Genomic DNA, 52,151 nt, shown 5'->3' with positions numbered 1-52,151 from the left:
GCATACAGTGGTCGCTAAAACGGTTGAGGAAGTCGAGGAGCTACTACTAGCCATAAGGCGGGTCCAGCCCATCCTTCTAAAACCGCCGTCCACATGGAGTACATCAGAAAAGCATCAGATTGAACACTTGATCCAAGAGACATTGGACGTAGTTACATCCACAACACATATGGCTGCTGTGATAACGAAGGAGTCAAAGCTTGGTTGGATATCTCAGTGGACAAAGCACAAGACAAAGCTTATGACCAAAGGCTTTTTAAAAGTGATGAAGGGAGCTGGACGTAATGAGTGATCAATTCATGGTGTTCGATAAAGATCAGCTAATCATTGTGATCGGAGCGCTTATCGAAGAAAAGGTCAGGAGTCAAAACGCGGGTCAAGATTGGCAAGTAAAACGGGCAATCATTACGGCAAATACTCTCATCGATATGTGCTGCGGGAAGCCTGGCTATTTGGATGAGGAACAGCTTGAGCAAGTTGCGGGAGCGTTGGAAAGAGCAGTTCAAGGTCGCAGGGGAATGTCAGACAGAAATGCGTCACAAGCTTTATGGATAGCTTCTCGATTGCGAGAGATAAAGGCAAAGCGGGAGAGTCGATTTTACAAAGCGCCTTATGTAATGGTGAAAGGCAAGCGAATGGCCGTTCTCCTGAAAGCAAGCGAAGTTGCTGCTTATCTGAGAATAGAAAAAACCGCCCGCGGCGAACGGACGGCTTAGAAAAGCAATGTATTGGAAGAATACCACAACCACATAGAGGAGGACAAGCCCTATGAAGCCAGCACACATCCGTATTCAGGAATTGCAAAAAGAAGTAGCGAATTTGGCTGAGCTGCGTGACGAAGCCAAATCAGAATGGGATAGCAATATGGACGAAGCATTGCACTACCGAAAAAAAGCGTCGGAAGCAGAAGCTCGTATGTATGCTCGTCAGGAAGAAATTGACGCACGCCTTGCAGAAATCACCGAATTGGAGGAGCAGGAGGTGTTGGTGCATGCAGCAAGTGCCTGATATCGCGGAGTATGTGGAGCAAACAGAAGCAATACGGCAGAAACAGTCGGAGCAATTGGCGTTTGATCAGGATTCAGAAACGTTGGATAAACAAGTTCGTGATTTGATGCAGGAGCTTGAAGACATTCAAGAGGAAGTCCGAGGCATTTGGGAGTTTAGACGAGATCACCCAAACAGAGACAACCTTGAGGCTCTACAGGAGCAAAAACGACGGCTGACCAAATGGGCAGTGGGAACATAGCATGACGCGGGCTTCGGCCCTGCGTGGAAGATTTGAGATCGCACGTGAGGGAGTCTTCCACGGAGGTTCGAACCTCCAAGTAATACATAGCGAGGTCAAGACGTGGCGTAGGCAGGGAACTACAACGGCTGCCGTAGAGGTTGGGACGGCGGCGCCTCGCGATCAAAGTGAGAGGGGGTGCAAAAGTGGGTGAAGTAGCTGAAATGATCATATCAGGCTTGGTATGCCAAGTATGCGGTGAATCTATGGATGATTTTGAGGAGCCTGGCTATCCAAGAACTTGCGAAGATTGCCAAGAAGAAAAGTAAAAGACCCAGCGCTGGAACGCTGAGTCTTCGGTCTTAAAGCACGATTGGGAATCAATTCAATCCTAGCGGATAGACCCCCAAAAAACAAGTGGGAGGAATATAAATGTCAATTAACGCTTTAATGGCACTTGATTTAGAAGAACTCCAAGATATCAAATTTCAGCTACCCGAGGTTGAGGTAAAGGAACGATTCAAAATTGACGGTCTGGATTCTCTTAACTGGGCACTTAGAAAATTGGCTGCTCTAAATACTCAGCATCTTGATTTAAGAGAGCTTGCAAATAAAGAGAAGGCTCGTATCCAAGAATGGCTAGACAAAGAAACTCGGGTTATCGAAGAGAGTCGTCAGTTTTTCCATATGTTAATCGAGGAATACGCTCGGGAACAGCGGGCCCATGATCCGAAGTGGAAAGCATCCACACCATACGGTAAGGTCAGTTTCCGCAAACAGCCACCTAAATGGGATTACGACGAGAAAAAGGCGCTAGAAATGGTGGAGTCTGCTGGATTGGATCAGTTCATCCGTGTAAAAAAAGAACTGGACAAGGTAAACCTGAAAGCTAATGTAACGGTGCTAGATGACGGACGTGTGGTTGAGCCTGAAAGTGGAGCTGTTATCGAAGGTGTGATGGTTGTATCACAAGCCGAGGCGCTTAAAGTTGAGGTTGCTAACGAATGAGCGTATTTAAGAAGATTCTCGCAGTCATGAAAGACGTCGAGTATTTGCAGAAAGACGACAAAGTTGAATTTAAGACAACAAAATACAAGGCAATCTCGGAAGAAAAAGTTACATCAGCGGTCGGGGCAGCAATGAGGGAACATGGTCTGGTAATCATTCCTGTAGAGCAAGAACACTTCCGGCAGGGCGATCTAACAACGGTTAATGTGAAGTATCGGATTGTAGACGTTGACACTGGAGACAGTATCGTTGCTGTCTCCAGTGGAACCGGGGTGGACACCCAAGACAAAGGTGTTGGGAAAGCAATGACCTACTCCTACAAATATCTATTTTTACGTGTATTTGCTATTCCAACAGGGGAAGACCCGGACAAAATTTCCAGCGATGAATGGGACGAGAATTTGAAGAAGCAGCAGAAACAAGGACAGAACGGAAATTCTAATTCGAATTCTGAGAGCAAAGAACCTACAGAAGCAGTTCTCAAAGCCAAATGGCAGAAACTAGCTGGCTCCTTAGCAGGATATGATGCGTGGTACAAAGGGCAAGCGGAAAAAGGAGTTACCAACCAGCAAATGGATGAAGCCCTCACTAAAAAAATGAAAGAGAAAGGTGTTGCCTAGATTGAACCGTGTCGTTTTAATCGGGCACCTTGCCCGCGAGCCAGAAATGAGGTACACGCCAAACGGCACCGCCGTTACAACTTTTACATTGGGTGTCAACCGCCCAAAAACAAAAGAAGGGGCGGAACAGCAACCCGATTGGATCAATTGTGTGGTATGGCAGAAAACGGCCGAGAACTGCGCCAACTATTTACGAAAGGGCAGTAAAGTGCTGGTAGAGGGGCGGATTCAAACGCGTTCTTACGATGATCAGGAGGGGAAGAAACGGTACATAACTGAGGTGGTCGGTATGTACGTAGAGTTTCTGTCTCCAAGGAACCAGGGCAATTCCCCAGATGAGCCATTCTCTACACGGCCACCTGTAAATATCAGCGACGACGATCTGCCCTTCTGATAAGGAGCGATGAATGATGAGCGAAGTTAGAAGCTTAGATCGATTGAAACGGTACTATGCCGAGATCAACACGCTTGACGATGAAATACCTGCTCAGGTAACGCGCAAAATCTACCTATACAGCTTAGCTCTTTTGGAGATTGGTCGGTTCCATGCCGAGGCGGTAAGCGAATACGGACGCCTTTACGCCGAACGTAAGGGGAAATGGGGGCAGATTGCCGCGACAACAGAGGGTAGCGGTGTTGTGAAGGAAGCAACTGCTGATCAAATGACACAAGAGATAAGAATCCACGAGGCACAGGCCGAGTCTGATGTGCATCGCTGGAAGAACAGTTTTGAGGCAACACAGGAGATCATTAATGCGCTGAAAGTCCATCTCAAAGTGCTGGTAAAGGAGTTGGACGTGGCTTGATAGGACAAGTCCACAGGCTCTGAGGGATGCGCTGGGAAGTGGCCGGCGTGCTTCAAAATGACGGACAGGATTATGCAAAGTTACGGTGCTTGGATAAGAGGAAATGGCCGTGGATCATTCCAATTGCGTTTCTTGAGATGGGGGCAGGGCGTAGAGTTTCGTAAATAGGGGAGATCAGGGGATGGACATAACAGAATACGGGACAGCGGGGTTTTTTGTCCTTCCCCGGTTGTCTTTCCGGAATAGAAGGGACAAGCTGTTATTCGCCGATTTGATGGAACGGGCCAGCTACAAGGACGGTGCTGGGCAGAAGCGAGGCGAATTGCTGTTCAATACAGCAGAGTTTGAAAGGGAAGTGGGCTGGACACGCAAAGCAATCACCACTTCGTTAAGCCATTTGGTAAAGGACGGGCTGATCAAAATTTCGCCTGCAAAACGCAGATGCGATGGGGTTTTCATCACGATTTTGCATTACAACCAGATGCAAGATTTGAGCTCTTACAAAGTGCAAAATTCCTCCGAAAAAGGGACAGAGGAGGGACAATCAACTGACAACAAGGGGGCAATCAAGGGACAATCAAGCGAAAGCGGAAACCCTTGTGGCTCTAAGGACGAAGGGGGTTCGCAAATAGCCGAAGGGACAAACAAGGGGCAATCAAATGCTCATGAAGGGACAAAGGAGGGACAATCTTTATTATTTAAACAACAAGAACAGCAGTTAGAACATCAAAACAAACCTAAAAAAGATTCTCGTCCCAAACGCAGCAAGCGCGTTTATGACGAATCGACTGATGCCTATATTTTGGCTAAGTACCTGCGGGATCGAATCCTTCGCTGGAAACCTGACGCTAAGGTTCCAGAAGCCACACCAGTTGCACTCGCTTCATGGGCAGAAGATATGCAGAAGATGATCGAGTTGGACAAGCGTAGCAAATATGACATACAGCTAGTCATCCAGTGGGCAACAGATGATTCCTTTTGGCAAGTAAATATCCTGTCAGCAGGTACATTGCGAAAACAATACGACAAACTGGATGGAAATATGCGCAGGAAAGTGGTTCCCATGCCCCAGGCACGTGTGGATCAGCCATCAACGAATACTCCAATGGGCCATAGCTCAGACCAAACACATGCTGGATTTGAAAAGCGTGCAGCAAATGACTTGGCCTTCCAAGAAATGCTTTTTGGGAAAGGAGAAAGTACATGATTGATCGTCTACAGAACCTGCCAGCAGAAAAGGCAACGTTAGGCAGCATAATCATGGAGCCAATGATGCTCGACGAAATTGAATTGCTCTTGTCTCCAGAAGATTTTTCACACTCAGGACACCAAGATATATACAAATCTTTGCTCAGCCTTCGAGACAGAGGTGAAAAGATAGACCTCGTAGCACTAACCACCGAATTGAGTAATAAAAAACAACTAGATGCCATTGGTGGCGTACCGTACTTGACGAGTCTCGGTAGTGTTGTTGCCTCAGCTGCAGCGGTAGACCACCACGCTGAATTAGTCAAGGAAGCAGCAACGTCAAGGAAAGTATTCCGATATGCGGAGTCACTTCGCTCCAGAGTATTGAACGGGGATTATGAATCTGCCGAAGAGCTGCTGAACTTGGCAGAAGAGAGGGTCGCTGAAATTCGACCAAGTAAACGTGGGGGATTGCAAGCGGTAAAGGATTTTATCCTCGATCACATTTCCGTGATCGAAAACACTCGAACAGATAGTGGTTCCCTTCTCGGAAAGTCGTGGGGCATACCGAAGGCAGATATGCTTACCAGCGGAGCGTGCGGCGGTCAATTGATCATCCTAGGTGCTAGGCCATCTGTTGGGAAAACGGCGTTCGCGTTGAAGTTGGCACGGACAACTGGCATTCAGCCTGATAGCGATCCTGTAGCGATTTTCTCGCTAGAGATGAGAAAGGGAGATTTGTTAAACCGAATGCTCGCAGCAGAGGCAAAGATACCTCTTTTGAAAATCCGTCACAACAAGATGAGCGAGGGCGAATGGCAAGTATTCACGCAGGCAAGTGACAAGTTTTATCGCTCTAACATCTACATGGAGGATAAGGGTAGGCAAGCTTTAAACGAAATCGTCGCAGAATCTCGTGCATTAAAACGGAAGCATGGCAAAGTGGGGATGATTCTGATCGACTACCTTGGGCTTATTGGGAATAAAGGGCGAGGTCGTCGTAACCGCCACCTTAACCGTGATCAAGAGATCGGGGAGTATACAGGAGCTCTGAAAGAATTAGCAAAGGAATTGGATTGCCCCGTTGTACTTCTTGCACAGTTAAACCGGGATATTGATAAAGGGATTGTAAAACGGCCGAACCTCTCAAGCCTTCGCGAAAGTGGAAATATCGAGCAAGATGCTGATGTGGTTGCTTTTCTACATAGGGATGACAGCGAAGAGTACGTGAATTTTGCAACAGGAGAACCAATCAGCAAGGTTGAGCTCATCATTGCTAAGAATCGAGACGGATCGGTTGGCACAGTGAACCTTGCCTTTAGGCGTGTCTTTCAGGAATTTATCGACTGGGATATGGCTCCAGGGCGACAGGTACAAGAATCGTTGAAAACGGGTTCCTAAACCGGGAGGAGAGCAGACATGAAGCAAGGCAAACGCCCAAACAGGCGGCAAAAAAGAGACTTGGAAGCACGTAATTTAAACCCAGCAAATTGGCTGGTTGAGCGCGATAGCACGACAGAGTTGGTTTTGATCCATCGTTTCTCCGGTAATACAAAGACGATCAAGAAAGGGGCATAACCGGTGCAACGGCTGATTATCCCCTTGCTGATGGAGAAGAGACGGCGGAACCCAACAACAAAGAAGATGGAGAACATTTGGGTCGTTCCATCATGGAATCATTTGTACACCATCGTCAGAAATGCTCCAACTCTAGGTAAGTGGGGAGAGCGTTATAAACAGCGTGTAGCAGAGGCTGCTCTTGAATGGGCCATGGAAAACGATTGGGTGATGATTGAGACCAGGAAGGTAATTCTTCGAACATGGATTTTCTGGAATGACGCAAGAGAGAAAGATTGCCATAACACTGATAAAGCTTGGGCAGATGCTTTTGAAGGAATCCTCTACAGAAACGACAGTCAGGCATTGATTCAATATCAGGACTTTCAAATTGATCGGGCTAACCCGCGTATCGAAATAGAGCCGATTGTTGGCGGTCTGATCGTAAGAGACACGCCAGCACGAAAAAACAAGCCATCAAAAAATCAGATGGCCATTGAATTCTAATCCAAGGGAGAGTGTGGAAAATGGGCTACATGGATTTCAAACCGACGGTAAAGAAAGTGAATATGAAGCCAAAGGGAGTCGTTGAAATCGTACTGGAAACAACTATTAGTGACTTGAATGGAAAAGTAGAGGCTCTAGGCAATATGATTGATCGTCAGGCAGAAGCTTCACTGGATTCCCTCGTCGTCAATTACAACGTTTCGATTAACACCAAGACAAAAAAGCCACTCGTGAGCTATAAGGTAGACGACTCCGGCGTTGTCCATGAAGTCAAACCAGAAGGCGAACAGATTGAAGCAGACTTGGGTATGCCTAAAGAGAAAGTACCAACCGAAGAAGAGTCTAAAGAGGCAGAACGTTCTGTGATCGATGACTTTATTCGAGAAGGGTTTGCTCCTCAGTTTGATGACCTACCTTACGATTTCCAGAGCATTGTATCGCGCAAGCTGGCTGGTGAGACATACATGAAAATCGCTTCAGAACTTGAAATGTCGAGAGGCAAAATCGTGGAACTCGTTGACGAATACCGCAGCCGTGTTGCTCCTATGGCCTTGAAATGGGACGAATGGAGAAAAGGCAAGGACAAGCAAAAAGAGAGTAAAGAAAAAACAGATGACAAACCAAGCGATCAAGCGGAGACAGATAGTCAGGACAAAACGGATGAACAAGCTGCCAATACTCCTGAAACAGGTGTAAGAGAAGACACCAATCCTGAATTAGAGCAGACAGGCTCGGAAACGTCAGGTGATAAGGCAGACGAAGAACATCAAGGTTCAGAAAAGCAAGAGGATGCTGTCGCCGCAATCGACAAGGATAAACTGGAGGCTTATATCTTGAGCGGACAAGCTCCGGTGTTTGAGGAAATAGAGTTCGACTTCCCTGCTTTGCTTGCTCGCCGTAAAAGTGGCGAAACGTGGTTGAAAATCGCACCGACGATCGGAACGTCCTCCACCAAACTCCAAACGGCTTGGTCCAAATACAAGAAACTCGTTGCTGAACATATGGCAAAACTCAACGGTGAGGAACCGGGGGCAGCGTAAAGCTGCTCCTCTCACCTAGAAAGGCGGGATCATATGACGGCCGTTAAACCAGCGCCAGATCACCCGTGGAGACGCGATTTTCTCACCAAAAAGGTAAACGACCATATCAAGCAGTCCATCGTTAACCCTTTCGTCAACAACTGGAAAGTAGGCGGGGCATTGCCGCCCTGGAACGGGAGGAAATAGGGCTACTCAGGATATCGGCGTCCATGACTACCAAACAGTTCGTGGACGCCTCCATACACACGAACTGGAAGGTCAGGAAACACGATGGCCACATGGCCAGCATCGAGCTGTAGACGGTCGGAATCTTGTTCAATCACATAAGGTATCTCCATAGCATCTAAGGCCTCTTTCAAATAGCTGACTTCAGACCATTCGACAGAGTAATAAAATGACTTTTCCATGAGACCAGCTCCTTTGTGGTTATTATGCCACGGGGAGTTGGGACAAAAAAGGAGACGGGAGAAGTGCATCCGTTTGTAACTGGAGATAAAGTTGAACACCCGGAATTAGGCCGGGGAGTGGTCATACAATGGCAGCCCGCCAAGCTACTTGTTAAGTGGGAGAAATCCGGGAAGGCGTCGCTAGTACCTAAGTCAGAGGTACAACTGATTAAGGAATAGGAACACAATGCTCAGGGAGATAAGGAGGTCGCAGCATGCAGGTTTTAAGCTTGGGAGCAGGGGTGCAGAGCACAACAATGCTTCTGATGGCCGCACATGGTGAATTTGATAACAAACCTGATTTCGCGGTTTTCGCCGATACGGGCTGGGAGCCAGCAGGCGTGATGTATCACTTTATGTGGCTCAAACAGAAGGTCGAGAAAATGGGGATTCCTGTTCATATAGCTTCAAGAGGGAATATTCGGAAAGACTTGCTTAATGCCTCAAAAAATCAAACACGCTCGGTTAACATGCCATTCTTCGTAAGGGCCAGTGACGGGAAGCCAGGAATCGTGCCGAGGGGATGCACAGAAGAGTACAAGATTAAGGCGGTAAACCAGACGATCCGCGAACTTCTCGGTTACAAGAAGGGCGAACGTATGAAACACCAGATAACTAAGTGGATGGGGATTAGTACAGACGAGTTTCAACGAGTTAAGCCGGGCCGACACAAATGGGAGTCCATGTACTATCCGTTGATCGAGACAGACATGAGCCGTGGAGATTGCTTGCTCTGGTTGCAAAGGAACGGATATCCAAGGCCACCCAAATCAAGCTGTATCGGATGCCCATTCCACAACGACAAGATGTGGCTGGACATGAAAGAGAACGACCCGAAATCCTTCCAAGATGCCGTCCAGTTTGAGCGAGAGATACAAAAGAACGGGTTGCGAAAGTTGAACAGTTTGCCCTACTTGCATCGTTCATTAATTCCGTTGGATCAGATTGATTTTAAAGCCAGGCTAGAAGGCAAGCAAATGGATCTGATCAATGACTTCATTAACGAATGCGAGGGCATGTGCGGCGTTTAACAAAATGTGTATTGAGATCACATTCCATCGCTTTCGCGACGAATAATGTTAACTTGTTCCCTAAAGATGACAAATATTTGTTCAAGATTACGACTATCTAACCAAATAACATCTTTCCATATGTCTTTGTAGCCTTTCAATTGTGCGTAAACGTTTAAAATTTCATCTTTAGACAGATCTTCAATGGACAATTTGTTGTGCAGAATATTGGAGAGAATTTCAAAACAAATAATTGGTTTACCATCTACACTCATTCCGACACACAACTCTTTGTATAGTTCGATTTCTGAAATTTGTTCTGATGTTAACCATGATCTTAGATCGTTCATTAGAACACCTACTTTTTGGAAGTATCCAAATATATTAACACAATTAGTTATTCAGGAAAGGCGGGTCCGAATGGTGAAGTGCCACGCTTGCAACGGAAAGGGCTCTTTTGACCAGCATGAAATGTGCTTGTATTGCGAAGGCAGCGGAATACAAGAAATGAGGGAGGAAAGAACGATGAATAGACAAGCAGTTTTGGACGTTCTGAACAGCCTGGAAGTGGTCGATATGAACGGTGGAGATGATGCTTACATCCTCGTTGAAAATAGTGAGGAAGTTCGCCAAAAACTCAATGCTGTAGGGGTCACTAATGAAGTGATTAACAGGTATGGTGACGATGAGGCTTTTGATGTGCTTTCTCTGGCTTTCGCAGAAGGTTACACAGATTACTACGAAAAAGGAATGTTTGTCTTGTGGGGTCCAATCGATGAAGAGTTGCGTAACCGAGTACGGAATGGCGAAGGAACCGCAACAGATGCTGAGCGACTACTTCGGGCACTTGAACCGGAGGTGTTCGGACAATGACACCAACAAGACAAGAACTTCTCAAACGGTTGGCGAACTTTCGAACGGTACCAGGGCATGGACCGGATGTAAAAAGTATGTCCGATGAGAAATTGGAGACGTATGTAAAAGCCTTAGAAAGCATGTTCAAAAAAGCGTTTGAGGAGGAAGACGAGGATGACAATGACCGAGCGGCAGATCATTGAAACGCTGGCAACGAAGGTGATGGGGTGGGAAAAGCTTGAGGTTGAGCTTGACCTTACCGACGGGGGAACACAAAAGTTCTTCGACTCTTGGAGGATGAATGGAAGAGAGGTTGCAACTCACTGGAGCCCACTCCACAACATAGCCGATGCGTGGATGATCGTGGAGAAGATGGCGGAAGAGAACAATATGAAGTTCCACAGCATCTTATCAAAATGGGGAATTTTCGGGATGACACCAAAGACAATTAGTTTATCAGCTTATGAAGCTGTCATTGGAAACGAAGTAGTCTTAACAAAACGGCAAAAGAGGAAAGAGCGGCGGAATAAATTACTGTTTATTACCTTAAAAAACGAATTGTACAGGGAGGATAGTGCTTATGGTAGGCGTAGCGGTTGTTAATGGTAAAGCTGTGAAGGTTTTTCGTTCAAATAGTAATGTGGATTTGGCAAACAAATTTAAAGTCTGGTGTCAAGAACGCGGGTTAACTGAGTCCTTTAAAGATTGGACATCTGTTGGGGTCTTCGGATACAAGAATGAAACCGAGAGAGCCGTAATGCGCTGGGGTAATGAATCAGACTATGAGTGTATGGATTCAGACTTACCAAAATATTGAGGTAAATGGGGATGAGTCGATGAGTAAATACGGGGAATGCAAAGATTGTCAAACTGACCTAACATTCGGACAAAGAGTTTCCTTTGGAGGAAGGTGCGGATCGTGTTTTGATAAGTATTTACTCAGTGATGAGTACCAAAAAGAAATTGATGACTTGTTTGGAAAAACTGACATAACACAACACACGATGTGATAAATGAGGAGGATGCACAATGAAACGAGTGAAAGTTCACTGGAGTTTAACTGCTAGTGTGATGCTTTTAGATGATGCTCTTGAAAGAGCTGGAATCGATTTGCGTAAGGACTATTCAATCGATGTGGATGAAGACGGGAATTATATATGCACGCAAGATTGATCGCCTTAACATTTCAATCGATATGTTAAATTGTCAGCCTTAAATTCAATCTTGAGTAGGTGAAGAAGCTGTGAAACTCAACCTAACAAATCAACAAAAAGTAGTAATACGGCAGTACGCTGAATGGGCAGAATCAGAAGCTAACAATCCTACTAAAACGAAATTAGCAAGAACCGTTTTGTTAGATCGCGCACTTGCCTACAACAAATTGCTGACAATTGACAATACACATAGTGGTGACATCAAGAAAGAGATCCAACGGGCATTTTAACAAAACATTACGTTTGTACCCAGGAGGGATAAGGGCATGAAGAAGCGTCAACGAAACAAAATCTTGAAAATCGTTGCTCGTCAGATTAACAGCGGTGATTTCACAAAGCTGAATCCAGTCCACTTCCGATGCATCGACAAAACGATTAGTGACTATATAGACAAAAAATACATTACAGAGTGGCAGCCATGGTGGTACGACCAATTTGACAACTGGAGCAACATGAGCCTCAAGGATGAGCATAAAAAGTTCTTTGATCAGTGCCAAGAGGAGTTACAGGCGTGGACAGGCATCGATATGAAGAAATATCACCAGTATTTTGATCTGAACCACAAAAAAGAGCAGAAGCAACAAGCGAAGCCTAAGCCGCGAAAGCAAAGGGAACAGCCGATCAGGAAGCTCAGAAACCCTCGAGAGTACAAAATCCATGTCAATCTTGGAGGCGGCAAAACTGAATGGCGAACAATTATTGGAGAGCATGCTTTCCAATATCGAGGATACGAGTTTTTCATCGCACATTATGAGGGATGGTGGTGCGTATCCGATGTTGCTGGTGGCCGTAGAATTGCAGAACATGATCGGTACAAAAAAGCGATTGAAATAGCTAAGGAACGCATCGAGAAGCATTATGATTCCTATGTCTCCAATGTGACAAAATTCAAAGAGGAGGCAACAGCATGATCCACGACCTTAAAATTTGGCCAACGCATTTCAGGGATGTCCGCGCTGGAATAAAAACAGCAGAGATTCGGCGGAACGATCGCGATTATCAACCCGGAGATACATTGGTACTTCGGGAATATGATCCAATGGCGAACGGTTATACCGGTAGTTACACAGGTGAGATAGAGACGCGAATAATCACCCATGTTCTGGCGGATAAGAGGTACCTGCAGCCGGGCATGGTGATGTTGTCAATGACTGGAGGGGAACGGGATGCAAGCAGGACGAGCAATTAAGTTTCGAGCATGGGACCCGGATCGAGAGAAGATGATGTATCCGATGGTTCTGAATTGGTGGGAGGATGATGGGGCTCTTGCGTTCCGTAGCGAGTTCGTTGACAGAGAAGAACCACATGAATGCACTTCAAAATACTTGGACGAGGTTGATTTGCTGCAATATACGGGACTGCGTGATAAGAACAAAAAGGAGATTTATGAGGGAGACATTGTTCATGTCCCGGATCATGGGTGGAATGGCTATGTCGTCTTCACGGGCGATTGCCAATATGCTTTGAAGGGAAAGACTGTTTTGGGTAATGACGGATATCTTTTATTCACCCAGATTTACTTGGATAAGTGTGAGGTCATCGGCAACTTCTATGAGGACCAAGAGTTGCTGCAAACGACTTAACAAAGAAAAAAGTGATTCCATTCAGAATCACTCAGCAAAAACCAATGGTACATTCTTCTGATTAGCAAGCTGCATGAACTTCCCCAATTCAACAGGGTTACGAGATATTCGCTCTACACTATGACAAATTACCTTGTTTACCAATCCGGCCTCTATGTCAGCAATCAATAGAGACAAGCCAGGACGATCAGAGTCAATGGTTTTAACGTCAATTTCTATGTACACCTTATGGGCTACATTTTGGACAAGCGGCATGCAAGACTTCATTTGTTTTTCGGTCTTTCTAAAATCATCTGATGCAGTTCTGATGAAAACAGCAACCACTATAATCACCTCAAATTGAACTCTTGCGTCAAGTTTACCGCGCAATCAGACAAAAAAATAGCCCCCAGCAGGGAGCCCGTATATATGTTCGGCAAAAACATTATAGCATGGGCTGTCACGAGGGGGAATTGGAAAGATGAGCGCACAAGAGCAACTGTCATTTCTGGAACCAGTAAACGAAAAAGAAGTCAGAAAGGCTGTTGTCAAAGCATTAAAAGAGTATAAGGCCCTTCGTGTTGCTGTACAAAATAAACAAGAGCGACAGGAGAAGGGTATCGATCAACTGTTTCCACGTCTTCAAAAGTCTGAGTCCATGAATGAGTTGAAAGCACGGCAGATCGAAAGGGCTTTGCAGTATTCGTTGGATGAAGTAGAGCGTCAGATCATTGAAGAGAAGTATCTCAGCACATCACGGGTAAAAGACATCAACGTTTATCTTGATATGGGACTGACCAAAGACCAATACTACACAAAAAAGAAAGAGGCGATTCTTCAAATTGCTACGGCGCTCGGTATGATTTGAGCGTCTTTTCTATTTTTCATGAAACAATACTGAGTTGATTATCGTATTTTCATATAATTAGAGTTTCCAATTTCCGTTAATATGCTAAGGGATAGAATATTGAACGGTGTTTTAAGAATGCTTGAAGAAAAGTCTTGTAAAAAGTACATTGGGGGGTAAAAGCATTTTGAATGACTATATAACAACAATGAGAAAACTCATTGGTCATGAAACACTATTAACAGTGGGCTGTGGGGCTATAATTGAGGATGACTTTGGGAGAATTCTGCTTCAACAAAAAAGAGATATTTGGGGTCTTCCAGGTGGTCTGCTGGAAATTGGGGAAACCTTTGAGGAAGCTGTTAGGAGGGAAGTTTTCGAGGAAACAAATCTGGTAATCAATCAATTAAAATTGTTTGGTATCTACTCTGGAAAAAATGGTTTTGCCCAGTATACAAATGGAGATAAAGTTTTTAGTGTACAGATTATTTTTCATGTGACCAATTTTGCAGGTACAGTAAAAGGCAATGAGGAAAGTACACAACTTCAATTCAGATATAAAAATGAAATACCTGACAATTTAAATCCTCATCAAGCCCCATTTATTTTAGATTGGTTACAGGGAAGAACCCCACCTGTAATAAAATGATTTTGCCTTTAACAGGTTTAATTGCTTATATACAGATGTACCAGAAACCACCTCAGAGGTGGTTTTTTTGTTGGAGTTCTAAATGCAAAATATTAGCTCTTCAAAAAATCCCGACAAAATACTGGACAAAACCCGGAGAAAATCGGGGATAAAAGGCAGGACGATTTGAAATGTTATGGACGGTAATCTTGAGTCAAGAGCAAGCGACACCAGCTCTTGGGAGATACCGCCTATCCCTTATCAATGGCGTACCTGAGTGAATCTATGGGTGATGACGAATGTGACCTTACGAGAGGGGGACATTCTGAGCCTGAACGCACCAGTTGCGACGAGCGTAGCAGGGAACCATGCAATTAATTCTTTTTTTGCATTGTCTTATAGCGGTTTTCAAGTTTTGGGAACCCCTCTCGGAGCTTTGGAAAATCGCGATTTACTCTGCTGGGATTTACCGGACAGGGGATTACATGCGAGACGTACGGCTCCGGCCTCTCGCCCCTTGTCCGGTATCTCTCATATTCGAATACGCCGATCCTGCCCCAAGAGTGTAGAGACGTACAATTAGACGTGCTGAACCAAGGTAACTGGGAGTGACTTCTCAAACTAGAGGTTTGTAATGATTCAGGCATACTGTACTAGCCGAGAATATAAGTGCAGCGAGTTAAAGTATAGAGATTAGTTCTACTAAATTTTAGGGACCTCAAGGTAAACAATCAAAGCAGTTGTGAATTATTTATTTTTAATATTTTTAAAATTTATAATAAATTTTAAATTTGACTATCCGGAAAATTAACAATATAATCCATTTACACCATGGTTAAAAAAGTAAATGGAGGTATAAAGATGAAAAGAATAGCAGCGATATTTTTTGTTTTTGCAATGTTATTTGGTACTGTTAGTTTTGTAGCACCAACTACAACTGAGGCGACAGGTGGAATACTTTTCCAAGAATTGTATAGACTTTATGAAAAGGCAAAGGAAAAAGGCAAGCCTGCTGCCGAGCATGAAGTAGTAGATGATGAGCGCACTCTTCCTAAAAAAGGACCTGCAATGTCGTCTAAAGATTTAGTTAATAATGGCGAATTGGTTCAACGAAGATATTATGGACCAGATGGGAAAGCTGACATGGACATTGATTACACACACCACGGAAATCCTAAGCAACACCCTAAAGTACCGCATAGACATGATTGGGATTGGAGCAATAAATCCAATCCAAGAGGTGATGGGTACTAATAAAAAACCAAAAAACCACCAATTTGGTGGTTCTTTTTATAATTAAGATCGGTTATTAACAATATTGAGTATGACATCTATAATGAGTGAATCAAAGTTAAGTTATCATTCGCCCAAAAAAGGAGTTGGATAAAAACATGAATTACACATTCGATCAATTTAAACAGGATTTGTTTGAAGGTAGAGAAGTAGAGTTTAAATATAAAGGGGATGATTTCTCAATAACTAAAACTAAAAATGGTATTTGCTTTTGCAAATTTTATGAGGATGATATATGTTTTCCCAATCCTCAGGAACTTATCAATAATGTCAAAATTGAGGGGAAATCACTTGAAGTAATATTTAGTTTAAACGAATTCGAATTAGAAACATTGTTTTAATTGGGTACATATAGAAAATTTAACTTTATACTCAAATTTTTCTTTAGATTGCACCCAAGCGGTGCTTTTTTCATAGAGGTGGGTGAGATGTAGTGCGTCAGTATGTCGACTCAGTGACAGGAGAAATATATTACACGAAGGAAGTGTTACGCCGGTCGGACGAGATTGTAAAGGTGTTTCGTCCAGTTGGTCGCAGCTCAAAATTCGTGAAGATTAAAGCCAGCCAAAAGGCAAAGCGACGGCTCAGAAAGCTGCCACTCACTGAGGCTGGTTTTTTAATATATTTGAAGGAATTTGTAGGGAATTGATTTTTTGGGTCGAATTATTCATAACAATGACCACTTAAGGAGTAATTCGAGGATGAAAGATATGTTAAGCAAAGTTATCGAATTCCGAGATCAACGAAATTGGGCCCAATTTCACAATCCAAAAGATCTAGCTATCTCAATATCATTGGAAGCTAGTGAGCTACTAGAAAATTTTCAATGGAAGAGTAGTGAAGAGGCTGTTGAAAAGAACCGTCAGAACATAAAGGATGAATTAGCTGATGTGATGATTTACTCACTTCTTATGTCAGATGCGCTAGGAATCGATATCGAGCAATGTATTCGAGAGAAAATAGCAAAAAACGAAGCTAAATATCCAGTTGATAAGGCTTTTGGTTCCAACAAAAAATATGACGAGTTGTAGGTGTAATTATGAATAGCGTAATTCTCCAGCCGGCCGGAAATGGCGATGCAAAACAACACTATATAGATACCATTACGAATCCTGTTAAACTCTCAAGAATGGCTCGATATTTGGAGGATGAACAAGTAGAGAGACTGAAAGAACTATATCCGGATCAATTGATACCCACCTGGGGAGTTACTCCAGGAAAAACCAATGGGAATATAAAAAAATGGAATCGAATTCAGACTGGGGATATAACATTGTTTTCGGGCAATGGAGGTATCTTCTCGTCTGCTGTCTCCACATATAAGCTACACAATAAAGAACTGGCCTTAGAACTTTGGGGCACGGATGCTAATGGTCAAACTTGGGAATACGTATATTTCTTAGATGAAGTAAAGCAACACAGCATTATGTACATTGAATTCAATAAAGCAGTTGGATATAAAGAGAACTTCATCATTCAAGGTTTTAGCATCTTAGATCAAGAAAAAAGTATACGAGTAAGTGAAGAATTTGATCTTCAGAGTGATACTCACTATCCAGAAATTCCGTTTGAAGAGTATAGGAAAGTAATCAAAGAGTTTGATCCTGACAGGCCTCTGGATGCTAAGGGGAAAGCGATGGTCAGGACTGAACAGAGCTTTCTTAGAAAGTCTCTATTCGGAGGTAAAAGTGTAGAAAACTGTGGGATCTGTGGTAACACATACCCTGTTAACCTTTTAGTAGCAGCCCATATCAAAAAGAGAGCGAAATGTTCCAATGATGAGAAACTCGATTTCGAAAACATTGTGATGCCTATGTGTAAGCTTGGCTGCGATGACTTATACGAAAAAGGGTACATAAAGGTTCAGGATGGAAAGATCATATCAAATACTAATAAGATCATTACTCCGGTTTTGACAAACTACATTGAAACTCTTGTAAATAAAGAATGTACTTATTGGAACGAAAGCTCTAAGCCGTATTTTGAATGGCATTCGAAGTTCCATATCTAATATTGTCATATGAAGGCCCACTATTAATGAAAAGACTTTTTTCGTGAAACATTCCTTCCGCCTAGGCAACTAGGCGGTTTTTCTATCCTAATAGGTCGAGATTTGACGAGTTATTTTTGGAGGGTTTGGATGTGAAACTGCGAATATGTAAAAAGACTCTGATGGCAGTCAGAGTCTTTAAAGGAAGTATTACTCTTCATCAGATAATGATTGAAGTGTCTTCCAAAAAAGTCTTTGAATCTCAATTTCCTTATCCGCGTCATTATATGGAATGTCATGCAAGCGTCCAAAAAACTCCAACAGATTAAAAGTATTAATGGACGAAACTTCAGCGTATTTATCTGCATATTTCTTAAATGTATCGTTTCCAACTAGTTTTTTTAGATCAAGCTGGATTTTGTATGCAAGAAAATCATTAATACGTTCTTTCCTCGTTAATTGGATTGTTTTTATGGCCCTGTCAGCATGTTTACGTAAGTTGCTAACTTCATTCATTTTATTTAGGATGGGCTGAACGCTTTTACCGCGGTGAGAAATTGAAATAGGTCTGTCTAAAGCAAGCGTTGTACTTGTACCATCTTTATTTGTCACTTTACAAATAGGGTTAAATACAACCGTACTTTCCTTAGCTTCACTATTAACAACAGTGAACCCAAACTTTAATCGACCAATTCCAGGAAGATCGGTTTCTTCGGTCGAAAGGAAACTCATCTTCATTTTTGAATGCTCAATATTCTGATTGGTCACCTTAAATTCCATCCCCGATCGATCAAGAGCCCATGCTGTAACGAATAGAACAATATGATTATCAATTGGCTGATATGTGGGGGTTGCAAAACATCTAGCAATATAATTTGTTCCTTCAACAACTGTTCTCACTAATATTTTCCTATCCGGGTGCGTTTCTTTAAACCAATAATTAAAGTTTTCAAGGAGAATATTAATGTTATTACCATCAGTAACCAGATAATTAGCGTAGGTACCCATCTTCATAGGGGAAAAGAGTTGATTAACTGACTCTTCTGTTGTTGTAAGGGTCTCTGATTGATCTTTAATTCCAATGATTAGTTGAGCATTTGAAATCCCTTCAATAGATAAGTCGCAGTAATTTAGCAAGTAATCTTTCTTAGACCAAATCGTTTTAGGAATTAACTTGTTAAACGATGATTGTAAACCTTCAATCTTTATCTCTTCTTGAGAGAATGCAAAATCCTCTCCGTCAAAATTCAAATATACTTCATCGTCCATTTCAGTTCCACGTTCTAGCAATAATAGTAAATCTCTTTTGCTTACTAGGGATTCATCCAAAAAAATCACACTCCAAGTTGAAAGGTGGTCTAAAATGATTAAAGTAGGGGATATTTTAGAAATGTCTGATGGAGTTGCTCTTGAGGTGTTAGAAGGCGAATCATTAGATGGCATAAGCGGAGATCTAGTTGTGGTGAAAATTGATGAAGATAATAAGCATATCAGTGAGCCTTTCCACTATAAGCTAACAATTGCATCCCCTATTATTGATGTAATTAGATAATTCGTCACCTCCTCTTCTACCTGTTTCTATTTTGTGAGTCTATCTTCCTACCTAATGTCGGAAAATGTCGGTCGAAAGATGTAGGAGTATGGACTTTTGTGGCGAATCATTTAGTTAGAGGAGGATGATACAGTGCCTGAATTTGACATTAATCTTTGGCCATTTACTCGAATGTTAATTGCATTGTTACTGTGTATGGCATTTTCCGGACTTCTTGTTGCTTTTTTTACTAGAAGTTTACCAAATGCGTTGTCACGACCACTGACATATGTGGCACCATTTGCAGGGGCTTACGTATATTTCAACTATATATCTCCTTTGTTATATTAGATGGCATCCCAAAACTCTGGGGTGCCTTTTATTTACTAATAACAAATAAAACTAGGTGGTGGTGATGATGTAGTGGCAAGAGCAAGGAACCCGAATCGGTATAGGGCGTTCGAAATATGGCAACAGGCTGACGGCGACATCAAACTAAAGGACATAGCTGATCAATTAGGTATCTCAGAAGGAACAGTGCGAGGGTGGAAGAACAAGGATAAATGGGAGGTAACTAGCAGTACAGACGAGGAACCTCAAGTACCTGAAGCAACAATTGAAGATGACGAGCTATTTGATCAGGCTGTCAGTATTGTAGTTGAAGCACAAGCGGCCTCTGCAAGTCTCCTACAGCGGCGCTTACGAATAGGATATACTCGCGCAGCGAGGCTTGTTGAACTTATGGAGAAAAAGGGTGTCGTTGGACCATATGAGGGCAGCGAGCCGCGTAAAGTGCCCCTTAAACAGACATCGATACCACAGCTACTGAAAAAAGGCGCTTCTCCAAAGCGAATGAAACGTTCCAATCAATCGGAACGGAACGCTCCAAACGTTACGGAACGTTCCGAACAGGTAATTGAACGAACCGATCCTCTACCAGAAGAAGATAACGAAGACGGGTCTCTGACTGAAAAGCAGAGGCTTTTTGTTTTGGAGTATCTTCGTGACTTCAATGCAACTCGTGCTGCAATGGCTGTCGGCTACAGCAAGAAAACCGCTTATGCCATCGGATGGGAGAACTTGAGAAAACCTCAGATTCAGGCTGAGATCAAGCGACAGAAAGAAGCAATGACAGACGAGTTGGGAATGAGTGTTCAGCGGGTAATAGCGGAATACATGAAGATCGCATTTACCGATATCACAGACTTGCTAGAATTTGGACAAAAAGAAGTCCCTGTGATGACCATGTTTGGACCTATGAAGGATGAAGCTGGTAATACGCTAACAAAGATGGTGAACTACGTTGATTTCAAGGAAAGCGAAATCATAGACGGTACTGTCATAAGTGAAGTCAAACAAGGTAAAGATGGTGTATCAATAAAACTTCACGACAAGATGAAGGCGCTGGAGAAGCTGGAGAAGTACATAGGGCTTATGACTGAAGAGCAACGACTGAAGGTTGAGAAGATGAAACTGGAGGTTGGGAAGCTACAATCGGGTGATGATGATCGACCAACAGAAGTAGTTGTAAGACGGTGGTCACAATGAAGATGATCAATGTAGATCCCTTTGAGAGTTGGACGCCACATTGCAAGCAAGTCGAAGTCATGATGTGTGATGTACGAAACATCGTGATGAATTGCGGTCGGCGCGGCGGTAAAACAAATGTGGGTGCAAGAAAGTTTTTCGATAACGTCCTAGCCGACATAGAGAGAGGAAAGGGTTTACGGTACAAGCCCCCACGCAATTTAAAAGTCATGAAGAAACCGAAACCTCGACTCGAATATTGGTGTGTGTCACCTACTTATGCTATGTCTGAGATTCAGCAGGAAGAGTTGGCAGCGGTCATTCCAGAGGAATTGATAGAAAGTTGGGATGCCTCTAAAAACCGTATCTGGCTTAAGGGTTGGGTGCTTATCCAGTTTAAATCAGCAGACAATCCAAAGACGCTTGTTGGTAAAGGGCTGGATGGTGTGTGGCTTGATGAGGCTTCCAAGATGAAGGAGCAGACTTGGAGCGGATACCTCTCTTATGCTCTTGCTGATAAAGGCGGCTGGAGCGTTTGGACAACTACACCAGAGGGCATCAACTGGTTTGCCGAGGAAATCGTGCTGCGGGGCCAGTTTATCGATGCAGGGTTAGAAGATGATCGCTACCAGGATGACCCTGATTGGCGGAATTTTTATTGGACATCAAAGGATAATCCTATCCCTGAATTGCAGAAGAATATCCAGAGGATGATTGAGACGTACCCTGAGCGTTACGTGAAGCGCGAGATTTACGCGAAATTCAACGTTTTCCATGGTCAGGTGTATGAGGAGTTTGACCGAAGCGTTCACTGTGTAGATATACGCCCCGTTGATCTTGCGCGGCGTTTATTTGTCGTTACCTACCCGAACGGCGAGGAACGAGAGGTAATATTCAAGCGGTACATCGGCGGCATGGACCACGGCTGGAATGACCCAGCGGTGCTTTTGGTCTTTGGATGCACGGATGAAGAATACTATTTGATCGAGGAAAGCTATCGCCAGCAAACCAATGTTCTGGTCGTAGACGATCAAGGTAAGCTTGAGGACTGCCTTGTTAAGAGGTATCTGGAGCTACAAAAGAAGTACCCGATGGATGTCATTTGGGCTGACCCATCCGAACCAGAAGATATTTCTACCTACCGTCGCTATAAACTGCCTGTAAAGCCAGCAGAGAATGCTATCGGTCCAGGAATACGCCGAGTTGGAAGTCTGTACAAGGTAAAGGAGTCGTCTGGTCGTCCAAACCTTTACATTGCTCGTACTGCTGTCGAAACGATTAAAGAGACGGGCAATTACAGGTATAAGGAGCAAAACGGTATTACGCTTGAAGAGCCGGTGGACAAAGACAACCATACACAGGATTCAAAGCGATATGCAATGTACAACGATTGGCTCATGTTGCTGCTTGCGCAGAAGCGTGAGGATAGGAAAAAGAACGGGAAAGGAGGATGGATTTAATGAGTGAAGTGCAGAGACCTACCGTACACGCTCAATGGATTCCGATAGCAAAAGCACAAGAATCTCCCTCAAGCCAACAACTGCCTGATAAATTCAAGGGCGATTATGAATCCAACGGTCTGATTGCTCCAGAAGTTACTCCGGCGCAGTTCATCAAGGTAGTAAAGAATAGCAACATCATTCCGCAGTGCATAGAAGCATACAAAGTGAATGTCACAGGGTATGGCTGTGCGCTTGAATACATGCCGGGCGAGAGTGACAAGACAGCAAAGCAAGAATGGGATATAGCCGAGAGGTTCTTGCTAACCGCCAATATGGAGAAGTCCATAGAGCAGTTGTTTCTTGAATTGGTGGATGATCTTGAAAGCTGTGGGAATGCCTATTTGGAAATCTCACGTGGTGGTGGATTGCCAGCGCTATATCGCATGCCACCTGAATATATGCGTTGTACGGCTCCACTTGAAAAAGTAGAAATGACATATAGACGCCTTGTGCAGGGCAAGGTTGAGGAAATCACCCAAGACAAGTGGGTCCGCAGGTATGCACAGAAGCGCGGGCAGAAAATTGTTTGGTTTCGTGAGTTCGGAGCTCCAGGAGAAGGCAATGAAGTTATACACCTGAAACTAGGAAACGGGGAGTATGGGGAACCGCGTTGGTCGGGGAACACCCCCGGTATTCTTGGCAGTCGCAGGGCAGAAGAGCTGAATTTAAATTATTTTCGAAATGGCCGCATGCTCTCCATGATGCTCTCGGTTATCAACGGTCAGCTTACACCTGGATCGATAGAGGCCTTGCAATCTGCAAGGGGAGAAGACTCTCAGGGTGGGATTCTTTATCTTGAGATCGAAGGCTACGAAAAAGGCTTATCTGGTGACGAAAAGGAAAAGACCGATGTCAAGCTAGAAAAGCTCAATGACTTACTCCAAAATGACGGTCTCTTTACCGGATACACTGGGGATAAACGCAAAGAAACACGCTCATCTTTCCGAGTGCCTCCGATCCTTACGGGTGAATCAGACGACTACAACCGCGCTACCAGCGACAACGCCCGGAGGATCGCTGAGGAACAGGTATTCAAGCCATACCGTGATTGGCTGATGAACGAAATATTTAATAAACGTCTGTTTCCGTCTATCGGCGTGTATCGGGTGAAAGCAGTCCTTCGTGGACCTGAGATATCCGATCCAGACGAGAAAAAATCCATGCTCGATTATCTCGCTGATAGGGGCATCCTGATTGTCCGTGATTTGATTCCGTTGGCGGAGGAGGTACTAGGCACTGTCATCGATGAAAACCGTTTCCCTGATGGCTACCTCGATACCCCAATTATTCAACTGATGCCCGCAGGTGGAGCATTCGGTCAGGGTGCAGAGGTGGAGCCAAAAGAGGAACTCGCTGCCGTCGCTAAACGTCTTTTGCGTGAAACGAGGGACCAACAGCATGTGTGACCAGTGCCTGTATCTGATTGCCAAAGCGGATGACGATGACTTTCTTGATAGCCTTGACCTTACCCACGCCGAACGCGCATTGCTTGAGAAGCTGTACAAGGAAGGTGAGGAGTCAATTGCTGACCTCCTTGAGTTGCAGGGTAAGGCGCTGGATGAAGCTATCCAAGAGTTGAGCGACGAGCTTATTACAGATGCCGATGAGCTCTTGAAAGTGATTTTGCTTGTCCAGACTGGAGACTACTTTCAAGAAAAGTTTGAGCAAGCTGTCTATGATGCTTTCATGCCGTTGTTCAATCTAGCCGGAGAGTCCGAAGCCATCGGAATTAATACCGAGGCTGTATGGGAGAAGGAAAACAAAGCAGCAGCTCAATATGCTGGGAAGCTGAAAAAAATGATTCCCGCAATGAATGACACTTCTGCTGATCGGCTGATCCGTTCTTTTCAGAAAGCGATTGAAACAGGCGAGACTCCCGCAGAGCGCGCAACTCTCGTAAAAGAGGTAAGTAGGCAGGCAGCAATCGGCGAAGAAGGACCATTCAATATGAACCGCGCTGTCACTGTTGCAAGAACCATATCCACGGCTGCTGCAAATGGTGGCAAACTGGAAGGCTGGAAGCAGTCGGGGCTTGTGAAGAAAAAGCGATGGCGGGCAGCGAGTAACAAGCGCACGCGTAAGGATCATAAAGAGGCAAACGGGCAGACGGTAGACATTGAAAAGCCATTCTTTATAGGCAAAGGAAAAGCGAAAGAAAAGATGATGCATCCAGGCGATCCGTCAGGTAGCGCCAAACAAATCGTAAATTGCCGTTGTACTATGCAGGCTGTGTTTTAAGAGACAGGGGGTGTATTGTTTGAGAGGTGGACGTGTAAAAGTGAGCTGCCAAGCTATTTTAGAAGCTCTCGGAATCGATTCAAATACTCATACGTTGAATTTTGTCACTGATGATGTCCATGTAGGATGCATAAACTTGACAATTACTAGCGAAACGAATAATTCACTACCTGAACTTATTTCGGGGGAAGAGGTTCCGGAGGTTTCGCTGATTTTAAATCGCGATGACGAAGGAGTGTTACGAGGCTCATTCATACTGTAGAGAGGAGGTGAATAGAAAAATGGGATATGCATTGAAGGACGCCAGAATCACGCATATTTCTCTCGTGGATAAAGGGGCAAATGGCAGGCCGTTCGCCATCATCAAGGAAGAGGGAAAAGAGCCGTTACAGAAAGATATCCGCATAGCAAAGGCAGATAAAGCAAAGCAGATTGTTTATGGCGTCGTTTATGAGCCTGATACCGAAGATGCACATGAAGATCAAATGACAGCCGAAGAAATCGAGAAGGCAGCCCATGGTTTCATGGAGCGCCAGAACACATACAACATCGATAAGCAGCACGATTTAGACGTAGACAAAGGGTACGTGGTGGAATCGTACATTGCTCCTGTAGATATGGAGCTTGGCGATCAAGAGATCAAGAAAGGTTCTTGGGTGGCTGGCGTGAAGGTAATGGATGCTGACACATGGGAGCAAATCGAAAAAGGCGAAATTACTGGCTTCTCGATGTGGGGAGTTGGGAAGCGCGAAAAGATTCAGGGAGCCTCTTCGGATACCGACGATGAAACGGTAGAGAAGGGGCTTTTGCATTCCCTTGCCAAGGCATTGACCCGCATCGTCAAAGGCGAGGTGAAAGATAAGTATGAGCGTAACAAGAAGTCAAACGACTTCTGGACAGCTTGGAGTTCGTTTTCGAGTACGGTTCAACGCTACAACTACCATACCGATCGTTACGAGTTTGAAAACGATCCTGAGAAGGCAAGGGAAGCCATACAGGACTTTGCCGACATTCTCCAAGAGATTCTTGGAGCCAATGACATTGCAAAGGCACTGGGCAAGCCTCCTGAACAGATTGCCAAGGCTGGACGTAAGATTTCGGCTGCACGCATGGACAAATTGAAAGAAGCCCATAGCACCTTGACCGACATTCTGGCTGAGGTGGATGACAAGGAGGAAGAAGACGTGAAAGCAGATGATGTGGCAAAAGCTTTATCAGCAGCTTTGGAACCTATTACGAAACAGCTAGAGCATTTACAAACAGAGATTACCGAATTGAAGAAGGATGATTCAGGTGGGCAAACGCCACCACCTAACAATCAGGAACCAGAGACAGACGCTATTACTAAAGCCCTTCAAAGTGCTCTGGAACCAATCACAAAACAGATGGAAACTTTGTCAGCTGAAGTACAACTGGTTAAAAACAGTCGAGGCTCCAGCGGACAGCCACCTGCGGATACTACAATTACCAAAAGTGAGACACCAAGCTATATGAGCTTGATGAATGGAGGCGGCCAATAATATGCGTACAAATAACGAATTGATTTCCAAAGAGCAACAACTAGCAAGTATTCGCAAATCCATAAACCTGACCATGCCAAAAAAAGAGGCTGAGGAATTCATGGTGGATACATTGAAAAATGCGTCCACTCTTCCAAAGCTGTCTGCAAAGTATACGGACGTACCGAGCAGCAAGCTCCCAAAACTGAAAGTGAAGTCTCGTCAAATTCGTGAGCACACCGGAACAGAAAATCCAACCGGAACAGGAAGTATAGAAACACCTGACGTTCCGTATGCGGTTAAAAAGGTGTACTGGGATGAATGGCTGAAGGACGATGATGTTTGGTACAACAACACAGCACGCGGAGACGATGTTGAAACCAAGACGATTGATCTGGTACAAAAACAGTTTGGAGTTGATTTACAAGATTTGCTTTTCAATGGTGACACTGCGGCAAAATTGTCTGATGGCACCACACCTCATCCGTTTTTGAAAGTGATGGATGGGTTTGTCAAGAAAATGAAGGAATCTACCATCAAAACAACTTTGGGCGCGGCAGAGCCAACTATTGATGATTTCGTGAACCATGTCTTGCTGCTTGACGAGAAATATTTGAACATGACTGACTTGACGTGGATTATGCCGCGTCGGACGTATCAGAAGATTGTGGCCCTCATCCAAAAGCGCCAAACTGCACTTGGTGATGTAACGCTGGTGAATGGCAAATTGACAGAGATCGCGGGTTATCCAATTGAGGTTGTCCAAACCTTGCAGACTGGTTTCGTTGCTCTTACTCCGCTGAGTAACCTGGTTCCTGTGTTCACTCGTGATGTACGGTACAAACGTACTGCCGATGGAGCGACAGCAGCCATTAAGGATTCAACATATCACATTCTGTTTGCGTATGCCGATGCCGTTGTCTTGGAATTGGAAGCTGTAGCATGGATGTCGGGTGACAAACTGTAAAGGGGTGGCATCAAGTGCTAGTAAAATACAAACATGCGACAGGCGCTCTTCACATAGGTGGTGGGCGTTTCTTTTATGCCGGAGAGACATACCCAGTCAGCGAGGAAGAATGGGAAAATCTACAGTGGTTTGAAGACTTGGAAGAAGTTCAAGAAGATGACACATCGGGTCAACAAGTTCCATTGGACAAGCACACCGTAGACGAACTCCGGTTGATGGCTAAGGAAGCAGGAATAGAAGTAACTGCAAATATGAAAAAAGCTGACATCGTTGCGGCGCTAACTGAGGTGATGAGCCATGATAACAGCGGAGAAGGTCAAGCAGCAGAGTAGCACACGAGCCGTTCAGGAAAAGACACCTGAGCGGCTTTCCTATCTCATTGGTGAGGCCAAGGTAAGGATCGAGCTTTTCACTTCAAGGCCGTTTGTGGACGATGATCCCCGACTCGAAGTGGCTCACTTCCGTTTGGTTGAGGCTATGACCCTGACGGACAATGACGAGGTGCTGGGTGCGGAGGCGCGGGGCATCATGTCCGAAAGTGATCAGGGTTATTCCTGGTCGGTTGAAAGAGCTGCTGTCACAACAGGAAGCCCGCTGGTAGATTCTTTGCTTCGTCAGTGGATGTCTTTCACAGCCGAAGCGACTGATGGGGGCAACGTTAAGGTGATGCTCCTATGAATCATCGGATGAATGATCAGATCGTTCTGAAACGTACAGAAACGGTTCAGGGTGAGCGCAACATAGTTTTCCCTACCGAGTTACCCCCACAGACAGTTATGGGCTGTGTACGAGGCGTGGAGTCATCGTGGCAGCGTCCAGTAAATACCGATCCGGTGGAATGGGATTATAAAGCGACTCTCTCCTTTTTATTGGGTCAGGATGTACGAAAAGATGATCGGCTTAATTTGCCTAACCTTGGGGAGTTTGTTGTGGTGGATGCCAGACCTGGACGGCGGTTTCTGGCTGTGACGGCCATTCAGAAAAAACGGGGTGCCGAGTAATGGATTTCCGTCAGTTTGAGGACCGCATGAGGCAATTTAACAGGGAACTACCTGATATCATGCAGCGCATCTATTACCAGTTGGGGGAAGAACTACTCAACCATGTTATTGATGAGCTCAACAGCCAAGACCTGATTGATACAGGGACCTTGTGGAATTCATTCACGCAAGGCGATCAGAATAACGTTTGGCAGTTCGATGGTGACCGGAACACTTTGTCGCTGGAAGTCGGCTCCAATCTGACCTATGCAGAGTACCTCAATGAAGGCTATACGATCGACAAGTCGTATTTTGTTCCGGGGTATTGGAATGGAGTGGGTAAGTTCATCTATGACCCATCTGCAAAAGGTGGCTTCATGGTCAAGCCTCGTAGTTTTATCGGCCGCAAATATTTTGATATCGCCTTAAGAGATTTCCAAGGCGGTATGAAGGCCCTGCTCGAACGGATGTTACAAACTGAGCTGGAAAGGATGTTGAGGTGATGGAGAACCGGGCTTTGTCATGCATTATCGATTTAATCAACGAGGCATTCCCTTCCCTCGCTATCCTGTACAGCTTGGATGTGTGGCTATCGGGGAATTTTAAACCACCTGTGGCGTTCATTCAGACCCAAGAGGTTTCAGAACGTGGCAATACACTGACGTCATACCAAATTATTTCCGACGCGGGGATTGTGTTGCATCACAAAAAAGTGATAAAGGGAGGCCAAGAGGTTTATGAACCGATTTTCACCGAGCCACTCCGACAATTATTAAGGCGTGAACGGTACAGTTATCGCGGGAAGACGGACGGGCTGTATATCAACATTGACAACACGACTTTTCGAGTTCGGTCTGACAAAAAAGACCGGACAGAGATTACTTTTCGCTTTGAATACACCGTTCCGATTCCTATAACCGATATGCCGAGAGTCCACACATTCGAAATCGAGGAGGATTGGAAATCGTGACAACTCAGCAAGAAACGCGAGAGCGGCTGGCTGCTAAAGCCGAACCGAAACTACTGAAAACGGAGTGGATTGAAAGAGCACCACAGTTTGGAGCCGAAAGGTTCGAAGTTGCTGGCGCTCTTTTTGATGTCTCCGATCATCACATGTTGACCGAGAAAGACGTTGCTCGTCGGTTAACAAAATATAGAGGCGGTGTGTAAAGATGACGATTCAACGGGAACGGCCTGGTACGATGGTCGAACTAATCACAAAAGCGAAGGAACGTATCGTGCCCAAAAGCGGCGTTGCATTGGTCCCCTATCAAGCAGAGTGGGGAGCTCCTGATACGTTGATCAAGATAACCAGCTATGACGACCGTGTTGCAGAAACCTTTGGAGAAGTAGATACCATTGAGCTTGCTTCAGAAGGCGGCGCTACGATTCTCGCGTACCGAATCACAAATGGAAATGCAAAAAAAGCCGAGTATACACAGGCGGATGCAATCAAGATCGAGGCGCTTTATCCAGGGCTTCGTGGCAATGAATTAAAGATTACCATTTCCCCATCCACGGCTGAACCGGGGAAAAAGGAGATCCAAGTAAAAGGGCCGATCAAAATCGAGAAATTCTCTTTTGCAGATGCAGCCGAGCTTGTCGCAAAAACATCCCAATCCCTCTATGTTCGAGCAACCAAAACGGGGGATATTGCGATTACTGATGTTGCAGAGACAGCCCTGACCGGGGGAACTACTGGTAACACAGGGTTAACTTCAACAGACGCTACAAAGCTGTTTGCCGCTGTTTCTGGTGCTGATTTCGAGACCATGTATCTGCCTTTTGACGATCCAGCGATTACGATTTCAGCCAAGCAGTTCATTAAGGATCGGCGTTCACTCAGCAAGAAGCTCAGCACGCTGGTAATCGGTGGCAAAGCGGCGGATGACGAGAACATGGCGAAGCACATCGAGCGTTCTGTTTCCATGAATGCTCGCTATGTGGTCAATTGCGCGATTGCGGGAACACACACCAACGGGAAGTCATACAGCAGCCTTCAATGGGCGGCATGGTTAGCTGGTATGTTAGCGGCAACCCCAGCAAATCAGTCTTTGACCGGAGTGATTGTTCCGTTGAAAAAAGCACTAAAGGATTGGGGCCATGGTGATATCATAGGTGCCCTTAGCTCTGGCACGCTGATTGCCACCCGAGACGGCGATGTTTACATCATCGAAAGTGCCGTCAACACGCTGTCTGTGATCGGACCAAATGAGCGGGAGGACTACGGCAAAATTCGCGTCAGCATGACCATGGATCAGATCGTAAACGACATGAATGCTGTGGGCAAAAAGTACAAAGGCAAGCTGAGCAATAACGACCTGGGCGGAGCCGTCTTCGTAGGTGGCTGCAAGCTGTACTTGGAAGAACGCGAAAGGCAAGGGGCCATTGATACCGGATGGACTTTCACTGATAAGAAAAATGGTGAAGGGGACCGTCGAGGTTTCTTGTTGTCTGCTCGTCCTTTGGATGCCATTGAATACTTCGAAATCGACTGGGAGGTGAACTAGATTGGCAGCTCATAACTTATACCTAAAAAACACCCAGGTTTATGATGAAGACGGAGACCCATTTCAGGGGGTCTTGGAAGCAAAAGCGGTATTTAAAACGCAAGTAGAACCTGTTCACCGTTTGCGAAAAGGTGAGACGGAAGACATTGTTTCTTATCATGTTGAAGTGACGATGATCTTGACTGCCCAAAACGCTGACCTGAAGTACTTCATCATCGACAAGATCACGCAAGGGAAGACGCCTATTATCCCTATGCTGATTGGTGAGCAATGGGATAAAGAGAATGACTTCAAAGAGCGGGTTCGGCTTACTAATATCCGATTGGTTCCAGAAGAACTGACGATCTTTGAGGCAAAGGCAGAAGGTAACGATAAAGGAACTTATGAACTGCGCGGGAAAACCAACGACAAACCGGACTTCCTTGAGAAATTCTCGGAATACGAAGACTAAATCTATTAAACAATTAGGAGAGTGAACAGTATGAGTAATCTGTTGCAAAAATATCTGGCAAAGGCAAATGAAGCAGTAGAGCACGTAACCACGACGGTGATAATCGATGGAGATGAATGGTCTGTTCGGAAGCTGAATCTATTGGATAGCCGGGCGTGCCTCAAAATGGCAGAAAAAGACGGGGATTTCGATTCTTTAAAATATAGTGATGCTCGAATTGTAAAAGCAACAGAACACGCATTTCCTTGGAATGACAAGGAGCTGCTAAAGGCATATAAAGCCAAAGATAAGTACGATTTGCCTGCCCGACTGTTCAAGAATAATCCAGAAGGGTACAAAGCGTTAATCAGAGCAGTTGAAGAACTATCAAAAGATACGCCAGAAACGGAAGAAGAGGCTATTGACGAGCTAAAAAACTAATCCGTTCCGATGGGGAGGCAAATTTACTTGCAAGAATTTGGCTTAATCGAAACCGACTCCCCTCGGAAGTCGTAGAGTATGAAGTAGACCCATATATGCAGAAACTTTTTTTGTTCGCTTGTGAAGGAGTAGAGGCAGAAGGCGGGGAAGAATGACAGCTTGTGCCTCCTTCTTTCCCGAGCGACATGACATCATGTCATTGGGGAGAGAAGATTCTCGGGAGGGGTTCATGTGTTGTCGCTCATTGGAGTATTACTATTTTTGACAGGATTGTTTTTTATGGTAGTCGGGCCTTTTGCTATCATAAAGCAGGCACCGAAAGAGTGGAGGTTCTTGAAGAAGTTTGGTGTAGGGATCATGTTAATGATTATTCTGGAAGCAGTCAGTGGTTTTACAGCATGGATAGGACTCTTACTATTATGAATACGAGACGTCAGACGCCTATTTGATGGGCGTCTTTTTCGTTTCTAGGGCTGGAGGTGGACCAAATGAACCGTCTAGGCGTAACAGCGGTACTTGGCGCACGAAATCGAATTTCTCCGGAACTGTTAAGCATTGTCCGGGCCTCACGTGTAGCTAGGAGAGAACTTGGGCACTTGGATCAGTCCACGCAAGATGTTGCGGATGAGTTGCGAAATGTACGACGGGTAGCTGAGCAGAGCGAACAAGCTTTTCGACAAGAAATACAGGGTATGCGACGCGAAGTGGAGCGGCTTGAGACCGAGTTACGATCATTGAGCAGTACTAGAGCTAGACCAACGATCACCGCAGATAATCAGGCAGAGAGAGAAATCGCAAGGGTAAGAAATGAAGTAAGGGACCTCAACGGCACGAAAGCCGAAGTCATTTTGACGGCTGCTGTGACGGGTGCAACTGCTGGTGCTGGAATGGTGGGTGGAATCGGGTTATTCGACCAAATCGTGGCTTCTGCGGAGGCCGAAGCGCGTAGAGCTGTGATCGGGGCCACCAAAGAAGAGATGGCCAGATATAGAAAACAAGTGACCGAGCTGACTGCCCTAAATAAAAGTATAGATCGAGCGACCGTCTCAGACTTGCTTACCGATTCAGAACGCTATTCAGGCAAGGCTGGCTTAAATCAAGCAAGCGCCTATTTAATGTCTCAGCAAGCATTGAAGCTAAATGCAATTCGGCCAGACATGGGTGGTGTCGAAGAGTACCAAAAGACGATGTTCGCCATGCAAAACGCATGGAAGGACATCAAGGATACCGGACGTTTCGGGGATACCCTTGCACGCGTCGCCAAGAACACTACGGACATTCGAAGTGAGGCATTAGATAGCTTGATTGAGTACAGCGTGCAGGTCACGAAGTTTCTGGATACACCTGAGAAGCTCGCCGCCTTGATGGAAGAGATGAACGGCCTGTGGTCTATCGATAAAGGTTTTGATGCACTGAAGGAAACGACACTGAAGTTGTACAACGAAGGCGACCTGACAAATGCCTTAAAGACCGCATACGAATCCATGGGTATCGATTCAAAAGAAGCACAGAAGCAAGCCGAGGATGAAGCGAAGGAAGTACAGAAGCTCATATCATCAGGAGACGCAGCCAAAAGACAAAGCGCTGTCGGTATGCTTATGCAGACATTCGGCTCGATCAAAGACGAAGAAGTGCGGCAAGCGTTACTCAATGAGATTGGTTCGGGTCCGGGAGAAGACCTGGGCACAAAGGCGTTTGCTGAACTCTTACGTAAAGCCGGGGGTATCAGTCAAAGTCAGCATGATCAATACAAATTAAAAGGCGAGCTGGACAAAAGCTTCCAAGTCTACAAGGACAGCAACCCACTCAAAGGTTTTCAACAGGCAAAAAACACGCTGATCAATGAGTTTATTGAGCTGGGTGTGGTTGTTGGACAAGACCTTGCCCCAGCCATGGAATTCTTAGCTGCAAAAGTGAAGTGGTTCAAAGAGAAACTAGATGGCATGTCTTCAGGAGGGGCACTTGCCACACTTAGCCTTGTAGTTGGAGGGGTAGCAGCGGGGCTGTGGGGACTCAAAGCGGCAGTCCTAGCTGCAGCTAGAGCCTTGCGGGATTTAGCATTAAGCCAATTTTCTCAAGATGTTGGTGTCGCAGCGAGTGGTGGTGGAACCGGAGAGACAGGGAACCGGAGAACAATAAGGCGAGAAGACCTTAGAAGGGGAGCAATTCGACGCGCTGGTGGTACGGTCGGGGAGTCTGCATCCGATATTGCATCGAGAGCTGGGGCTATGGGCTCAAGATTCTCTATGCTATCGAAAGTGATGAAGAAGGTTCCCGTGATTGGCGCATTGTTAGGGGCAGTTGACGTGGCTGCTACAGCGGCTACCGAAGGAAATAGCAAGAACCTGTGGGGTTCAATTGGCGGGTGGCTAGGAGGAGTTGGGGGAGGTGCCTTAGCTGGTGCTACATTGGGTAGTGTGGGAGCTGGCCCCATCGGAACATTTGTCGGAGGCATTGTAGGTGCAATCGGTGGAGCTATCGGCGGGGAAGCCTTCGGAAAGTGGCTGTTTGACGTTGCAGAAGATGGAATGGGGGCGATTAGTCAGTACGCATCTGGAATATCCTCGAAGATAGATGGATTTCTCGCGCCAGCAAAGCAAGAGTTTGACCGATTTTGGGGCAACATGCCTGACGGATTTGTTGCTTCCATTGGTTACATCGTCGGATATGGTAGCGAAAAGTTTGCCCAGTTGCGCGACATGGGGTGGCAAAAAGCTGGGGAGTTAGCAACTGGTCTTTATACAAAAGGATTGGAGATCAAAGATTCCTTTGTGAACTGGTTGAGCGGGTTGCCTGATGCAGTTAAGGTGTGGCTGGATCAAGCAAAAAAGATGTTTGATCAGTTCCTTGTTGACGTACAAGCGTGGTTTGCCAATTTACCAGGTAATATCGAAACGGGTATCTCTAGTACCATTCAAGACTTGACTGGCGGCTTTACCCTTGGGAAGACGACAGCTAAAGCGTATGCAAACGGCGGGGTAATCGACAGGCCCCACCTAGGGTTGGTCGGTGAAGCTGGACCCGAGGCAATCATACCACTTTCAACTGGTAGAAAGAATCGAGCCTACGAACTGTGGAAGCAAGTTGGGGCGCGATTGGGGATTGATACGAATAAGTGGGAACACCGTGTCGCAACTGTGAAGGGATTCATTGACGACAATAACGATCCGATCGGTTATGCATCAGGAGTAGTCGAAGGCACGAGCAACTCTTTCAAAAAGATGATCAAGCAGCGTTGGAATAACTACCATGCCAGCATGTCGTCAGCAACGAGTATCGACGATGCTATGCGGTTACGAGCAGACGCACACCGTACGAGAAATTTAGACTTCAAGTTCTGCAAGGTGATGAAAGTAATTGGCAAGGCAGTAAAGCCTATCGGTTATGCCATGGACGTATGGGACATTGCTAACGCAGATAATAAGCAAGAAAGGAACCGGACGATCATGAAAGTGATCGGCGGTATGGGAGGCGGCGCGTTGGGTGGTGTCATAGCTGGAGCAGCACTTGGGTCCTTAGCGGCTCCGGGAGCGGGAACAATGGCTGGTGGAGCTCTTGGCGGCTTGGCAGGTACGGTAGGTGGAGAATGGTTAGCTACAACCCTTTATGACAAGTACCAAGAACCGATTGACGGGGCTATTGATAACATAGGCAGCATGATTGGAAACGGCTACGCAAATACGAGAAATTGGCTGGGGAACAAGGTGCAATCTGCGAAAGACAACATCCTTGGTGTGGGTGCTGGTCTCTCGAACTTATTTGGCTGGGGGAAGAAGTACGCCAACGGTGGAATGATCAACAAACCGCATTTGGGACTCGTCGGTGAAGCCGGGCCAGAAGTGATCATCCCTCTTTCAGCCGGTAGAAGAAAACGCGCGCTGGAGTTACTGGGTCATACCACAAGGAAACTCGGGGTAACTCCATATGCAAATGGCGGTATGGTCGGGCCGTTGCGTTCTTCGTTTGGTTCCAATCAAGCGAAAATCATACATGTAAAAGCTGACGCACCTATCCAAATCCATCTCCATATCTCCGGCGATATCAACCAAGAGAAGTTCATCGCCTTGTTGAAGTCACCCCCAGTTATGAACCAGCTATCACAGTCGGTGGAAAAATTGATCGTTGATGCAGTGGAAACGAACGGGGGTGCCGCATGATACGTCTACAAGGGAAGTATCGCTTGACCTTTCCAGTCACACCCGGGGAAGTACAGTTCAAGGGTTACGGGAGTGATGTAGAGGCAACGACGTCTATCACATTGGATTCGTTAAACCGTTACACAGGTAGGAAAACGAAATCAATCTCATTTGAATTTTTGCTTCCGGGAGACCCTGAAAATCCACTCGTGGAGGTTGAAGGGTATCAGGGGCCGAGGGAATGGCTTGCTGGCTTGGATCGACTGTCGCATGCGGAAGTTTTGTTAACCATTGACGAGCTTAATTTGGCATGGAATGTGCTCATTGGCCCGTGTGAGGGCAAATTCTCAGGGATCAATGGGAGCTTTAGAGGGACAATTGAGTTTCCCATCTATATCAAATCGGATTTTGTTTCTTGGTCAAATTCCAAACAGGTATTACAACCAAGCAAAGTCATCACCAAGCAAACGAGTAAACGTGCAAATACAACAGGGAAGAAAGCAAAAAAGAAGGTGTCGCTTATTGAACCTGTTGTCCAGGAACAACAAAAGCAAAAGATTAGCCAGAAATTAACCGGATTTACTCCGTAGACAAGGGGCGAGGGTGCGGCATGAAAGTAATCTATGGCAAGGATGCTTCAAGGCTCGACCTTACTAAGGCGACGCTGGAACTATCTTGGACCTCATCACGAGGACAAATTGCACAGAATGCAGATATCAACATACGCCATGCCCCGCCCCTACAATCGGCGGGTTTTTTGATGCTTTTTTCGGGCTTTGAACCGAAGGAGTCGATGCAGTTTTTTCATGGTCCGATCGTCCGGTTTGAACGAGACGATAAGACCAGCGACCTCTCTGCCACCGCCTACGAGTTGAGCTGGTACTTGCAAAAGAACGAGACTTCACGGATCAAGCTGAATGGCGATGCTGGAAAGGAGTTAGAACGTATCGTGAAGGCAGCGGGTATCCAGTTCAGTTGTCCTTCCTTTGGTTTTGACATCAAGGAACGCCTCTCTTCTCAGTCTTACGCGTCCTTGTTTACGTCTCTAACGGAGAAGGCTTATGAAAAGACGGGAAAGAGATACTTCATTCAGCATTTACGCGACAAACTGACCGTATTACCAGAAGGCGGGAACAAAGTCGTCCCTATGTTTCAGGCGAACATGTTAGAGAAAAGTGCCACAGGGGAGAGTATTGAGGAAGTCTATACGGTGGTCACCGTTGAGAAATACAAAGGGGATAGCCTAGCATCTAGCGTCACCAAAGAGAACGCGCGATTGATCAAGCAAATCGGTAGAATGCAAAAGATGATCGATGCGGGAGAAGAGAAAAACTTATCTTCCCTTGCTTCGAAGCAACTCTCCGAATTATCGAAGATACCAAAAACACGCACAATCACCGTCAGACATGAAGACAATAACGCTGCAAGACTTCGCGCGGGCTGGCTCATCAAGATCATGGAAAAGGACAAAAAAACAGTAACCGATTGGATTGTGACAAACTGCAACGCCAGATGGAAGGGCGGTCAATATTCGATGGACTTGCAACTGGAAAGGAGGGCTTAGTATGCATGCAGCTATTGCAAAACTGAAAGGGCTCACACAGGACGGCATAGTGAACACACAAGGTGAGTTTGGGAGACTCTTGTCGCTGTCGCCCCTGTCCGTCAAGCTTGATGAAGACCCAACACCGTTAGAACGGGATGAAATTGTTACCTTGCGCTCAGCCCAATTACGCCAAGAGGATATAGGGAAGATGGTTGCTTTAATTTCCTGCACGAACGGTCAATATCTCCTCATTGGGGTGGTGGAGTGATGTTTCCCACTCTGGAAGGTGATGAGACACAACTCATTCAATCTGTGGACGATCCAATTCCATGGACATATAAATTTGACTGGACCACAAAACAACTAATGCAAGGACCAGATGGGCGGTATTTGAGGACGACTACTTATGCGGAGTACCTGGAAGAGACTGCAAAGAAAATCCTGAATACGCGTCGCTTCAGGTATGAGATTTACTCAGAACAATACGGCGTGGATTTTCTTTTTGAAGTGGGGAGAATGCGCTCAGTGATTTCGTTGCCAACTATAAAGACACAGGTACAAGAAGCGCTTGAGGCTCATGGTGAGATTGAACATGTGGAAGTGTTCGGAATAAAGTTTGAGGAGAACCGATTAGTTTTTTCACTCGAAATTGAAGGCATAAGGGGCAAAACCCGATTGGAGGTGAATGCATGGCAACGATAGAAAAACCGACCATGCCCATTCTACGTGAGACGCCTGATCAAATCTATCAGCGCATGGCTAACCGGATGTTGGCCATCGCACAGTTGCGCGGAGACACGCCCCCAGCGACAGAAGAGGGAGAAATCTTTTATGACCTCGGATACCCGATTGCGGAGGAAATAAGCGATCAACAACAGCTATTGGAGTACGGGTTCCTCCAGCGGTTCCTGCCTTGGGCGGATGGAGAGTTTTTGGATGCCACAGGCGTATTCTTCGGCTTATCTCGCAATGAGGCGGAGACAGACGACGCATATCGGCAGCGCTTAATTGATCAAGCTCGTACAGAAGAGGGAGACGGCAGACGTCAAGACTACGAGCGGTGGGCGCGAAATGTAGATGGGGTAGGAGGAGCAGTTGCTATCGAGAAGGAGCGGCATGACCTATCTATCGACGTGTATATCACAGACCTGACAGGCAACCCTGCGGGGCAGGAACTGGCTAAGAGTGTACGGACGAAACTGGAAGACAAACGCAGGGCCTTGCATGACTTGCAGGTGTTACCCGCGAAAGTGTATCCGGTGACTATCGCTGTAAAACTTACTTTGAGACCAGATGCGGAAATCGAGAAGGTCAAAGACCAAATTACTAAGCAAATCAAAACCTACCTAAAAGGGCGTTCTCAGATCGTGTATCAGCAGATCGGAGCGCTCTTTTTCGTGGATGGGGTAATAGATTTCACAGGCTACACCTTAAACGGCGCGGAATTGAATGTGACTGTTCCTGCTGACTCTGTCTCGACACTAACGATGGCGGTGACAGCATGATTCCAGAACGCTATCGGCGGATGCTGCCGCCGCAATGGTACGAGAATAAAGTGGCGGAATATCACTTTGAAGGTGCAGGGAAAGTTGTAGATGCTTTCAATTTGCAGCGTGAGGACATCCTACAGCAGTTTAGCCCATGGTCAGCTACCTGGGGGTTGGATGTCTGGGATTGGATTTACTTCGGGAGAAAGCAATTGCTGAGTATTGAGGAACGGCGAAAGAATATCCAGCAAAAGCACTGGTCGTATCTTGGATTTACTCCAAGCGTGCTGCGTGCAATTGGGTTGAGTTCCTCGTCATTCAAGCATGTCCAGATGGTCGAGGATTACGGCAAAAAGGTGATTCGGTACGTTTACCCGATGGAGGACCGATTTGATACAAAGAACGCTGTTCAAGCTGTTGAGAGGATCAGACCAGTACATTGTAATGGTGTCACCTTTGAACCTGTGGTGTCCGAAAAAATCGAGCTGCGAGACGTCTTAGTTGTCGGGATAAAGGAGTATCACAAGGTCTATGAGTTTCGAGTAGGTATGACACCTATTAAACGCTATGAGGAGGTCGTGAAATGATCCTGCCAAGCTATCTGCAAACCGTCCGGAATGACCTGCTGGCTAGGGTGTCGGGCGGCGACATTTTGATAAACGGCTCAGTTTCAGTACCTGTACAAGCTGTGGAGATTGCTTCGCACCCAATTGCAGGCATAAAAGACGGGATAGCACTACAAGTATCTGCCCAACATGTATCCAGCGTTCCAGTCATTACGAATGTGAAGTTGCGAACGCGTACCGGAGCTGTGGTTGCTGAGAAAAAAGGAACCATTGAAATGAACGGGGCGCAGTTCGTAAACCTGACCTTTGTTATTGAAGCGAGAGGAGGGATGTAGGTGTCCTATGTAGCAAAGACGGATTGGAAGCAAGACGATCCTGTGACCGAACACGACATTAACCGTTGGGAGCGAGGGATTGCGGATGCTCACGCGGAGCTTGAGGTGTTGAAAGCAGATGTTTCGAACTTGAAAGTCCGAGTGAATACAATCGAATCCACTTTGCCTGACGGATTCGTACACAACAATTTCAACGATGACCTTTCTACTATCAGCTTTATCAGGGTGATTCGGGGCTACTATAACGAAGCTCAGAGTCGGCTGGAGGTTTAAGTGGTAAAAACAAGAATGGGTCATAATAACGGCCGTTTGCAGAAGGAAGGAGGATGCGTGTGGCACCAGTAATAGGAACGGACGTGCTTGGGAGGAGAACTTACACTTTTCTATATACGGGAACAGCAGAAGCTTGGACGGTTCCTGATGGAGTAAAAAAAATCAAGATTGAAGCATGGGGGGCACAAGGTCCGTCAGTTTTAGCAGGCGCGACTGCTGGCGGTAAAGGCGGTTATGCCGTTGGTGAGTATGTACCATCTGCTGGACAAGTGTTAAATATTTTTGTTGGTGGGACGCTTACTGGTTTCAATGGCGGTGGAGGAAAAAGGTCTGGTACTAGCAGCAATACTAACGGCGGCGGCGCCAGTGACGTGCGAGTTGGAGGATCAGCCCTTGCTAATCGAATTATTGTTGCAGGTGGTGGTGGTGGCGGGTATGGGAATGCCGAATCGTGGGGCAAAGGCGGTGATGGCGGAGGACTGACAGGTGCAGATGGGGCTTTTAACTACATCAAAGCAACTGGCGGAACACAGTCGTCTGGAGGACAAGGAGGATCAAACGCTAACGGTACAGGTAGCGACGGTTTGCCTGGTACGCTCGGAACTGGAGGAGCATCTGGCACCCAGGGCGGCGGAGGCGGAGGCGGTTACTATGGTGGTGGTGGAGGAAATGTTGGTGGCGGAGGCGGCGGATCATCTTATATAGGAACGCTGACTAATGCTTCGACAACTCCTGGTCTACGCAGTGGTGACGGTCTTGTTGTTATTACCTTGTTTAACACTCCACCATCACTAACACTCACGTCCCCTTCCAATAATCAAACATTGACGGAAGGCAGCGTCTATAAGCTAGAGGGCACAGTATCCGATGTGGACGCTGGTCAGTCATTGTCTGTCAAATACTCTATAGCTGGCGGACCAACACAGACAATCGCCCTTGGTACATCTGATGGGTCAAATCCTAAGTCATTTAGTAAAACACTGACATACTCTCAGGGGCGTTTCTGGGACGGACAGACGGACGTTTCTGGCTTGTTACCAACTGAGACGGCATCGATTCAGATTTGGGCAAATGACGGAACAGACGATTCAGCCAAGCAAACGCGGAATTTCACTGTAGTACAAGAAGACGGAAAAATTTTCGTTCCGGTCAATGTGGTATCGTCTACTTACCTCGTTTCCCGCATGGCAAGACCTGCGAGGCTCGCTAATGGAAAGATGGTAGGGGTGGTCAGAGACTCAACTACATGGTATCTATATCAGTCATTGGACAACGGAAAAAACTGGACGCTAGCTAAATCCCCCAGCATGACGAACATTCAGGACATTTCATTGGCTTCTTTCGGAAACTACATTTACGTAATTGTCGCTTTCCAAAACCAACACGTAAGAATCTACGCTTACGATAATTTTACTTATATAGGCGAAGCGCTGGTTGAAACAGGACAAAATGCCATTGGTTCTGTAAATGCTGCTATCACCTTGGACGGCAAAAAACTATGGTGGTCAGCTACTACAAAAAACATCACCTATCCCAGCAATTTCAACGTTCGCGCTGGTTCCATCCCAATCAACACCGATGGAACCCTTGGCACACCAAGCGCAACGGTGCAGGTAACAGCAATCAATGCTTCTGGATATGACCACACATCTCCTAGCTTGTGTTTTGACAAAAACGGACGACCTGTAATAGCTTATGTGTTCACAGCGGTACATGTGCAAGGGAGATTGTTCAATGGAACTAACTGGGAAGATCCATTTTCTATTTATAATAGTGTTTCCCACCCGCAGGCATCTCCCCAAATCGTCAAATCACCCAATGGAAAACTACACGTCGTATGGCAGGGTACTGATTTTACGAGTCCCGAAATGATCCGATATTGCAATTCTGTTGAAGGACCTGTATGGGCGACACCTCAAATACTTGTTGCTGGCAAAAATCCCAGCATCACCAGCGACAAAAATGGCAAGCTGATCATTACCTACGAAGAAGGCGGATACATCAAGCGGATCGAGTCAACGAACGAGTTCGCGTCATTCAGCGGTCCGTTCATCGACAACATGGGGATTAATCCAGCAACGTTCTATGACCCAACATTCCAGACGGATTTCGTGATTCCACCGACAATCTACCAGACAACAGGAGCGGTCAGATATCGCGGTGTTTTAAACCTCAACAAAAAGCCTGTCGTCACACTGAACACCCCGGATAATCAGACACTGACGGAAAATGCTACTCTAAATGTACTCGGTGAAGCTGTTGATGAGGACGCTGGCAATGTCGTCACTGTATGGTACAAAATCAATAGCGGACCTGCTCAGGCGGCTGCATCCGGCATATCGGATGGTAGCACGCCTATTTTGTTTGATAAGACGCTTACCTACAAAAACAAGCGTATTTACCTTGGCACAATTGATCTTACGGGGATAGACCTTGCCGAGAATACCGATCATACCCTTACTGTCTTGGCAGAGGACAACAAGCCGGGTAAGAGCTTGGAAATCGTGCGTAAGTTTAGAGTCGTATGGAATCGACCACCAGTGATCGATGGTGAAGACAAAGACCTGGGCATCTTCATGCAACCCCCAACCGTGAACTATTCAGCCACTGATCCAGAGGGCAACACTTTCACTTTTAGCGAGTATCTGAACGGAAAACAAATCAGGTCGTTTACGGGCGTAGCTGGACAGCAATACAAAGTAGAAATCAGTCATGATGCTTGGATTCGATTGGATTTAGACGTGAAGCATCAAATCAAGATCGTTGCCACGGACAGCGCAGGAATCTCATCCGAACGGATTTATACATTCACCCGAACAGAGACTCATATCGAATTTATGCTAGAGTTCGGAAATCCTGATATTAAAGCAGACTTTACACTAGATGGGATGCCCTTGCGTGTCCTGGTGACACTTGAAAGATACTTACCAGAAGGCTCGTCCATTGAAAGTGTAAAAGTCTGCAATAACTACTTAGATGAAGTACCTACATGGGAAGATTGCACAGGGGCAGTAAAGGGAAATCGAGGCTACTTGTTTACCAATAAGGTTAAAACAGCTCCCGAATGGGCTATTAATCTATGGGTAACAATCGACAAAGGAACAGCTAAGGAACGTGTACTTGTAAATGGTTATGGGGGTGCGTTCGATTAATGAAGATGCAAAATAAAGAGGCTATTTCGGTGATTAGAGAACAGCAACAAACAGATCCAGTTATGACGATTGGTCAGGAGCTCTCCTCACTCAAAACTAGTAATATCCAAAAAGAAGCGCTAATCCAAACGATGGGGAAGCAGCTTGCCATGGTTAAGCTTGAGCTAATCCAATTGAGAGGGGGTGGTAACTAATGGCATTCTGGGAACTGGCGTTTAGCATGAAGTGGATTACAGCAGAGAAGTTGCGACTGGCTGTAAAAACAACAGAAAATCCTTTTGGAGAAATATCCCCGGAAGAATTCAAGCAAATCACTAGCCAAGATTTTTAAGCTAGTGATTTTTTATTTCAACAATACCTTGAGCCAGCCTCGTTCCTAGCGGGGCTATTTTTGTGCCCCGAGGGGGTGAGGAGGAAGATCTCATGTCAAACAATGAGATGCAGGTACTATCTGATATCAGAGAGCGGATTGTCCGAGTAGAGACAAAACTGGACTCTATGACTGATGTTCGTGCTACAGCGGAAGAGGCGAAAGAGAAAGCAAATGAAGCTCTTCAATATGGGAAATCAGCGCATCATCGATTGAACGAAGTTGCTGATAATCAAAAATGGCTCTGGCGTACGGTTATTGGTGCGCTGATCGCTGGAGCAATAACATTGCTGTGGAAGGGGATGGCGGTATGAAGACGTTCCTTAATGACAGAGATGGTGTTAGTGAGAAGGACTATCTGCTCCTGATCGCAAGCACTGTCTTTTTTCTTTTCGTAGCGATTGGGCTTATTCTGTCGTTGCTAGGTAAGCCTGTAAGTTCGGGCTACCTTGCTCTATTGGATATGATGGCTCCAGTCCTAATGACGGTTGCAGGTGGCGTATTCGGTGTACGAGCAGTGCAAGAGTACCGCAAACCACGTTCCAGCGAGCATGACACGGAAGGAGAGGACTACGATGCACGTGTCTAAAGTAGACGAGATACTCAAAGGATACCGTGTAACAAGCCCATATGGACCGCGTGCAGATCCGTTTACAAACAAGCAGGTATTCCACACCGGGATTGACCTGGTTAAAAAACATCGATCACCAATCCATGCCTTTGTCACAGGTGTCGTCACGCACGCAAAAGAAGGTGTAAAAGGATCAGGATTCGGGGGCTTTGGAATTGTAGTAGCTGTTAAAGACCGGAACGGCTGCACACACTTATATGCCCATCTACACAGTGCATCCGTCAAGGTTGGTGACCAGGTCAAGTGTGGAGACGTCGTCGGACTGCAAGGCAGTACTGGACGTAGCACCGGATCACACCTGCATTACGAGGTTCGGCGCGGTGGATTCGGTACACATACCGATCCTGTAGCGTATTTGCAAGAATATTACCAATCTGTTGATAAACCTGTGGATAGAGGAGATGAGGACGCAGTGAAAGCACTGGAACCGTGGAAGCTCCAACTCGTAGACAAGGCGTTGGACAGCCTTGCTAGCAAGAAGGATACGGAAGGAAAAGCCTTGATCAACAACGCAGAAGAGTGGAAAAAACGATTACGAACAGAGCCACAGGAGGTCTTGAATGACCTACCGTGGCTCTTGTTTGTCCTTGTGGATCGAGCTACCAATACACCGGATTTTCTTGTCCAACAAGAGGAGGATGTAGATCATGAGCGAAGAGTTTAAACGCAAACTTTCATCACGTAAACTGTGGATGGCAGTGGCCGCCTTTATCACGAGCGTGCTGGTCCTGTTTGGAATGGACGGTGACACGATTACGAAGGTAACCGCCATGATTACGGCTCTAGGCTCTGTTGTCGCGTACATGGTGGCTGAAGGATTCGTGGATGCAGAGCGTATCAAGAATGATGAAGGAGATTCGGAAGTTACATCAGTAAAAAGCCAATAATTACAGTAGCCCTCCTTCGGTGAATTCTGGGGAGGGCTTTGGTAATTGCTTATAATGCCTTCGTTTTTAGCGATTTTATCTCTTTTTTGATCCACTTGAAGATAAAGTCCCGACAATCTTCAAGGTTAGTGAAACTTTGATTCAGATACTCAGAAGTTATTACCTCGCCAGTAGGCTTTCGGATTTTAAAGGTATATAGTTTGAAATCCGGGTGATCTTTTTTGTACGGTTTTTCAATTCGTGCATAATAAAATTGATATCTGCCTTGCCAAATATCATGGTCGATTCGCTTATCCCTTGTTAATAGCTGGAAGTGCATTTTTCATCACCGATTCAATTTTTTATAAGATGCAAATTTTATAACTAAGATATTACCCCATTTCAGGACAAAAGCGGTAAATAATACACGACTTTTTTCCTGGATAGGTAATAAAGCTTGTTCAGAAAAATTGCGAAGTCCCTCCTTCGGAGATCCGGGGGAGGTTTTTTTATTTGCACATTCCCCTCATGTTCAAGGGCTAAGACTGGTCGTTGATCGGGGGAGGGCTTTTCTATTTTATGGAACAATTGTATGATTGAGAAAAACGAGGTGATAGAATGTTCAACCACATTCTAAAGGATATTGGTGAACGCGGCACCGTACTGAGTTTTGACCTCGGGGAAAGACCGTATCTTTTTGACGCCGGAGAAAGAGGGCAAGTTTTGTGTACAGACCCCGAATGGCGTTTGCAAGATGGTCCTGGTTGGCAAATGTATGGGCCACCAGATGGCTGGGAAAAAATATTACAATTTGGACCTATAGAGACTGGCTCGGCATTGCTCCACTAAAAAGTGGGGCTTTTCCTTTTTCGTCATCCATCATAAGACAGGAATAAACGCTTGTGTAAAGGTGAGAGAATGGAGATCAAATTTAGCCCTAGATAGTGTGACGACAGCTCGTGGAACGACTCAAGGGGATAAGAAACGGATTTACAAGCACACATGGACCTGGCTGGTATCACATATGTATAGATACTTGAGGGAACGAACTTGGAAAAAGAAAAAAGAGTAAAGGATTCGAGCTGACTCCTGTTTATTCATACTAAGCGTTCATGATTTTACAAATTTTTATTTTTTGATTCGACATGTTTTTACAACCTTTTCAAGTAATTACCATTATTATGATTAAGAGAATATTGATTTGAGGTGATATTATCAAAAAAATTCTCTTGGTTATACTTCTTGCGCTGTTGGCATTCAGTTTTTTTGATCTTGACGTTAGCATGGGAATAAGTAAAAAGGTTTCTGTAGTTATCACAGTTGCGGTTGTTGCTTGGATGACCTATCTAGACTATAAGGGTGGAGGAAAGACAAGTGAAAAAAAATAAAATAACTAAATCGTTACTAGCAGTTGCATTGACTACAGCTTTTCTATTTACTGGATACTCTCAGGTAGCCGTACCTAGTGTTCATGCAGCAGAACAAATTAATGACCGTAATCTTGATCTACTGCTTGAAATTGCAAAATCTGATTTGGAAGAAAAGACCTTTATTAAGAATGGTCTAGTTGTAAATGGTTACAACAACTACAAAGAAGCGGGAGTTAGCAAAGAAGCATTTGAAGAATTCGAAAAGACTATTGTCTTCGCAAATAACGAAATCAAAAAAGGGAACTTGGTCGTAGGCAAGAATATATTAGATACAAAAGCAAATGTAATAAACACAAATTCAGCTTGCAGTTCAAAGAATTCAGCAAAAAACATACAGCCTATGGCGGCTTATCTCGAATACCACGTAAGTGCAAGTAAAGCCGCAAAGATAGGAAAAGCGTTAGCAGGAGGTGCAGGAGCTGCAGCACTAGCTAATTTGGCTGGTGTTCCGCTTATTGTAGCTACAGTCCTTACCGCTTTATACGGGGCAAATGAGATGTGCAATTGGGATAATAATGGATATACCCTTTACTACATAGCAACCCCGATTCCTGCTGGCTTTTGCGTTCCAGATTGATTCTTTTACATTAATTTCAGACTAACAAAAGGCCCCTTCAATTTGAGAAGGGGCCTTTTTGTATTTGCATGTTCGCAATCTGTTCGCATATAATACAAACAAATGTTCCTATTTTGCAGGAGTGGTTACTATGACCCTATCTGATATTGAGCGTAAGGTGCTGCGGATTATTGGAAACTATTCGGCAATGAAACCGAGACCTCCGAGTGTCGACGAGATATGCGTAAAGACCGGAAGAAGCCGTGAAGACGTAATGACGGTACTTGAAGGGTTGGCGCGCGAAGAATACATCGAGTGGCGGCGGGAGGAACCTGACAAGATGGAAGTATATGAAACGTGGGAGCGAAAGGGGCAGGGCAAATGGCCAGCAAGATAGAAAATCCTTTTTCAATGCGTTTTGTGCTGCCAGAGCAGCGGGAGTTGTACCTACAGATGAAGGCGGACGATAGACTCGTAGTCATGCCTATAATCGAGCAAGATGAACTGGAGTCATTAAACTACATTATCAACGATTCAGCGCGGGCAGATTATGCTATTACAGTAACGTGGTGGAAGCAAGTAAAAGGCAACCTGGGAACCACATGCACGATGTGGGGCGTGGTCAAGTGGATTGACCAGAACGGCAGGAGAATAAAGCTTGTGACTGATGAAGATAGCCAGTGGATATCTATGGATCATATAACGGCTGTAAAAGCGGATTAAGGAGGGCTCTATGGCAAAGTCTGCTACACCAAAACGTCCTACAAGAGATGAATTTGAGTTAGAGGAATTAGGGAATCAGCTCGTTGAAGCAAAAGATGATGGAGACGAGAGAGCGTTGACCGTTTGGGGGATGACCGAGAAAGTGCGTGGACGAATCACAGCACTTGATTCGCGTACAAGGCTAGTTCATGTAGAGGAAAACGAAACAGTACGGAAAATTCCCTTCCTAGACATCATGAAGGTGAGTTACGAGTAATTACCAGCGCATGTCTCTCTGGGTATTGATACAATTATAGTGGTGATGCTATATGGAATTTATATACCCAATGCTGCTTGAGCAAAGTGATAAACCATTTTCGGACGGCCGCTACGTCTTCGAGCCTAAAATAGACGGCCACCGCCTAATTTTATCCCGAAGTAACGGCGTGACGCGACTTTATACAAGGCACAACAACGATGTAACAGCGAAATACCCCGAACTCATTACGGACGGTCCTGACATGATTCTTGACGGAGAACTCGCTGTCATGGACCCGAATACGGGTATTCCAGACTTCGAACTAACTATGCAGCGATTCCAGTCTAGCAAGTCCCGTTTGCCGATATCATACGTAGTGTTCGATATTTTACGATACGAGGACGCTGACCTTCGAGGGCTTACTCTAATGGAGCGTAAAGCTGTCCTTGAACGTGCGATAACGGATGCGCCAACAATAAGCAAAATCGCGTACATTGACGGTCGAGGCGAGGACTTATGGGATGCAATTGTTGCTCGAAATATGGAGGGTATAGTCGCCAAGCGCAAGGACGGGAGATACCATGCAGATAAGCGAACGGATGACTTCTTAAAGATCATCAACTATAGCTATGTTGACGTTCATATTGCTGGATGGCGTAAAGGTGACTTCGGATGGTTGGCACATTACAACGGACGACCTGCAGGTGTAATTGAACTTGGTGTTCCTCCTACTCACAAGCAGGCATTTTATGGAGTGGCGAAACAGTTGATCACCGGTGAAGATCGTGAGCATGTTTATATTAATCCGCAAATTAAAGCACGCGTCAAAATGAGAAACTGGACAAAAGGCGGGATGCTGCGCTCACCAGTATTCGTCGATTTTATTCTAGCTGGCTAGAAAATAACCCGTCCCTGTTTTGAGGAGACGGGTTGTTTCAAGTTAATGGCAGATTGGACGCAATGAAAGAATATGATAGACTATTTCAAGTTAGAAAACAAAAATGAACGAGGTGTATATAAATGGGGTTTGCTACAGGGATTGTAGGTCTTCCTAACGTAGGAAAATCGACATTGTTTAATGCCATTACACAAGCGGGCGCTGAATCGGCTAACTACCCGTTCTGTACGATTGACCCGAACGTAGGGATCGTGGAGGTGCCAGACGAGCGTCTGGAAAAGCTGACACAAATCGTTGTACCGAACAAGGTAGTTCCAACTGCGTTTGAATTCGTAGACATTGCAGGCTTGGTAAAAGGCGCGAGCAGAGGTGAAGGACTTGGCAACCAGTTCCTGGGTCACATCCGTGAAGTGGACGCGATTGCCCATGTTGTTCGTTGCTTTGAAGATGAGAACATCACTCACGTAGCAGGTCGTGTCGATCCTTTGAGCGATATCGAGACAATCAACCTGGAGCTGATTTTTGCTGACCTGGACTCTGTTGATCGTCGTATTGACCGCATTGCGCGCAAAGTGAAATCCGGCGACAAGGAATCCAAGCAAGAGTTGGACGTGCTGGAAAAATTGAAAGCAGCATTTGAAGAGGGTCAATCTGCTCGCAGTGTAGAACTCGATGACGAAGAGCGCAAATGGATTCGCGATTTGCATCTGCTGACAATCAAGCCAATGCTGTACGTGTGCAACGTAGCGGAAGACGGCATTAACGATGCAGACAACAACCCGCATGTGCAGACAGTTCGCCAGCATGCAGCGAGTGAGGGTGCAGAAGTGGTTGTCATCAGCGCGAAAGTAGAGGCGGAAATCGCTGAACTCGAGGGCGAAGACAAAGAGATGTTCTTGGAAGAGCTCGGTCTTACTGAGTCTGGTCTCGATCGCTTGATTCGTGCTGCTTACAAACTGTTGGGATTAGTAACTTATTTCACTGCAGGTGTACAAGAAGTTCGCGCATGGACGATTCGTCAGGGTACAAAAGCTCCAGGTGCGGCAGGCGTGATTCATACCGATTTCGAGCGCGGCTTCATTCGTGCCGAAGTGATTGCTTATGATCATCTGGTAGATGCTGGTTCTGTAGCAGTAGCCAGAGAACGTGGGAAGTACCGTCTTGAAGGGAAAGAGTACGTAGTGGCAGATGGAGATGTTATGCATTTCCGCTTCAACGTTTAATACGAAATTCTTGATTCGTTATAGGCGTTTTGCTATAATACGATAATGCGAGTATTTATGGAGTGCATGTTTTGTGCGTTTCGTTTTAGCACTCGCTCCTTGCCCGAACAGGGCCGCTAAAGTCCATAAGGAGGTGAAAAGGTATGCGCCAATACGAAGTAATGTATGTATTGCGTCCAGACCTTGAAGAAGAGAAAGTAAAATCCAATGTAGCTCGTTACAGCGATGTTGTAACCAACTATGGTGGCGAAATCTCTAAGCTTCAAGAAATGGGTAAACGTCGTCTTGCGTACGAGATCAACAAGTTCCGTGAAGGTTACTACGTTTTGATGAACTTCAAAGCGAACTCCGATGCTGTTGCGGAAGCTGAGCGTCTGATGAAAATCAATGACGACGTAATCCGCTTTATGTTTGTTCGTGATGAGAAGTAATCATTGTCGCGATCAGAGGGGGAACCAAGATGAATAAAGTCATTCTCATCGGCAACCTGACGAAAGATCCTGAACTTCGCTACACGCCAAATGGCGTTGCCGTTGCTACTTTTACTGTGGCCGTCAATCGTCCCCGCACCAATCAAGCGGGAGAAAGAGAAACGGACTTCATTAACATTGTCGCTTGGCAAAAACTTGCCGACCTGTGCGCAAGCTATTTGCGTAAAGGTAGACAAGCAGCCATCGAAGGACGTATGCAAACACGTTCCTATGATAATAAAGAAGGTAAAAAGGTATACGTGACGGAAGTCGTTGCGGAGAACGTTCAATTTTTGGGCGGTCGAGGCAATGAATCTGGCGGAGACAATTCCGGATACGATCCAGGACCAGGCATGGGTGGGGGTAACAAACCATCCGGTCAACGAAATAATGACTACGATCCGTTTGGTGATCCTTTCGCGAGTGCAGGCAAGCCGATCAACATTTCAGATGATGACTTGCCGTTCTAGTATCGTATAACTTTCACATTCCTAAGAGGGAGGGACTATCATGGCACGCAAAGGACGTCCTAATAAGCGTCGTAAAGTATGCTTCTTTAAAGTGAACAAAATCAAGCACATCGATTATAAAGATGTTGACTTGCTGAAAAAGTTCATCAGCGAGCGCGGCAAAATCTTGCCACGTCGTGTAACTGGTACTTCTGCGAAGTATCAACGTGCACTGACAATCGCAATCAAGCGATCCCGTCAAGTAGCACTGTTGCCTTACACTGCTGAATAAGTTGCAAAAGCTATAAAAAGGGGGGCACAATTGCGTGGCCCTCTTTTTTCCATAGTTTTCTATGGAAAGTGTACATGAGACATGAATAATGAGGTGCTGACATGCCGTCCAAAACGAAACACTTGGCTGAAAATGCCCTTATGCTGGGTATCGCACTGGTGCTGTTGTTTCTCGGTACATATACCATACTGGGAGGACTCGTCAGTTTCCTGATACCTCTGCCTTTTATCCTTTTGGCAGTAAATCGAACAGTACGTAACATGGTATGGATTTCCCTTGCCTTTACGTTTCTGGGCTGGATCATTACGGGTCCGTTTGCGGCTACACTTGCTTTTTCAAGTGCAGTTTGGGGTTCAGTCATGGGGATTTTTTATGCGAGAAAAGGAACGGCTCTTTCGGCGATTGTGGCAGGGGCAGGCGTTGCCTTTTTAAGTGTCGTTTCTATGATGGCATTTATGGCATTCGGGATGAACGTTGATTTTAATGCCATCACGCAAGAAGTTGCTAAGCTACGTCCAGCAATGGTGCCAAAAGAGCAGTTTGATCAGCTTCTTGAACTGGGCAAAATCGTCTTGCCTACGAGTCTTGTCATGTTCAGCTTTTTATCGAGCGCCATTATTCATGGGTTGGCGAGTCTGATTGGACGCCGTCTGCGTAGACCGATTCCAGCATTGAAGCCCATTCGGGAATGGAGCTTCCCACGATCATTGCTTTATTACTACTTCATTGCGATGATTAGTCTTTTGTTGTTTGCCGAAAGCATGCAGGGAACGTTTTGGGAAATCGCCTTGATGAACCTGAAAGTCATGCTGGATGCGATTTTTGTTTTGCAGGGCTTGAGTTTTTGTCTGTTTGCAGCCTATTTATACGGCTGGAAGAGACTGACTCCTGTGCTCGTTGTCTGTCTATTTATTTTTCCACCCCTAAGTACTATACTTAGTCTAGTAGGGATATTTGACCTAGGAATTCGTTTGCGTGAAAAACTGGAAACAAGAGTGAAGAGGGGCTGAGGAAATGCCCAAGTTCCTGTTAAAGCGTTGGTACGGGATGCACATGGTCCTGGCACTCAGCTTTAGCTTGCTGTTG

The 52,151-nt window shown here is 45.6% G+C and carries 79 protein-coding genes (2 of these 79 only partly in view); 75 read left to right on the top strand and 4 right to left on the bottom strand.

Going from position 1 to position 52,151, the window contains the following annotated elements; genetic code table 11:
- The 14 genes from ACUUHJ_RS31800 to ACUUHJ_RS31735 all read left to right on the top strand — a co-directional run.
- On the top strand, positions 1-292 hold the 3' portion of the coding sequence (locus ACUUHJ_RS31800) for an XRE family transcriptional regulator (protein ID WP_472301098.1). Its footprint begins 209 nt before the window's first position; the window shows 292 of its 501 coding nt (coding positions 210-501); the start codon falls outside the window, past its left edge; its stop codon occupies positions 290-292.
- Positions 285-716 (top strand): hypothetical protein, encoded by a 432-nt coding sequence (locus tag ACUUHJ_RS31795; protein WP_396474841.1) that lies wholly within the window; start codon positions 285-287, stop codon positions 714-716. Before ACUUHJ_RS31800 ends, ACUUHJ_RS31795 begins: the two co-directional genes overlap by 8 nt.
- A gap of 52 nt (positions 717-768) precedes the next feature.
- Complete coding sequence (locus tag ACUUHJ_RS31790; RefSeq protein WP_472301097.1) at positions 769-1,008, top strand: hypothetical protein; 240 nt, start codon at positions 769-771, stop codon at positions 1,006-1,008.
- A complete protein-coding gene (locus tag ACUUHJ_RS31785) occupies positions 992-1,249 on the top strand; it encodes a hypothetical protein (protein WP_472301096.1) in 258 nt (85 codons plus the stop codon). The genes ACUUHJ_RS31790 and ACUUHJ_RS31785 overlap by 17 nt, the downstream gene beginning before the upstream one ends.
- A 185-nt stretch (positions 1,250-1,434) precedes the next feature.
- A complete protein-coding gene (locus ACUUHJ_RS31780; RefSeq protein WP_258022808.1) occupies positions 1,435-1,557 on the top strand; it encodes a hypothetical protein in 123 nt (40 codons plus the stop codon).
- A 103-nt stretch (positions 1,558-1,660) separates the two neighbouring features.
- A complete protein-coding gene (locus ACUUHJ_RS31775; RefSeq protein ID WP_472301094.1) occupies positions 1,661-2,236 on the top strand; it encodes a host-nuclease inhibitor Gam family protein in 576 nt (191 codons plus the stop codon).
- Positions 2,237-2,262: 26 nt separating this feature from the next.
- Complete coding sequence (locus ACUUHJ_RS31770; protein ID WP_472301092.1) at positions 2,263-2,856, top strand: ERF family protein; 594 nt, start codon at positions 2,263-2,265, stop codon at positions 2,854-2,856.
- 1 nt (position 2,857) lies between these two features.
- Positions 2,858-3,250, top strand: coding sequence for a single-stranded DNA-binding protein (locus tag ACUUHJ_RS31765; RefSeq protein ID WP_472301091.1), 393 nt, complete (start codon positions 2,858-2,860; stop codon positions 3,248-3,250).
- A 13-nt stretch (positions 3,251-3,263) separates the two neighbouring features.
- A complete protein-coding gene (locus ACUUHJ_RS31760) occupies positions 3,264-3,662 on the top strand; it encodes a hypothetical protein (protein WP_472301090.1) in 399 nt (132 codons plus the stop codon).
- A 181-nt stretch (positions 3,663-3,843) separates the two neighbouring features.
- Entirely contained in the window at positions 3,844-4,869 is a 1,026-nt protein-coding gene (locus ACUUHJ_RS31755; RefSeq protein ID WP_472301089.1) for a hypothetical protein, read from the top strand.
- Complete coding sequence (locus ACUUHJ_RS31750) at positions 4,866-6,251, top strand: replicative DNA helicase (protein WP_472301087.1); 1,386 nt, start codon at positions 4,866-4,868, stop codon at positions 6,249-6,251. The genes ACUUHJ_RS31755 and ACUUHJ_RS31750 overlap by 4 nt, the downstream gene beginning before the upstream one ends.
- Before the next feature lie 18 nt (positions 6,252-6,269).
- On the top strand, positions 6,270-6,428 hold the full coding sequence (locus ACUUHJ_RS31745; protein ID WP_472301086.1) for a DUF6906 family protein: 159 nt from the start codon (positions 6,270-6,272) through the stop codon (positions 6,426-6,428).
- Positions 6,429-6,431: 3 nt separating this feature from the next.
- Positions 6,432-6,914: a RusA family crossover junction endodeoxyribonuclease gene (locus tag ACUUHJ_RS31740; RefSeq protein WP_472301084.1), complete on the top strand. Its 483-nt coding sequence runs from the start codon at positions 6,432-6,434 to the stop codon at positions 6,912-6,914.
- A 20-nt stretch (positions 6,915-6,934) separates the two neighbouring features.
- Positions 6,935-7,954, top strand: coding sequence for a hypothetical protein (locus ACUUHJ_RS31735; RefSeq protein WP_472301083.1), 1,020 nt, complete (start codon positions 6,935-6,937; stop codon positions 7,952-7,954).
- Between the two features lie 188 nt (positions 7,955-8,142).
- Here the strand turns inward: ACUUHJ_RS31735 and ACUUHJ_RS31730 are convergent, their stop codons facing one another.
- Positions 8,143-8,361, bottom strand: coding sequence for a hypothetical protein (locus tag ACUUHJ_RS31730; protein ID WP_472301081.1), 219 nt, complete (start codon positions 8,359-8,361; stop codon positions 8,143-8,145).
- A 63-nt stretch (positions 8,362-8,424) separates the two neighbouring features.
- Between ACUUHJ_RS31730 and ACUUHJ_RS31725 the strand changes: the two genes are divergently transcribed.
- Together ACUUHJ_RS31725 and ACUUHJ_RS31720 are read left to right on the top strand one after the other, a co-directional pair.
- Entirely contained in the window at positions 8,425-8,580 is a 156-nt protein-coding gene (locus ACUUHJ_RS31725) for a hypothetical protein (RefSeq protein WP_472301080.1), read from the top strand.
- Between the two features lie 35 nt (positions 8,581-8,615).
- Positions 8,616-9,431, top strand: coding sequence for a hypothetical protein (locus ACUUHJ_RS31720; protein ID WP_472301079.1), 816 nt, complete (start codon positions 8,616-8,618; stop codon positions 9,429-9,431).
- Positions 9,432-9,448: 17 nt separating this feature from the next.
- Here the strand turns inward: ACUUHJ_RS31720 and ACUUHJ_RS31715 are convergent, their stop codons facing one another.
- Positions 9,449-9,760, bottom strand: coding sequence for a hypothetical protein (locus ACUUHJ_RS31715; RefSeq protein ID WP_472301078.1), 312 nt, complete (start codon positions 9,758-9,760; stop codon positions 9,449-9,451).
- Between the two features lie 175 nt (positions 9,761-9,935).
- Here ACUUHJ_RS31715 and ACUUHJ_RS31710 point away from each other — a divergent pair, with 175 nt between their 5' ends.
- From ACUUHJ_RS31710 to ACUUHJ_RS31670, 9 genes are all read left to right on the top strand, one after another.
- Positions 9,936-10,283, top strand: coding sequence for a hypothetical protein (locus ACUUHJ_RS31710; protein ID WP_472301077.1), 348 nt, complete (start codon positions 9,936-9,938; stop codon positions 10,281-10,283).
- A complete protein-coding gene (locus ACUUHJ_RS31705) occupies positions 10,280-10,468 on the top strand; it encodes a hypothetical protein (RefSeq protein WP_472301076.1) in 189 nt (62 codons plus the stop codon). The genes ACUUHJ_RS31710 and ACUUHJ_RS31705 overlap by 4 nt, the downstream gene beginning before the upstream one ends.
- A complete protein-coding gene (locus ACUUHJ_RS31700; RefSeq protein ID WP_472301075.1) occupies positions 10,440-10,868 on the top strand; it encodes a BC1872 family protein in 429 nt (142 codons plus the stop codon). The genes ACUUHJ_RS31705 and ACUUHJ_RS31700 overlap by 29 nt, the downstream gene beginning before the upstream one ends.
- The gene (locus ACUUHJ_RS31695) at positions 10,846-11,082 is read left to right on the top strand and encodes a hypothetical protein (RefSeq protein WP_472301073.1); all 237 of its coding nucleotides are present in this window, start codon (positions 10,846-10,848) and stop codon (positions 11,080-11,082) included. Before ACUUHJ_RS31700 ends, ACUUHJ_RS31695 begins: the two co-directional genes overlap by 23 nt.
- Before the next feature lie 212 nt (positions 11,083-11,294).
- Positions 11,295-11,438, top strand: coding sequence for a hypothetical protein (locus ACUUHJ_RS31690; protein ID WP_472301072.1), 144 nt, complete (start codon positions 11,295-11,297; stop codon positions 11,436-11,438).
- A gap of 70 nt (positions 11,439-11,508) precedes the next feature.
- The gene (locus ACUUHJ_RS31685) at positions 11,509-11,709 is read left to right on the top strand and encodes a hypothetical protein (protein ID WP_173606752.1); all 201 of its coding nucleotides are present in this window, start codon (positions 11,509-11,511) and stop codon (positions 11,707-11,709) included.
- A gap of 36 nt (positions 11,710-11,745) precedes the next feature.
- Complete coding sequence (locus ACUUHJ_RS31680; RefSeq protein ID WP_472301071.1) at positions 11,746-12,390, top strand: hypothetical protein; 645 nt, start codon at positions 11,746-11,748, stop codon at positions 12,388-12,390.
- A complete protein-coding gene (locus tag ACUUHJ_RS31675; protein WP_472301069.1) occupies positions 12,387-12,668 on the top strand; it encodes a DUF3850 domain-containing protein in 282 nt (93 codons plus the stop codon). Before ACUUHJ_RS31680 ends, ACUUHJ_RS31675 begins: the two co-directional genes overlap by 4 nt.
- Complete coding sequence (locus ACUUHJ_RS31670) at positions 12,646-13,062, top strand: YopX family protein (RefSeq protein WP_472301068.1); 417 nt, start codon at positions 12,646-12,648, stop codon at positions 13,060-13,062. Before ACUUHJ_RS31675 ends, ACUUHJ_RS31670 begins: the two co-directional genes overlap by 23 nt.
- Positions 13,063-13,089: 27 nt before the next feature.
- On the opposite strand, the gene ACUUHJ_RS31665 is transcribed toward ACUUHJ_RS31670, so the two are convergent.
- Positions 13,090-13,395: a recombinase family protein gene (locus ACUUHJ_RS31665; RefSeq protein WP_472301066.1), complete on the bottom strand. Its 306-nt coding sequence runs from the start codon at positions 13,393-13,395 to the stop codon at positions 13,090-13,092.
- Positions 13,396-13,522: 127 nt separating this feature from the next.
- On the opposite strand from ACUUHJ_RS31665, the gene ACUUHJ_RS31660 reads away from it, so the two are divergent.
- The 6 genes from ACUUHJ_RS31660 (at position 13,523) to ACUUHJ_RS31635 (ending at position 17,820) form a co-directional block, all read left to right on the top strand.
- Positions 13,523-13,909, top strand: coding sequence for an ArpU family phage packaging/lysis transcriptional regulator (locus ACUUHJ_RS31660; RefSeq protein ID WP_472301064.1), 387 nt, complete (start codon positions 13,523-13,525; stop codon positions 13,907-13,909).
- Positions 13,910-14,075: 166 nt separating this feature from the next.
- Entirely contained in the window at positions 14,076-14,537 is a 462-nt protein-coding gene (locus ACUUHJ_RS31655; protein WP_472301063.1) for an NUDIX hydrolase, read from the top strand.
- Positions 14,538-15,377: 840 nt separating this feature from the next.
- Positions 15,378-15,770 carry a hypothetical protein gene (locus ACUUHJ_RS31650; RefSeq protein WP_472301062.1) on the top strand — a complete coding sequence of 131 codons (393 nt, stop codon included), beginning with the start codon at positions 15,378-15,380 and terminating at the stop codon, positions 15,768-15,770.
- Positions 15,771-15,907: 137 nt separating this feature from the next.
- Positions 15,908-16,150, top strand: coding sequence for a hypothetical protein (locus tag ACUUHJ_RS31645; protein ID WP_396474796.1), 243 nt, complete (start codon positions 15,908-15,910; stop codon positions 16,148-16,150).
- A gap of 360 nt (positions 16,151-16,510) precedes the next feature.
- Complete coding sequence (locus ACUUHJ_RS31640) at positions 16,511-16,840, top strand: nucleotide pyrophosphohydrolase (protein ID WP_472301061.1); 330 nt, start codon at positions 16,511-16,513, stop codon at positions 16,838-16,840.
- An 8-nt stretch (positions 16,841-16,848) separates the two neighbouring features.
- Complete coding sequence (locus ACUUHJ_RS31635; RefSeq protein ID WP_472301060.1) at positions 16,849-17,820, top strand: HNH endonuclease; 972 nt, start codon at positions 16,849-16,851, stop codon at positions 17,818-17,820.
- Between the two features lie 189 nt (positions 17,821-18,009).
- Here ACUUHJ_RS31635 and ACUUHJ_RS31630 read toward each other — a convergent pair whose 3' ends face one another.
- Positions 18,010-19,128 (bottom strand): hypothetical protein, encoded by a 1,119-nt coding sequence (locus ACUUHJ_RS31630; RefSeq protein WP_472301058.1) that lies wholly within the window; start codon positions 19,126-19,128, stop codon positions 18,010-18,012.
- A 34-nt stretch (positions 19,129-19,162) separates the two neighbouring features.
- On the opposite strand from ACUUHJ_RS31630, the gene ACUUHJ_RS31625 reads away from it, so the two are divergent.
- From ACUUHJ_RS31625 to ACUUHJ_RS31410, 44 genes are all read left to right on the top strand, one after another.
- Positions 19,163-19,351: a hypothetical protein gene (locus tag ACUUHJ_RS31625; protein ID WP_472301057.1), complete on the top strand. Its 189-nt coding sequence runs from the start codon at positions 19,163-19,165 to the stop codon at positions 19,349-19,351.
- Positions 19,352-19,753: 402 nt separating this feature from the next.
- Positions 19,754-20,878 (top strand): terminase small subunit, encoded by a 1,125-nt coding sequence (locus ACUUHJ_RS31620; RefSeq protein ID WP_472301056.1) that lies wholly within the window; start codon positions 19,754-19,756, stop codon positions 20,876-20,878.
- Entirely contained in the window at positions 20,875-22,317 is a 1,443-nt protein-coding gene (locus ACUUHJ_RS31615) for a terminase large subunit domain-containing protein (RefSeq protein WP_472301055.1), read from the top strand. Before ACUUHJ_RS31620 ends, ACUUHJ_RS31615 begins: the two co-directional genes overlap by 4 nt.
- A complete protein-coding gene (locus tag ACUUHJ_RS31610; RefSeq protein WP_472301054.1) occupies positions 22,317-23,765 on the top strand; it encodes a phage portal family protein in 1,449 nt (482 codons plus the stop codon). The genes ACUUHJ_RS31615 and ACUUHJ_RS31610 overlap by 1 nt, the downstream gene beginning before the upstream one ends.
- On the top strand, positions 23,758-24,597 hold the full coding sequence (locus ACUUHJ_RS31605) for a phage minor head protein (protein WP_472301052.1): 840 nt from the start codon (positions 23,758-23,760) through the stop codon (positions 24,595-24,597). Before ACUUHJ_RS31610 ends, ACUUHJ_RS31605 begins: the two co-directional genes overlap by 8 nt.
- Before the next feature lie 281 nt (positions 24,598-24,878).
- Positions 24,879-26,117: an XkdF-like putative serine protease domain-containing protein gene (locus ACUUHJ_RS31600; protein ID WP_472301051.1), complete on the top strand. Its 1,239-nt coding sequence runs from the start codon at positions 24,879-24,881 to the stop codon at positions 26,115-26,117.
- 1 nt (position 26,118) lies between these two features.
- A complete protein-coding gene (locus tag ACUUHJ_RS31595; RefSeq protein ID WP_472301050.1) occupies positions 26,119-27,063 on the top strand; it encodes a phage major capsid family protein in 945 nt (314 codons plus the stop codon).
- A 14-nt stretch (positions 27,064-27,077) separates the two neighbouring features.
- Positions 27,078-27,395 (top strand): Rho termination factor N-terminal domain-containing protein, encoded by a 318-nt coding sequence (locus ACUUHJ_RS31590; RefSeq protein WP_472301049.1) that lies wholly within the window; start codon positions 27,078-27,080, stop codon positions 27,393-27,395.
- Complete coding sequence (locus ACUUHJ_RS31585) at positions 27,361-27,741, top strand: hypothetical protein (RefSeq protein WP_472301048.1); 381 nt, start codon at positions 27,361-27,363, stop codon at positions 27,739-27,741. The genes ACUUHJ_RS31590 and ACUUHJ_RS31585 overlap by 35 nt, the downstream gene beginning before the upstream one ends.
- Positions 27,738-28,064 carry a hypothetical protein gene (locus ACUUHJ_RS31580; RefSeq protein WP_472301046.1) on the top strand — a complete coding sequence of 109 codons (327 nt, stop codon included), beginning with the start codon at positions 27,738-27,740 and terminating at the stop codon, positions 28,062-28,064. Before ACUUHJ_RS31585 ends, ACUUHJ_RS31580 begins: the two co-directional genes overlap by 4 nt.
- Positions 28,064-28,546, top strand: a complete 483-nt coding sequence (locus ACUUHJ_RS31575; RefSeq protein WP_472301044.1) for an HK97 gp10 family phage protein — start codon at positions 28,064-28,066, stop codon at positions 28,544-28,546. The genes ACUUHJ_RS31580 and ACUUHJ_RS31575 overlap by 1 nt, the downstream gene beginning before the upstream one ends.
- The gene (locus ACUUHJ_RS31570; protein ID WP_106836807.1) at positions 28,546-29,013 is read left to right on the top strand and encodes a hypothetical protein; all 468 of its coding nucleotides are present in this window, start codon (positions 28,546-28,548) and stop codon (positions 29,011-29,013) included. Before ACUUHJ_RS31575 ends, ACUUHJ_RS31570 begins: the two co-directional genes overlap by 1 nt.
- Entirely contained in the window at positions 29,010-29,213 is a 204-nt protein-coding gene (locus ACUUHJ_RS31565) for a hypothetical protein (protein WP_472301042.1), read from the top strand. Before ACUUHJ_RS31570 ends, ACUUHJ_RS31565 begins: the two co-directional genes overlap by 4 nt.
- 2 nt (positions 29,214-29,215) lie before the next feature.
- Entirely contained in the window at positions 29,216-30,553 is a 1,338-nt protein-coding gene (locus ACUUHJ_RS31560; protein ID WP_472301041.1) for a phage tail sheath subtilisin-like domain-containing protein, read from the top strand.
- A gap of 1 nt (position 30,554) precedes the next feature.
- The gene (locus ACUUHJ_RS31555; RefSeq protein WP_017251907.1) at positions 30,555-31,004 is read left to right on the top strand and encodes a hypothetical protein; all 450 of its coding nucleotides are present in this window, start codon (positions 30,555-30,557) and stop codon (positions 31,002-31,004) included.
- Between the two features lie 30 nt (positions 31,005-31,034).
- On the top strand, positions 31,035-31,424 hold the full coding sequence (locus ACUUHJ_RS31550; RefSeq protein ID WP_472301040.1) for a phage tail assembly chaperone: 390 nt from the start codon (positions 31,035-31,037) through the stop codon (positions 31,422-31,424).
- Between the two features lie 488 nt (positions 31,425-31,912).
- Entirely contained in the window at positions 31,913-35,581 is a 3,669-nt protein-coding gene (locus tag ACUUHJ_RS31545; RefSeq protein WP_472301039.1) for a lysozyme family protein, read from the top strand.
- A complete protein-coding gene (locus ACUUHJ_RS31540) occupies positions 35,578-36,150 on the top strand; it encodes a hypothetical protein (RefSeq protein ID WP_472301038.1) in 573 nt (190 codons plus the stop codon). Before ACUUHJ_RS31545 ends, ACUUHJ_RS31540 begins: the two co-directional genes overlap by 4 nt.
- Before the next feature lie 20 nt (positions 36,151-36,170).
- Positions 36,171-37,124: an XkdQ/YqbQ family protein gene (locus ACUUHJ_RS31535; protein WP_472301037.1), complete on the top strand. Its 954-nt coding sequence runs from the start codon at positions 36,171-36,173 to the stop codon at positions 37,122-37,124.
- Between the two features lies 1 nt (position 37,125).
- Positions 37,126-37,374: a hypothetical protein gene (locus ACUUHJ_RS31530; RefSeq protein ID WP_472301036.1), complete on the top strand. Its 249-nt coding sequence runs from the start codon at positions 37,126-37,128 to the stop codon at positions 37,372-37,374.
- Positions 37,374-37,808 carry a DUF2634 domain-containing protein gene (locus ACUUHJ_RS31525; RefSeq protein WP_188066592.1) on the top strand — a complete coding sequence of 145 codons (435 nt, stop codon included), beginning with the start codon at positions 37,374-37,376 and terminating at the stop codon, positions 37,806-37,808. Before ACUUHJ_RS31530 ends, ACUUHJ_RS31525 begins: the two co-directional genes overlap by 1 nt.
- Positions 37,796-38,611: a baseplate J/gp47 family protein gene (locus ACUUHJ_RS31520; RefSeq protein ID WP_472301034.1), complete on the top strand. Its 816-nt coding sequence runs from the start codon at positions 37,796-37,798 to the stop codon at positions 38,609-38,611. Before ACUUHJ_RS31525 ends, ACUUHJ_RS31520 begins: the two co-directional genes overlap by 13 nt.
- Positions 38,608-39,180, top strand: a complete 573-nt coding sequence (locus ACUUHJ_RS31515) for a hypothetical protein (RefSeq protein WP_472301032.1) — start codon at positions 38,608-38,610, stop codon at positions 39,178-39,180. The genes ACUUHJ_RS31520 and ACUUHJ_RS31515 overlap by 4 nt, the downstream gene beginning before the upstream one ends.
- Positions 39,177-39,494 (top strand): hypothetical protein, encoded by a 318-nt coding sequence (locus ACUUHJ_RS31510; protein ID WP_472301031.1) that lies wholly within the window; start codon positions 39,177-39,179, stop codon positions 39,492-39,494. Before ACUUHJ_RS31515 ends, ACUUHJ_RS31510 begins: the two co-directional genes overlap by 4 nt.
- Positions 39,495-39,767: a hypothetical protein gene (locus tag ACUUHJ_RS31505; protein WP_472301030.1), complete on the top strand. Its 273-nt coding sequence runs from the start codon at positions 39,495-39,497 to the stop codon at positions 39,765-39,767.
- A 59-nt stretch (positions 39,768-39,826) separates the two neighbouring features.
- Complete coding sequence (locus ACUUHJ_RS31500) at positions 39,827-42,919, top strand: glycine rich domain-containing protein (RefSeq protein WP_472301029.1); 3,093 nt, start codon at positions 39,827-39,829, stop codon at positions 42,917-42,919.
- 29 nt (positions 42,920-42,948) lie between these two features.
- Positions 42,949-43,113: a hypothetical protein gene (locus ACUUHJ_RS31495; protein WP_472301027.1), complete on the top strand. Its 165-nt coding sequence runs from the start codon at positions 42,949-42,951 to the stop codon at positions 43,111-43,113.
- Positions 43,113-43,250 carry an XkdX family protein gene (locus ACUUHJ_RS31490; protein WP_472301026.1) on the top strand — a complete coding sequence of 46 codons (138 nt, stop codon included), beginning with the start codon at positions 43,113-43,115 and terminating at the stop codon, positions 43,248-43,250. Before ACUUHJ_RS31495 ends, ACUUHJ_RS31490 begins: the two co-directional genes overlap by 1 nt.
- 92 nt (positions 43,251-43,342) lie before the next feature.
- The gene (locus ACUUHJ_RS31485; protein ID WP_199928903.1) at positions 43,343-43,603 is read left to right on the top strand and encodes a hemolysin XhlA family protein; all 261 of its coding nucleotides are present in this window, start codon (positions 43,343-43,345) and stop codon (positions 43,601-43,603) included.
- Entirely contained in the window at positions 43,600-43,878 is a 279-nt protein-coding gene (locus tag ACUUHJ_RS31480; protein ID WP_251252249.1) for a hypothetical protein, read from the top strand. The genes ACUUHJ_RS31485 and ACUUHJ_RS31480 overlap by 4 nt, the downstream gene beginning before the upstream one ends.
- Complete coding sequence (locus tag ACUUHJ_RS31475) at positions 43,865-44,584, top strand: M23 family metallopeptidase (RefSeq protein WP_472301025.1); 720 nt, start codon at positions 43,865-43,867, stop codon at positions 44,582-44,584. Before ACUUHJ_RS31480 ends, ACUUHJ_RS31475 begins: the two co-directional genes overlap by 14 nt.
- Complete coding sequence (locus tag ACUUHJ_RS31470; protein WP_472301023.1) at positions 44,568-44,807, top strand: hypothetical protein; 240 nt, start codon at positions 44,568-44,570, stop codon at positions 44,805-44,807. Before ACUUHJ_RS31475 ends, ACUUHJ_RS31470 begins: the two co-directional genes overlap by 17 nt.
- Before the next feature lie 597 nt (positions 44,808-45,404).
- On the top strand, positions 45,405-45,635 hold the full coding sequence (locus ACUUHJ_RS31465) for a hypothetical protein (RefSeq protein ID WP_472301021.1): 231 nt from the start codon (positions 45,405-45,407) through the stop codon (positions 45,633-45,635).
- Between the two features lie 525 nt (positions 45,636-46,160).
- Complete coding sequence (locus tag ACUUHJ_RS31460) at positions 46,161-46,793, top strand: hypothetical protein (RefSeq protein ID WP_472301020.1); 633 nt, start codon at positions 46,161-46,163, stop codon at positions 46,791-46,793.
- Positions 46,794-46,923: 130 nt separating this feature from the next.
- A complete protein-coding gene (locus tag ACUUHJ_RS31455; RefSeq protein WP_472301019.1) occupies positions 46,924-47,169 on the top strand; it encodes a hypothetical protein in 246 nt (81 codons plus the stop codon).
- Positions 47,154-47,495, top strand: a complete 342-nt coding sequence (locus ACUUHJ_RS31450; protein WP_472301017.1) for a YolD-like family protein — start codon at positions 47,154-47,156, stop codon at positions 47,493-47,495. The genes ACUUHJ_RS31455 and ACUUHJ_RS31450 overlap by 16 nt, the downstream gene beginning before the upstream one ends.
- A 10-nt stretch (positions 47,496-47,505) precedes the next feature.
- On the top strand, positions 47,506-47,751 hold the full coding sequence (locus ACUUHJ_RS31445) for a YolD-like family protein (RefSeq protein ID WP_472301016.1): 246 nt from the start codon (positions 47,506-47,508) through the stop codon (positions 47,749-47,751).
- A gap of 52 nt (positions 47,752-47,803) precedes the next feature.
- Entirely contained in the window at positions 47,804-48,631 is an 828-nt protein-coding gene (locus ACUUHJ_RS31440) for an ATP-dependent DNA ligase (RefSeq protein WP_472301015.1), read from the top strand.
- A gap of 122 nt (positions 48,632-48,753) precedes the next feature.
- The gene (gene ychF, locus ACUUHJ_RS31435) at positions 48,754-49,854 is read left to right on the top strand and encodes a redox-regulated ATPase YchF (protein ID WP_056488837.1); all 1,101 of its coding nucleotides are present in this window, start codon (positions 48,754-48,756) and stop codon (positions 49,852-49,854) included.
- Between the two features lie 143 nt (positions 49,855-49,997).
- Positions 49,998-50,285 carry a 30S ribosomal protein S6 gene (rpsF, locus tag ACUUHJ_RS31430; protein WP_007720183.1) on the top strand — a complete coding sequence of 96 codons (288 nt, stop codon included), beginning with the start codon at positions 49,998-50,000 and terminating at the stop codon, positions 50,283-50,285.
- Positions 50,286-50,314: 29 nt separating this feature from the next.
- Positions 50,315-50,794, top strand: coding sequence for a single-stranded DNA-binding protein (locus ACUUHJ_RS31425; RefSeq protein ID WP_016739386.1), 480 nt, complete (start codon positions 50,315-50,317; stop codon positions 50,792-50,794).
- Positions 50,795-50,834: 40 nt separating this feature from the next.
- Positions 50,835-51,065: a 30S ribosomal protein S18 gene (gene rpsR / locus ACUUHJ_RS31420; RefSeq protein WP_016739387.1), complete on the top strand. Its 231-nt coding sequence runs from the start codon at positions 50,835-50,837 to the stop codon at positions 51,063-51,065.
- Positions 51,066-51,166: 101 nt separating this feature from the next.
- On the top strand, positions 51,167-52,075 hold the full coding sequence (locus tag ACUUHJ_RS31415; RefSeq protein ID WP_289675370.1) for a DUF2232 domain-containing protein: 909 nt from the start codon (positions 51,167-51,169) through the stop codon (positions 52,073-52,075).
- Between the two features lie 4 nt (positions 52,076-52,079).
- Positions 52,080-52,151: the start of a DHH family phosphoesterase gene (locus tag ACUUHJ_RS31410; protein ID WP_137031588.1), read on the top strand. It continues 1,866 nt past the right edge of the window; 72 of the gene's 1,938 nt are visible here — the first part of the coding sequence; the start codon lies at positions 52,080-52,082; the stop codon falls past the right edge of the window.

It is taken from the genome of Brevibacillus schisleri (assembly GCF_055685845.1).
This window is presented reverse-complemented; position numbering and strand designations above follow the sequence as displayed.

What these genes read in the sequence shown, in the direction of transcription:
- ACUUHJ_RS31795 (WP_396474841.1), top strand. Translation starts at nt 285, where the DNA reads ATGAGTGATCAATTCATGGTGTTCGATAAAGATCAGCTAATCATTGTG.
- ACUUHJ_RS31790 (WP_472301097.1), top strand. Translation starts at nt 769, where the DNA reads ATGAAGCCAGCACACATCCGTATTCAGGAATTGCAAAAAGAAGTAGCG.
- ACUUHJ_RS31785 (WP_472301096.1), top strand. Translation starts at nt 992, where the DNA reads ATGCAGCAAGTGCCTGATATCGCGGAGTATGTGGAGCAAACAGAAGCA.
- ACUUHJ_RS31775 (WP_472301094.1), top strand. Translation starts at nt 1,661, where the DNA reads ATGTCAATTAACGCTTTAATGGCACTTGATTTAGAAGAACTCCAAGAT.
- ACUUHJ_RS31770 (WP_472301092.1), top strand. Translation starts at nt 2,263, where the DNA reads ATGAAAGACGTCGAGTATTTGCAGAAAGACGACAAAGTTGAATTTAAG.
- ACUUHJ_RS31760 (WP_472301090.1), top strand. Translation starts at nt 3,264, where the DNA reads ATGATGAGCGAAGTTAGAAGCTTAGATCGATTGAAACGGTACTATGCC.
- ACUUHJ_RS31755 (WP_472301089.1), top strand. Translation starts at nt 3,844, where the DNA reads ATGGACATAACAGAATACGGGACAGCGGGGTTTTTTGTCCTTCCCCGG.
- ACUUHJ_RS31750 (WP_472301087.1), top strand. Translation starts at nt 4,866, where the DNA reads ATGATTGATCGTCTACAGAACCTGCCAGCAGAAAAGGCAACGTTAGGC.
- ACUUHJ_RS31745 (WP_472301086.1), top strand. Translation starts at nt 6,270, where the DNA reads ATGAAGCAAGGCAAACGCCCAAACAGGCGGCAAAAAAGAGACTTGGAA.
- ACUUHJ_RS31735 (WP_472301083.1), top strand. Translation starts at nt 6,935, where the DNA reads ATGGGCTACATGGATTTCAAACCGACGGTAAAGAAAGTGAATATGAAG.
- ACUUHJ_RS31730 (WP_472301081.1), bottom strand. Translation starts at nt 8,361, where the DNA reads ATGGAAAAGTCATTTTATTACTCTGTCGAATGGTCTGAAGTCAGCTAT.
- ACUUHJ_RS31720 (WP_472301079.1), top strand. Translation starts at nt 8,616, where the DNA reads ATGCAGGTTTTAAGCTTGGGAGCAGGGGTGCAGAGCACAACAATGCTT.
- ACUUHJ_RS31715 (WP_472301078.1), bottom strand. Translation starts at nt 9,760, where the DNA reads ATGAACGATCTAAGATCATGGTTAACATCAGAACAAATTTCAGAAATC.
- ACUUHJ_RS31710 (WP_472301077.1), top strand. Translation starts at nt 9,936, where the DNA reads ATGAATAGACAAGCAGTTTTGGACGTTCTGAACAGCCTGGAAGTGGTC.
- ACUUHJ_RS31705 (WP_472301076.1), top strand. Translation starts at nt 10,280, where the DNA reads ATGACACCAACAAGACAAGAACTTCTCAAACGGTTGGCGAACTTTCGA.
- ACUUHJ_RS31700 (WP_472301075.1), top strand. Translation starts at nt 10,440, where the DNA reads ATGACAATGACCGAGCGGCAGATCATTGAAACGCTGGCAACGAAGGTG.
- ACUUHJ_RS31695 (WP_472301073.1), top strand. Translation starts at nt 10,846, where the DNA reads ATGGTAGGCGTAGCGGTTGTTAATGGTAAAGCTGTGAAGGTTTTTCGT.
- ACUUHJ_RS31690 (WP_472301072.1), top strand. Translation starts at nt 11,295, where the DNA reads ATGAAACGAGTGAAAGTTCACTGGAGTTTAACTGCTAGTGTGATGCTT.
- ACUUHJ_RS31680 (WP_472301071.1), top strand. Translation starts at nt 11,746, where the DNA reads ATGAAGAAGCGTCAACGAAACAAAATCTTGAAAATCGTTGCTCGTCAG.
- ACUUHJ_RS31675 (WP_472301069.1), top strand. Translation starts at nt 12,387, where the DNA reads ATGATCCACGACCTTAAAATTTGGCCAACGCATTTCAGGGATGTCCGC.
- ACUUHJ_RS31670 (WP_472301068.1), top strand. Translation starts at nt 12,646, where the DNA reads ATGCAAGCAGGACGAGCAATTAAGTTTCGAGCATGGGACCCGGATCGA.
- ACUUHJ_RS31660 (WP_472301064.1), top strand. Translation starts at nt 13,523, where the DNA reads ATGAGCGCACAAGAGCAACTGTCATTTCTGGAACCAGTAAACGAAAAA.
- ACUUHJ_RS31650 (WP_472301062.1), top strand. Translation starts at nt 15,378, where the DNA reads ATGAAAAGAATAGCAGCGATATTTTTTGTTTTTGCAATGTTATTTGGT.
- ACUUHJ_RS31645 (WP_396474796.1), top strand. Translation starts at nt 15,908, where the DNA reads ATGAATTACACATTCGATCAATTTAAACAGGATTTGTTTGAAGGTAGA.
- ACUUHJ_RS31640 (WP_472301061.1), top strand. Translation starts at nt 16,511, where the DNA reads ATGAAAGATATGTTAAGCAAAGTTATCGAATTCCGAGATCAACGAAAT.
- ACUUHJ_RS31635 (WP_472301060.1), top strand. Translation starts at nt 16,849, where the DNA reads ATGAATAGCGTAATTCTCCAGCCGGCCGGAAATGGCGATGCAAAACAA.
- ACUUHJ_RS31625 (WP_472301057.1), top strand. Translation starts at nt 19,163, where the DNA reads ATGATTAAAGTAGGGGATATTTTAGAAATGTCTGATGGAGTTGCTCTT.
- ACUUHJ_RS31615 (WP_472301055.1), top strand. Translation starts at nt 20,875, where the DNA reads ATGAAGATGATCAATGTAGATCCCTTTGAGAGTTGGACGCCACATTGC.
- ACUUHJ_RS31610 (WP_472301054.1), top strand. Translation starts at nt 22,317, where the DNA reads ATGAGTGAAGTGCAGAGACCTACCGTACACGCTCAATGGATTCCGATA.
- ACUUHJ_RS31605 (WP_472301052.1), top strand. Translation starts at nt 23,758, where the DNA reads ATGTGTGACCAGTGCCTGTATCTGATTGCCAAAGCGGATGACGATGAC.
- ACUUHJ_RS31600 (WP_472301051.1), top strand. Translation starts at nt 24,879, where the DNA reads ATGGGATATGCATTGAAGGACGCCAGAATCACGCATATTTCTCTCGTG.
- ACUUHJ_RS31595 (WP_472301050.1), top strand. Translation starts at nt 26,119, where the DNA reads ATGCGTACAAATAACGAATTGATTTCCAAAGAGCAACAACTAGCAAGT.
- ACUUHJ_RS31585 (WP_472301048.1), top strand. Translation starts at nt 27,361, where the DNA reads ATGATAACAGCGGAGAAGGTCAAGCAGCAGAGTAGCACACGAGCCGTT.
- ACUUHJ_RS31580 (WP_472301046.1), top strand. Translation starts at nt 27,738, where the DNA reads ATGAATCATCGGATGAATGATCAGATCGTTCTGAAACGTACAGAAACG.
- ACUUHJ_RS31575 (WP_472301044.1), top strand. Translation starts at nt 28,064, where the DNA reads ATGGATTTCCGTCAGTTTGAGGACCGCATGAGGCAATTTAACAGGGAA.
- ACUUHJ_RS31570 (WP_106836807.1), top strand. Translation starts at nt 28,546, where the DNA reads ATGGAGAACCGGGCTTTGTCATGCATTATCGATTTAATCAACGAGGCA.
- ACUUHJ_RS31560 (WP_472301041.1), top strand. Translation starts at nt 29,216, where the DNA reads ATGACGATTCAACGGGAACGGCCTGGTACGATGGTCGAACTAATCACA.
- ACUUHJ_RS31550 (WP_472301040.1), top strand. Translation starts at nt 31,035, where the DNA reads ATGAGTAATCTGTTGCAAAAATATCTGGCAAAGGCAAATGAAGCAGTA.
- ACUUHJ_RS31545 (WP_472301039.1), top strand. Translation starts at nt 31,913, where the DNA reads ATGAACCGTCTAGGCGTAACAGCGGTACTTGGCGCACGAAATCGAATT.
- ACUUHJ_RS31540 (WP_472301038.1), top strand. Translation starts at nt 35,578, where the DNA reads ATGATACGTCTACAAGGGAAGTATCGCTTGACCTTTCCAGTCACACCC.
- ACUUHJ_RS31535 (WP_472301037.1), top strand. Translation starts at nt 36,171, where the DNA reads ATGAAAGTAATCTATGGCAAGGATGCTTCAAGGCTCGACCTTACTAAG.
- ACUUHJ_RS31530 (WP_472301036.1), top strand. Translation starts at nt 37,126, where the DNA reads ATGCATGCAGCTATTGCAAAACTGAAAGGGCTCACACAGGACGGCATA.
- ACUUHJ_RS31525 (WP_188066592.1), top strand. Translation starts at nt 37,374, where the DNA reads ATGTTTCCCACTCTGGAAGGTGATGAGACACAACTCATTCAATCTGTG.
- ACUUHJ_RS31520 (WP_472301034.1), top strand. Translation starts at nt 37,796, where the DNA reads ATGGCAACGATAGAAAAACCGACCATGCCCATTCTACGTGAGACGCCT.
- ACUUHJ_RS31515 (WP_472301032.1), top strand. Translation starts at nt 38,608, where the DNA reads ATGATTCCAGAACGCTATCGGCGGATGCTGCCGCCGCAATGGTACGAG.
- ACUUHJ_RS31510 (WP_472301031.1), top strand. Translation starts at nt 39,177, where the DNA reads ATGATCCTGCCAAGCTATCTGCAAACCGTCCGGAATGACCTGCTGGCT.
- ACUUHJ_RS31490 (WP_472301026.1), top strand. Translation starts at nt 43,113, where the DNA reads ATGGCATTCTGGGAACTGGCGTTTAGCATGAAGTGGATTACAGCAGAG.
- ACUUHJ_RS31485 (WP_199928903.1), top strand. Translation starts at nt 43,343, where the DNA reads ATGTCAAACAATGAGATGCAGGTACTATCTGATATCAGAGAGCGGATT.
- ACUUHJ_RS31480 (WP_251252249.1), top strand. Translation starts at nt 43,600, where the DNA reads ATGAAGACGTTCCTTAATGACAGAGATGGTGTTAGTGAGAAGGACTAT.
- ACUUHJ_RS31475 (WP_472301025.1), top strand. Translation starts at nt 43,865, where the DNA reads ATGCACGTGTCTAAAGTAGACGAGATACTCAAAGGATACCGTGTAACA.
- ACUUHJ_RS31470 (WP_472301023.1), top strand. Translation starts at nt 44,568, where the DNA reads ATGAGCGAAGAGTTTAAACGCAAACTTTCATCACGTAAACTGTGGATG.
- ACUUHJ_RS31465 (WP_472301021.1), top strand. Translation starts at nt 45,405, where the DNA reads ATGTTCAACCACATTCTAAAGGATATTGGTGAACGCGGCACCGTACTG.
- ACUUHJ_RS31455 (WP_472301019.1), top strand. Translation starts at nt 46,924, where the DNA reads ATGACCCTATCTGATATTGAGCGTAAGGTGCTGCGGATTATTGGAAAC.
- ACUUHJ_RS31450 (WP_472301017.1), top strand. Translation starts at nt 47,154, where the DNA reads ATGGCCAGCAAGATAGAAAATCCTTTTTCAATGCGTTTTGTGCTGCCA.
- ACUUHJ_RS31445 (WP_472301016.1), top strand. Translation starts at nt 47,506, where the DNA reads ATGGCAAAGTCTGCTACACCAAAACGTCCTACAAGAGATGAATTTGAG.
- ACUUHJ_RS31440 (WP_472301015.1), top strand. Translation starts at nt 47,804, where the DNA reads ATGGAATTTATATACCCAATGCTGCTTGAGCAAAGTGATAAACCATTT.
- ychF (WP_056488837.1), top strand. Translation starts at nt 48,754, where the DNA reads ATGGGGTTTGCTACAGGGATTGTAGGTCTTCCTAACGTAGGAAAATCG.
- rpsF (WP_007720183.1), top strand. Translation starts at nt 49,998, where the DNA reads ATGCGCCAATACGAAGTAATGTATGTATTGCGTCCAGACCTTGAAGAA.
- ACUUHJ_RS31425 (WP_016739386.1), top strand. Translation starts at nt 50,315, where the DNA reads ATGAATAAAGTCATTCTCATCGGCAACCTGACGAAAGATCCTGAACTT.
- rpsR (WP_016739387.1), top strand. Translation starts at nt 50,835, where the DNA reads ATGGCACGCAAAGGACGTCCTAATAAGCGTCGTAAAGTATGCTTCTTT.
- ACUUHJ_RS31415 (WP_289675370.1), top strand. Translation starts at nt 51,167, where the DNA reads ATGCCGTCCAAAACGAAACACTTGGCTGAAAATGCCCTTATGCTGGGT.